This window comes from Bartonella sp. OD88NMGDW (assembly GCF_042193775.1).
Taxonomy (GTDB): domain Bacteria; phylum Pseudomonadota; class Alphaproteobacteria; order Rhizobiales; family Rhizobiaceae; genus Bartonella; species Bartonella grahamii.
This window is the reverse complement of record NZ_JBHIMA010000003.1, coordinates 202,416-260,086: the sequence shown is the minus strand read 5'-3', so window position 1 is coordinate 260,086 and position 57,671 is coordinate 202,416. Positions and strand designations below refer to the sequence as shown.

Genomic DNA, 57,671 nt, shown 5'->3' with positions numbered 1-57,671 from the left:
TTATACATGCCCAAAGATCCATCATAGAGCGGATTTTTGATACGACTTCCACTATAGATTGCCTTGGTAATATCGAGCCATTGCCCCGCATCTGTGTTGGTTCGCAATTGCGTCACTTGGGTTGGATGAAGATAAAGCACATAGACATTTTCCCCATCGATCCGCACGGGTCTAATTTTAGGATTTGCCAATTTAGCCCGTTCAACAGCTTTATCAATGAGCTTAAGATCAAAAACATCGTTTGATTTTAAATCTTCATCTTTTGTTTTTCCATTAGGGCGCACGACGCGTTTATCGGTTGGTGCCGTTGGTGCATTAAACCCATAATGGACAGGTTTAAGATTAATCGTACGTCCCTCAAAGTTAATAGCTTTTGCAGTATATCCACACACTTGAATGAAGAACATCATACTCAGACGATCTGCATACCAATCAACCAAACCATTTTTTGCCTCAGTACGCAAATCATGGAGAATTCGTTGTTGATCAATCGTTCCCTCATTTTTGACACGCACAGCATGAACGAGTTCATTAATTGCCAAACGATCATTGAGAAACTGTAAAGCTTCTTCATTACCTTCCAATGTCTGCCCTTCGCTCACCCCATCGCCTAGCAACTGCACACGCAAATTAAAGCTAATAGCATCCCCACTTGCTTTCGTGGTTTCATCTTTTAATTGTACGATACTGTTTGAGTCATTTCCAATCAGCGGTGCAATCGGAAGTGCTTTTGAGACTTCTTGGTTTAGTAATTTAGACCATGTGCGCACTGCCATTGGGTCATTAAGTCCGATATAAGTTACAGTCATTTTGTCCTCTAAAAGTTTTATTGACATAAAAAACCCGGCAAAGCGCCGGTTGTTAAAACACCACATTTCATTTCAAATGGTGAATAGGTTGTTCGTGAGTTTTATCTAATTTCTGTTAGCGTCTGCCTCCCCCTTATAAGAGCTCTCCTCACCACATCCGTGCTTTGAGAAATCCCCCGTATTCCCTGCGCTAAAAGCCTCTCCACGTTCCCACAAAAAACACTTGCCACATTCTTGTTTTTTAAAATTCTCTTCCCCCCATTAAGCGATTAAAAGAAGCTTTATTTTTAGGATCAGAAACCCAAGCGCTAAACTCTGCTTCTGACATTTTATCAAGCATCTCCAAAGAAATCGGCCCATTTGGCGTCAAGCCGTTATAAGCAGCAAGTGTACGTGCAGAATTGTGTCTTTCCTGTAAATTTTCATCCATGTTATTGGGAACATTTGTGTAGCCAATTTTTTGTGCAATAGAGTAAATCACTTCAGCCGGATTTTGATTTTTTTGCGCACAATCGCGCAAGATCTGTTTCAACTCATCACCAATCAACGCATCAATATTTTTGGGATCGGCCATCTCAGGATAGAGAGAAGCACAAGCTGCCAACTGTTTAGCCCGCGTTTCATAAATAAAATCAGCGGCTTGATCAAAATCATGATGCTTTTGTTTAACACTTGCAACAGACTGCTGAAAAAACGCATGCAACTGTTCTGCTTCGCGAGCCAGAGAAGGTTGTTGTTTTTCATGTAAAAGCCCTTGTTTTTGGAGTGTTTTTCCCAACCATTGCATATAGCCCATAAAGTCTTTTTGCGGATCTGGCGGACCATCTTCTCCCCCTTGAACTTCTTTTCCAGCCTTTTGCGAAGAGTCCTGTTTTTGATGCGTTTGCCCTTGGAAATTATCTTCAAGAGTTTTTTCTTCTATTCCAATTTCACCGTCTTCTCCCTCTTGTGTTGAGAGTAGATAATCCTGTTTCAATTGGTTTTGTTCTGCTGGCGTTAAGTGTTCTTGATCCATGACATTAGCCTTCTCTTTTTTTAAACAATAAAATCAAATTTTTCAGATAAAACAGCCCCATAAGCATTTGTCCCCTTAATGCTTACCCATCATCACTTAGGCTCCAGCATTCTCCTCACATGGCTCCCCCACCATGACAGCAAAACACCTCCCACCATATCCCCGCCGTGACAGCAAGACTCTATTAAAGATGTTTCCCAACACCAACACTACGGCTCAACACAACAGCTCTTCTGAGATAAAGAGAGGCGACATTGCACGACATAAGCAACATGGGTAAAACTATGGACATTGTTTAGATAAGCAACTTCTGATAGATGAAATTCATCCAAGAGAGCACATCATAAAGCATCCTATTGTTGAGCCTTTACTGTCTGCAACATCTGCATTATCTGCTCTGTTCCCATATTACCCCCCATCTGCGCTGAGGCATTTTGCTCTTCTTGAAAAGAGTTTTGCGCCTTTATCGCAATTTTATGAATAAGTGAAGCCGGTAAAGGCGAATAGCGTAAGAGATCGAGCATAATTTCAGGCGTTGCAAAATTTTGCATCAAAGGAAGCAATTGCATGATCAGTGCAAAAGTACGCTCTTTTTCATTAAGACTTGTTGGCGCATCATCCACGACAATATCATATTCCAAACTTGTCACCATTTCGCGTGTCAGCGGCACATACTGGGCATTTTCATCACCAGCAATACGAACCAGCCGCCCATCGGACAGATAATTTTGAATAAGATAGAGAATAATTTTTCCCTGTCGTTGCCGATATCGACGCAACCCATCAAAAAAGGAAGCCAAAAGATTAAGTGACGATTGTCGCCGTTGTTGTTCAAGAACGCCAGGCTGATTGACAGCTCGCGTCCCAATAAATTCAGAAGACAACCCCGTCACCTGTTCGAGTGCGCTCTTTGCTTCATTAAACAATTGGAAAAACCCTTGCGGGAATTGTGCCACGGGTTTAGGCTGAATTCTTCCCCCAGACACAGCACCACTTTTCAACCAAGTAATACTATCAGCTCTAGCCCAACTCTCGACGGCTTGTCGATCATCATCAAAAGCATCGCGCTCTGCCATAATTCCGCCTTTTGATTGGCTATTGAGCAAATGCATCACTTGACTAAAATATTTGTTTGCCCACCGTTGTGGATCTTTTGTAGGGCGCACAAGTCCGTAAAAGTGCCGGCTTAACTTATCAAAAGTACCGGTAATACACTCCCATCCCAATTGATTGGGTGGAACCAAGGGCTTATCAGGCGCTTCAAGCAGCTTTCTGCCTAAAAATGCCCTTTTGACAATTTTTCTGTTCAACCTTGTTGCTTGAACATGCGGAAAGGTTTTACTTAAATTTTGGAAATCTTGCTCTGAATAATCGACAAACTTTCCACTTTGAGGCTCGAGAACTTTATAAATCACCTCGCGTTCAAACCAACGACATTCTACCAATGTCACCATTTTAGGACGTTGATAGGTCCCTCCCTCTTCCCACTCTCCCTGATATCCCCTCTCGGACTGATAACTTTGTGTCATCCCATTGCTGGTTGAATGTGAAAAACTCTGATGTTTAACCCAATCAGCATTAAGATCACTCCAATGAACATTGGGAAACATTTCTTCAGCCACAGCAAGGGGTTTTTCATCAATATACCACAAGCGTTGTGCATCAATAAGATTAGGCTTAACAGCACTTGCATCCCACACCATTTTCATAGGGTCGAGCCGCGCAATGATTGGTTTTCCTTGTGGATCTTCTTCATAATCAAGGCGTGTATCTGTCCACCCCATTCCGCAAATAATTGCATCTTGAAAGGCATCGGAATCTTCGTATTCCCCATCGGCTTCATCACGAAACCACTCAGCCGCCCCTGTCAAAATCTGGTTTGCAAAGGCTGCTCCTTCTTGTCGTGGAATAAATTGAACTTGCCTTTTATTATTGCGCTCAGCCCCAATCACGGCATTAATTAAAGGCGCAATACGGTTAAAAGTCATAACCGGTCTGTTTTGTTCGTGCAAGACAGCCAAGTCTTGCTCATTCCATTGCCGTCCATTATAAAAATCGTAATCTTCTTGGGCATTTTTTCGCCATTTTTCGACATGGGCAATATCATCCTGATACCACTCCACGAGTTTTTTAAAAAGTGCTTGATTTTCAAGCGTTTCGATTTGATTAAAAGTAGAATCTGTAGAAATATTCATTAAAAAGCCATCCATGACGTTTGAGAATGGTGAAACGAGCGATAGGTATTTTTTCGCGCTCTAGCATTTGGCTGTTCATAAGCCACACACATCAGTCCAAAGGCATCGGCCCCATGGCTAGCCCAATCATGTTCAGCGCCTAGTCCGATATTGCGCTGTTCGTCGCGCTTTTCATGATACCAAGCAAGCGCTTTTCTACCCGCACATGTCGTTTCACGATTAAACCATAGTGCAGGAAACAATCGCCTTACGGCCTCGATACGCATTTTCACAGCGCCTGTTCCTTGATTAGGGATCACTTTAGTTTGAAAACCGGCTTGTTGAAGTGCACTTTCAAAACTCACATTATAAACACGATCTTTTGTTGCGCCATCATGAGGCAAAACCATGAGAGCCTTTTCATATCCCCTTTGAAAAACCCAACCCACATGCTCTGAGAGAGGCTGTCCTTGGGCTTCATAATAATCGAGCACTCGAATTTCCCGTCCAACAAATTGCGCAACCCACAATGCGGTAGCATCAGCCTTTGCTCCTGTTCCCCCGATATCCCAAAAGATTTTGACCTGCATCAAAGGATCACGTGGAACGGTGGTAATCCGCCCTTCCATTTCGGCTTCGAGAAGACATTTCTGATAATAAGCCCCTTGGACAGCTTGAAGATATTCGCCTTCCCAAATATGGTTATACTGCTCTGGTCTTTGCTGCAAATCGTCCATTCGATCACGATTGAGTTTTTCAGGAAATTGCGGATTATCACGCCAATTAATTTCTGCCCCTTTGATATGAGGATTATCGACATTTCGGAAACGTTTTTCCACGGGTGCATTTTCATGGCACGGATTCCATGTGACCCATAATTCTGCATTCCAATCTTTTCCTTCTTCGCGCAAAGTTGGAATAAGTGTTTGCCAAGCAGTCTCAGTGACCGGCTCCGCTTCATCGACCCAACAAAGGAAAACGCGCCCCATTGATTTAATACTTGCGATATTGCGATCAAGCCCAGCAAACACATAGACAATCCGTCCATCTTTTGACTTAATATATTTATCGCCGATTTCATAATAGTCTTGTAAAAAAGGGTAAGATTCGATAGCGCGTTTAATTTCTTCCAAAGAACTTTCATTGAGAGAATTTTGAAATTGCCTTGCACAAAGAATAATCCCGCGTTCTCCAGCCATTCCATGGCGATATCCCACAACAGCCGACATCAAAGCAAAAGAACGTGTTTTTCCAGAACCCCGTCCTCCCCAAGCGGCTCGCACATCTGCTTTTCCAGTAAAAACAGGAATAAGCTTTGGAATAAGAGCCACTTGAGCCGTTTTCTGCTCCATTTTTTGAGAAATTTTCTGAACAATTTTCATTATAAATTTTCATACTTTAGCAATAATTGCGCTTCACCCTTTTGCTTATCCCAAGTTTAATTCTCCCAGAACAATTGAAAGAAAATAGCAATTAAAGGAAAAGAGCAATTGAACGCAAAACGCCCTTCTCAAAAGCAGCGCTTTACCTTCCTTCATCCTAATACTCAATGAATTTCACTTTTTTGCATGAAGCCCCCCCCTTCAACCCCTTTGAACCCCTTTGACCACTTTGGACCCCGCATATACACGATATGCGCCCCCAAGGGTCCTTAAATCACAAGGGTCCCTATTCCCCCCCCAAACCGCCCCTCAAACACCGCGCCTGTCATCCCCCAACCACAAGCACAGCATCCCCCCACCAAATCATAGCCTCAGCACATGGCTCTCAAGCATATCCAAAGCCCAACATCCTCCAATATCATGCCTCTCAAGCTTCCCCAATCCTCACACTTGTCTATCCCCGATACCCCCACCAAAACACATGCATCCCGCAAGCATAATACTTCTCTCAAGTTTCACGCCCTTCACCCATCAAAACACTGTCCCATATCCACCACACAAACATCCTGCACCAAATCTCCTCCAACACATGGCTCTCAGGCATCATTCACCCAAGCCAAGTATCACGAGCGCCTACAAGCAAGATAGCCTCCGCTTCAATCCCCTCAAGACAAGCAATCACCAAAGCAGCCCCCCTTGCAAGACATCACCCCGCATCATCCACCTCAGCCTAACATTTTTCAATATCACAAGCCTCCGTTGCTGAAAAATCACGCTTCTCCGGTTCACTATTTTTTGCATTCACTGGTACAATCTCGATACGCGAAACTGTTTTAACCTGCCCTTCTCCAGTCCCCTGAAGAGGCAACACTTTTGCAAGAAGCGAAAAAAACGGTACGGGATTGTTTAGAGCATGATATTGAAGATAAGACACCAGCCCATCTTCACCATAGTGATAGCCAGCCTGCTCCGCCGCAGTCAGAAGAGCTTCATTAAATCGCTTTGTTGTTTTATTCAAAGACCCTTTTTTCCGCCCTCTTCGACGTAAGGGAAGACAATGTTCATCTACCATCATCATGATCCTTCCAACTAAAGAGAAACCAAAACCTCAAACACAAAAAATGATATGAAAATCAGGAATGAAACCTCAAAAGCAACCAGCAATTTTAAAAAAATGGGACACATACTAAAAGGTAAAAAACACCCACAAAGCACAAATTCTCTGCTCCGTTTTTACGGATCTCCATTTTTACAGATCACCATTTTTACGCTTTTACATTATTACAGAACAAAGCCAAATGAAACTCCCAAACCACCACCCCGCTCCACTTTGTAAACACTGGTCTGTTAACAATCTGATTTCTCGTCTATCAGATTTCCCTGCTGATTATTTCATATGGCTATCCCACACTTTAAAGAATGGTGTTTCATCAAACACGCCAGATAAGCTCTGATCTACAATTCGACTTCAAAAAGCAAATTTTCCTCTGCTGAATAAAGCTTCCACCCCGCACCGGTTTTAAACTATCATCCAACCTCTTACCCAATAAATTCCCCTACTAACATCAGATTACCGCCCCCAAACATTCCTATTTTACAGTATAACAGACTAAAAAATATTTTAATTTTCTTGCCAATCTTCTGAAACTACTTTATTGATAGTTCTGTGTTTTTGATCGTCCACGCAACGGTCAAATAGGGATTTGAAAGCCCGAACGCTCAGTACATAAATTTATCCCGCTTTGCGGATATCCCGGAATTCCGGGAGCTTTTGCTATGTCCAAGTGCTTGTCAGCACTAAAAGCAAAAGGCTGGCTGAGCTCAGTGCTTTCAAACTCCCGGAATACTCATGCGAGGGCGCTCGCAACCGGAGGGGAGCTTGAAGTGCAAACTAAAAATTCACATTTCAATGACATTTCAATAGGTAAAAGAATCCGTCACAGACGCATTTCAATGGGACTTTCTCAAAAGGAATTAGGAAGCTATTTAGGTGTCAGTTTTCAACAAATCCAAAAATACGAAAAAGGCTCCAATCGTGTAAGCGCAGGATGTTTACAGGAAATCGCCAACATCCTAGAAGTCCCTATTACCTTTTTTTATACTGATATTTTTGCAGAAGAAGATATTCCCACAAAAAGAACTCTCTTACACCACGATCAAGACACCACTAGCGAAAAAGAACACGCCCTTTTGAAAAACTTTAGAGAGCTCCAGCCGAAAAAACAAAAAGCAATTTTGTGGTTAATTTCAGATTAGACAAAAGCGCACCTAGCGACATCCCTCGCCAATATCCCCTCTGCCTAAAGCCTTTCCCGCCTGATACCACCACATCTCAAAAAACGGTTTACAGCACCGGTTTACAACATCATAGGATAACAAACACCAAAACCTTGGAAAAACATCCCCACCCCTCTCACAGAATTTTATCAAGAGATCTCTTCTGATTTAAACGCACAATTCCGATTGTATCATTATGATACCTTTTTACATTTACCTTGTCAAGTTTTTATATTTTTCTTTTGATATTTTTGTGTTTTTCTTTAAGGAATCCACATCCATCAAAACACCTCTCATAAAAAACACAATGTCCAAAACAACAAGAACTAAAACAGGATTGCCCCTAATAGGAGTGCCCCTAAATAGGATTATTATTGTATTTCTCATTCACCCACTTATTAAAAAAACATTTCTCAATGCTTCTCACACCCATTTCACGGATATCCCCCATACAAATATAGACGTAAATATAATTGTTAAATTTCGCATAGAATATAAAAGCCAACCACGATTTTTCTCTCTTCACACCTCTTTACACATCCCCTCTTTACAACATCACCCCTGCAATCTATTCACAGCTATTCCCAAACTCTTCTCTCTAGCCAACACACGAACAGCACTCTTCATTTCCCTCCATTCACACACTCTTCACCTCCCCAATCCTTCTCACCCCTCCATATCATGACAAAAAACACGCACAATACATAACCCCTCTACTCCTTTCTCACAGACACATTTTTACGCTTTTACATCATTACAGAACAAAGCCAAGGAAAGGTTCACCACCCCGTACCACTCTATAAACAAAGGTCTGTAAAGAATTCAAATGCTTGCCTAGCAAGTTTCCACCAATGACCACTCTTTCGTTTCAGATCACCCCCTTCAAAGAGCGGTGTTTTTACCTCATGAATAAGATAATGAACGAACCGTCTTTAGAAAAAAGAAACGGCATGGAGATATCAAATATATCAATGGTCGTCATCGACTGTCGTGTTAAGAGGTGTTAACTCTTTATTTTTCTTAATTTTTACAACGCCAATCATTCCCGTGGAAATAATGAAGGCAGACATCGCTAAAAAAGAGCTTAACAATCCCACAAGCGCCAAAAATCCAGCAATAAAGCCAGACATTGCTTCCGCAGAGTTCGCTAAAGTTGAAAAGGTTCCAAAACTCTTACCAAAATCTTCACGACGAGAATATAATTGAATAGCTGAAACTAAACCAATATCCACAAAGGCACCAATAAATCCTAAAACAAACGCTAACACGAGAAGGAATTTTAAATAAATTTCTGCAGCTAAGGGCATAACAAACAGAATAACCCCATAAAGAAGCCAAAATACCATGAGCTTCAACGATGTAATATTTAATATAATTTTATGATATAACAAACCACCAACAATAGTTCCAACAGCCATGAGAGAAAAAATATAACTCACAAGGCTCTCCTCTCCCCCTATAGAGAGAACAAAAGCTGGAATTAAAAATCTTAAAATAGCACCCGTAAAGAGAATAGCAAACGACGATCCAACCAGCGTAATAAATAAATGTTTATTTTCAGTAGAAATATATTTAAGATATGAAGCTGTTTCTCGATAAATTTTTATAAAATTGAATGATTTATTCTCGCTTGAATTTAAATTCATGAGATTAAATAACACGATAATAGATATAAAATAGGTAAAAAAATCAAAAATGAGTACTGCCGATTTATTTGCTAAAAAAAGCAGTAGGGAACAAACCAAAGGTCCAATGACGGCTGCAGTTTCCATGATAATTTGAGCAATGCTATTGGCCTTTGTAAGATCTTTTATTGAAAACATTCTGGGAATAGCAGCTTGAAAACTTGGTTGGAAAATACTTCTTCCTATCGTTGTACATATTGCTGCAACAATAAGAACAATGATATGTGCCGTACCTGTTATAGTGGTTATAAAAACGAATAATGAAGCTAATAATCTAACAACTTCACTTAAGATCATATTTTTCTTCAAAGAAAAATTATCCGCTAACCAACCTCCTATAGGGCCAAAAAAGAGAAAAGGGATAAATCGAAAAAAATACACAAGACCTATAAAAAAGGTGTTATCTGTTAATTCTAAGACCAGTAAAACAAAAACAACTTCATAAGCATAATCACCAACTTTAGAAATAAAGAGAGAGCAAAAAAGAGCTAAAGGACTCTTTTTTAAAAATAAATTCATACCAACCATCCAATGTTAAACTTTTCTACACTTAAAGTTACACTTCCTTCGATACAATTGGTGATATGAACTTCAGAAGAGTCTTTTATTCTAATAAATCACTTAATAAGTTAAGTGAAAATTTTTAAAGAAATACTCCTCTTGATATAAGCATTTAGACCAATATCAAGTAATATATTAATTTTTCTTTCTTATTTGCTTTAAAAAAGAAAGAATGTAAAAATTATGAGATCAAAATCTGCTATATTATTATATCAAAATCTGCTATATTATTATATTGACTTCCAGCCCACGTCTCAAAGAATGAAAATTCCCAACCAGAACTAGTCTACAATCCCACGTCAAAAAGCAGCTTTCCCCACAAAATAAAGCTTACACCCAACCACTCCTCAAACGACAGCACTTCGTCAGGCTCAACAAATCAAGCCCTCTCTCCTTAAACCACCATCCTTCACGCATCTCTTTGCAATACCCGCCTTACCCACACTCTCCTCCTATCCATGCGCACTCTCTTCATTCTCCATTCCCCTTTTTCTCTCCCATCACACACTTAACAACTGAACACCCCTCTTCCTCTAAACTTTCCCCTCCATTCACGAAAACACTTCCCCCAATCCTTCTCACTCCTCCATACCATGACAAAAAACATGCCCAATATGAATTGGTGAATATTTCGTCTTTTTTGTAGATAGAATTACTTATAGGTAACAGTTTTAACATCATAGCTGGGTACATACTGTTAACATCATATACTTCAATTCCATTATATATATGTCCCCCTGTCTTGATTAAAAAAACAAAGCCACCTTTATATGCATTTCTTAATATCTCATCATCATTTAATTCTAAAGTAGGTGTTAAAAAAGTTGCTTTTGTAATTTCCGATAAATTGTTCATTACAGGGCTTGGTAAAGTATCGTATTTTTTTAAAGTATCCTTTTTTAATAAAATGTCTTTAAACCATATCTTTTATGATATCATCTTCAGCTTTTGAGAAATTATTTTTTAAATCAGTCTTTTAGCACTGCTCTCTTTAACAATATTTCTTTTTAAATTAGTTATTATATTTATTGTAGTGAATTAACTGATTTTCAGTTTCTGGATACGCTTTAAAATAAAAAGCACTATTTGGAATTGATTCATTATATTTATGGGCACAAACAGCAAAGTTTTCTTTTTTTGTTTAAACTTTTTTTCTGCTTGCCATTTTTTTAATTCTCTGCTAGCTTCACACACATTCTTAGTAGTGACGGTTTCCGAAGGTGCGATTTCCTCCATCGCCTTTATACCTAATGAAGTACTAAGATATGAATGTGCATAATTTATACGTTTTTTTAAGTTTTGCAGATCAGTTTTTTTGACATTGTTTACCCCAATGTTGAGAATTTTTTCCGCTATTGAAGCCCTCTGTTCCCGCAGAGGGCTTATTTTTATAATAAGGTGACAAGTATAACTTGTATCATCTATTTTTTCTTGTAATAAATTAATAAATTTTTTCACCATTAAAACATCTGTTTAAAATTTCATAATCTTTAAACTCATAAGTTTTTTGTTTCTGGATTAGAAAATTGAACTTGCATTCTTATTTTAAAGTCAAGTCTCATTAGCAATACCGTGTATTTTATTACATAGTAAGCTCTATTATCGTTACTAGATTTAGTTAATTTTACTGATAAAATTAGGCCCATATTTTGACTGGTGGTTCCAAATTTAGAGACAATATCAAAAAATCTCGAATAGCTGTTCTTGCTATGACAAATAGAACTTTTTTATCATCAAAATACAGAACTGTTTGTACAGTATTAGTCTTTTTGTCTAAACTAGGAAGTTCTGCTTTACCTGCTGAATAACCTAGTACTTTAAATTTAAAATCAGCTTAACTATACATAAATCCATAAATCTTTCGCATCATTTTACGGATATACGTTTTTACGCTTTTACACATTCACAGAATAAAGCCAAACGAAACTTCCAAACCACCACTCCGCACTGCTCTGTAAACACGGGTCTGTAAACGAACAAAGCTTTTTGCCTAGTACCCCTTACAGTCTTCAGACACCCCCCTCAAACGACAACACTTCATCAGGCTCAATAAATCAAGCCCTGCCCTCAAATATTCCAGCTTTTCACTCCCCCTTCAAAGAGCAGTGTTTTATGGCACAATAGAATAGAAAATTTTTAATTTTTCTTGCCAATTTTCTGAAATTACTTTAACTTAAAGTGTAATTTTGGTCGTATACGCGACGATCAATAGAGAACTGAAAGCCCGAAACCTCGATACATAAGAATGAACCCACTTTTGCGGGTATCCCGGAATTCCGGGAGATTTTGCTATGTCCAGGTGCTTCCCAGCACTAAAAGCAAAAAGCTGATTAAGCTCAGTACTTTTAGACTCCCGGAATACCAATGCGAGGGCGCTCGCAACCGGAGGGGGGCTTGAAGTGCCAACTAAAAATCCACATTTTATCGACATTTTGATAGGCAAAAGAATCCGTCACAGACGCATTTCAATAGGGCTTTCCCAAAAAGAATTAGGGAGCCATTTAGGTGTCAGTTTCCAACAAATCCAAAAATATGAAAAAGGCTTCAATCGTGTAAGCGCAAAATGTTTGCTCGAAATCGCCCAAAAACTAGATGTCCCCGTAAACTTCTTTTATGCAAACCTTGCCACAAAAGAAGATATGCCCACAAAAGAAACTCTCTTACACCACGATCAAGAAACCTATAGCGAAAAAGAACACACCCTTTTAAAAAACTTTAGAGAGCTCAAAGCGAAAAAACAAAAAGCAATCTTGTGGCTAATTTCTGATTAAGCAAAAGCGCAACGATCAACATTATTCCATTCATATCCCCCTTTAAGTCAAATTCAAACCACCACCCCACAGCCCCTTCAAAGAGCGATGTTTATGGCATAATAGAATAGAAAATTTTTGATTTTTCTTGCCAAGCTTCTGAAATTACTTTAACTTAAAGTGTAATTTTGATCGTCTACGCACCGATCAAGAGGGATTAAAGGTCCTAAATCCGAGCGTAAAAACAAACCCGCATTGCGGATATCCCGGGATTCCGGGAGGTTTTGCTATGTCCAGGTGCTTCTCAGCACTAAAAGCAAAAAGCTGACTCGGATTCAGTACCTTTAACTCCCGGAATACCAATGCGAGGGCGCTCGCCCCCAGCGGGGGGCTTGAAGTGCCAACTAAAAATCCACATTTTATCGACATTTCTGATTAAGCAAAAAACGCGATTTATAATCCATATTTCGCACTTTTTTAAAAAGTACCCAATCTTATAGTCTTTGAGATTATTTTGATTTTTCTTGCTAATCTTCTGAAATTACTTTATCACTTAAAGTGTAATTTTGGTCGTCTACGCAACGATCAATAGGGATTAAAAACCCGAAGACTTGACACATAAATTTATCCCGCTTTGCGGGTATCCCGGAATTCCGGGAGATTTTGCTATGTCCAGGTGCTTTAGCACTAAAAGCAAAAAGCTGAGTCAAGTCAGTGTTTTTAACTCCCGGAATACCAATGCGAGGGCGCTCGCAACCGGAGGGGGGCTTGAAGTGCCAACTAAAAATCCACATTTTATCGACATTTTGATAGGCAAAAGAATCCGTCACAGACGCATTTCAATAGGGCTTTCCCAAAAAGAATTAGGGAGCCATTTAGGTGTCAGTTTCCAACAAATCCAAAAATATGAAAAAGGCTTCAATCGTGTAAGCGCAAAATGTTTGCTCGAAATCGCCCAAAAACTAGATGTCCCCGTAAACTTCTTTTATGCAAACCTTGCCACAAAAGAAGATATGCCCACAAAAGAAACTCTCTTACACCACGATCAAGAAACCTATAGCGAAAAAGAACACACCCTTTTAAAAAACTTTAGAGAGCTCAAAGCGAAAAAACAAAAAGCAATCTTGTGGCTAATTTCTGATTAAGCAACAGCGCAACGATCAATATTATTCCATTCATATCCCCCCCTTAAATCAAATTCAAACCAGCTTCCCCTCAAACAACAGCACTTCATCAGGCTCAATAACTCAAGCTCTGCCCTCAAATATTCTAGCACACCACACCCCTTCAAAGAGCAATGTTTTATGGAAGGGAGGATAATCAGCTGCATTTTTGTTGTCACTTATAATTTTCCAATGACTTTTGAATGCCTCAATTAGTCTTTTTATAGCACTTTTACTCTTTTTAAAGCTTCTTTCTCTGCTTCTTCTTTTAACTTCATGCCATTGGCGCTTTCGTACCTTTTTATTGTTTTTTCAATCTGATCATCAGTCCCTGCTTTAAAGACAATCATTGTTTCAAACGGACGAAATAATGACGATTGCGAAATATGAAACAAGATATTCGTACGCAAATTGCTTGGATCAAAATCGCTATACCTTTTTATTTTTAAGTCATCGATAGATATCGCTTTTTTTGACATAGCAAGACCAATAACATCGCTATTTTTCTCACCAAAATCTTTCACTTTTAAAAGGTTATTTTTAGCGTCATCAACTGTCGATATATTCATGACTTCGTCAAGAACTAGAGCATTTATATCAAATTGAGCACCTATGCCAAAAATGAATATAAGATCACGCAAAGAACAAGCTTTTTGAAAATAACAAGCATTGTACAAACGTGAGTGAATCCCAAGACATCCGACTGCTTGTCGAATGATTTTTATAGCGAGCTCATATGATTTTTCATCTAAACGATGATCACGAATGTCTGGAATGTAGATTTCTTGTGTTTCTTGTAACGGTGCAACTTCACTGTTTAATGCACGATCAATAAGCTTTTCTAACCAATTGTAACTCTCACTATTATCCTGCTCTCGGAGAGACGATCTAATCTCTTCTAAAAGATTGTCCAGCCCATACTCTTCTCTAAAAGCACGCTCTCTTCGATCACACGTCATCGTAAATGTATGGGTATTTTCTCGTTTGTCCGGTATAGATGATGCGTCAATTTCTGGATCATTCACTTTAAATGGATCAACGCTTTCTCCACTTTTAACAGGTATCCAATGCTCACCTCTAATAGTATCAGAAATTCTCTCCCCTTGCTTCTCCCTAAAAGAAAAGCCTTGTTCAAGAAACATCTTTAATGGATTGGAATCGTCCGGTGTTAACGGCATATCCCGTATTAAAAAGTCCAAAATTTCCTGTTGAAGCTTATCATCACTTATTAACGAATCTTTCCTATCCTCATAGAAATCCTTTAAGCCTTCTGGAATATGCCAATTGTAACTCTTAACTTCCTTTGCAAACCAGCTGTTAATTAATTCCTTGTTTGTGGCTAATTTCATGAGATTACACCCCCCGCTTAAATTTCAAATGATCCTTTTTATCAATAAATCCAAATACAGTTTTTATTAAAACTCTTGAAAAAAGTTCATTATCTGTTTCTCTTACTTAGTATTTACGATATTATAGTTTATTGGTAAATAAGAAAAGTAAAGTAAATTAAGATATAGATGATATTTTTAATATACACCTTCACTTAAACTTGCTTTTATAACAACGAATAGCGAAAATTTTAACCAAAACAAGTTAGGGTCTTGTTTTTCAAGTCTTTATCTTGATTAAAAAACTGCAAAGGAGCAAACTTGATTGTGCAGATAATCATGCTTCATTATCTACGAGCCACTAACAAGAGTGCAATCAATCAAACAATTTTTAAAAAAACTTTTAGCAAAATTTTAAAGCAGAAAAACGCATATCACCGAAAAAAATGAGAGAGCAGTGCATTTTACGCATCCTCCACCTTTTGCTTAAACAGCAAAACTCCAACCCATCGTCAAAATATCTTCGTCTAAAATCCCCCATGCCACACCCCTTCAAAGAGCAATGTTTTACGGCGAATAAACGGCATTTCTCTTTAACGCTTTTACGCATAAAGCAATAAAGCAATAAAGCAATCCCGCTTGTGACTTCACTTATAACATTGCAAGAAAATAGCTTTCACGACAAACAGAAGTAAAAGAATCCTACGATATTCGAGAACGCTCATTTAACATGCAAAAAAACCGACCACTCCCTTTGCTTTGCAATAAAACACCCCGCCTGTCTCATCGTGAATTTTTCTAAATCAGCATGCCTCAAAGAGCGGTGTTTTATCACATAATAGGATTATCACCGCTCTTTATAGCGTGAATTTCTCCACACTTAATCTTCAGGCAAAAATTCCAACCGATCGCCTTGTTTTGTAATTTTCACCGTTGATTCATCGTGAATTTTTCCAAACAAGATATTTTCCGCCAGTGGATCTTGAATTTCTTTTTGGATAATCCGTTTAAGCGGACGCGCACCATAGAGCGGATCATAGCCTTTATCGGCAAGAAATTTTCTCACCTCTGGCTCGATTTGCAAAGTTATTTTGCGTTCATTGAGCAAATTTTGCAAATGTTCTATCTGAATATCGACGATCGCTTCCATATCGTGACGTTGCAGCCTTTGAAAGAGAATAATCTCATCAATACGGTTTAAAAACTCCGGACGGAAAGCCGCTTTCACGACATTCATAACATCATTTTTTGCCTGATCGGTTGTTTGTCCTTCAGGCAAAGCGGTTAAAAATTCAGCACCAAGATTAGAAGTCATAATCAGCAAGGTATTGCGAAAATCGACGGTACGTCCTTGACTATCGGTCAAACGTCCCTCATCCAACACTTGTAGCAAGAGATTAAAGATATCCGGATGTGCTTTTTCAATTTCGTCAAACAGAATAACCTGATAAGGTCTTCTACGTACGGCTTCGGTCAGCACCCCACCTTCTTCATATCCAACATATCCAGGTGGCGCCCCAATCAGCCGCGCCCCAGCATGCTTTTCCATATATTCCGACATATCGATGCGCAACATGGCATTAGAGTCTTGGAACAGAAAAGCAGCAAGTGCTTTGGTTAATTCGGTTTTTCCCACACCGGTAGGACCCAAAAACATGAAAGAGCCAAGCGGGCGATTGGGATCTTGCAACCCTGCGCGCGCACGACGTACAGCGCGAGAAACAGCTTGCACAGCCTCTCCCTGCCCAATCACACGTTTGCTAATTTCATCTTCCATCCGCAACAGCGCCTCCCGTTCTGCCTCCAGCATCCGATCAACAGGAATACCAGTCCAGCGTGAAACAATCCGTGCCACATGTTCAGCAGTGACCGTCTCTTCAACGAGATGATTTTGTTGATCATCATTTTCCGCGATACTCAATTGTTTTTCGAGTTCAGGGATAACACTATAAGCGAGCTCTCCAGCTTTTTGGAATTGTCCATCACGTTGTGCAATAGCCAAAGCATTACGGGCTTCTTCGAGTTGTTTTTTCAAATCAGCAGCATGCCCTAATTTTTGTTTCTCAGCCTGCCAAGCCGTTGTCATCTCAGCGGACTGTTGTTCCAATGTTTTCAGTTCCTCCTGCACATTTTTCAAACGTTCTTTTGCTGTTGGCTCGACATCTGTTTTCAAAGCTTCCCGTTCGATCTTCAACTGTAAAATACGCCGATCAACAGCATCGAGTTCTTCCGGCTTTGAATCGACCTGCATGCGCAACCGCGCCGCCGCTTCATCGATAAGGTCAATAGCTTTATCCGGCAAGAAACGATCCGTAATATAGCGGTTAGACAAACGCGCCGCCGCAATCAAAGCACTATCTGCCAAGCGCACTTTGTGATGTTGTTCATATTTTTCTTTAATACCGCGCAAAATAGAGATAGTATCCTCTAAAGAGGGTTCCGGTACAAAGACAGGCTGAAAGCGGCGTGCAAGAGCAGCATCTTTTTCAACATATTTTCGATATTCATCGAGCGTAGTAGCCCCCACACAATGGAGCTCTCCGCGTGCAAGAGCAGGCTTTAACAAGTTAGAAGCATCCATAGGCCCGTCAGATTTTCCAGCCCCCACGAGATTATGCAATTCATCGATAAACAAAATGATCTGCCCATTTTCAGCTTGCACCTCTGCCAACACCGCTTTGAGGCGCTCTTCGAATTCCCCACGATATTTTGCACCAGCGATAAGCGCTCCCATATCCAGTGCATGAAGCTGTTTATCACGCAAGGTTTCAGGCACATCACCATTAACAATGCGCAATGCCAACCCTTCCACGATAGCTGTTTTCCCCACCCCTGGTTCACCAATAAGCACAGGATTATTTTTGGTCCGCCGTGAAAGCACCTGAATAGTGCGGCGGATTTCCTCTTCCCGCCCAATAACAGGATCCAGTTTTCCTTCACGGGCATCTTTTGTCAAATCACGAGCATATTTTTGCAAAGCATCATATTGGCTTTCGGCATGGGGGCTTGTTGCTGTTTTTCCCTTCCGCAAATCATTAATAGCCTCATTAAGCGCCTGCGCTGTCAACCCTCCGCTTGTAAGAATATCAGCAGTTTTTGCGGTCTTTTCCATGATCAGCGCTTGCAACACACGCTCCACAGTCACAAATTGATCACCAGCTTTTTTCGCCAGATCTTCCGCTATGTTAAAGACTTTTGCCAACGGCTGAGAGAGATAGAGCTGTCCATTTCCCCCTTGCACTTTAGGCAAAGCATCAAGCGCTTCGTTAAGCGCCTTTCGAATAAGAGTAAGATCACCACCCGCTTTTTGTATCAGTGATGCTGCCAATCCTTGAGAATCGTCTAACAACACTTTCAACAGATGCTCCGGCAAAAACTGCTGATGATCAGAAGCAAGGGCACCACTTTGTGCTGATTGTAAAAAACCCTGCACGCGTTCGCTATATTTTTCCAAGTTCATTTTTTTTCCTTAAATCTCAAGCCACCACCGCACTTTAAATTCCCCCAACATTCCACAAAAGAGACATCTTCAAAGGACCAACCACCCCCCACAAAACACCGCAAATGATGCCACATGAAGAAGAACCGTAGTGCTAAAAAGAATATGGGTCCTCACAAGCCCCATAGCAAGAGGGAGAGAAAGGCACACTGTCATTATTTAAATAAAAACTGCAACTCCCCTATAACCCCACCATCACAGCCCTCACCAGCACAGCCCTCACCAGCACAGCCCCACCAGCAAAGCCTCACCATCACACACTTAACAACTTAACACCCCTCTTCCTCCCAACTTCCCCCTCCATTCACAGCACTCTTTCCCCCATTTATCTCACCCCATTCCCCGCCAGACAAAAGCCCAACATGACCCCAAAACACGCACAATGCATAAATCCATAAGTCCTCCACTTCACTTTTACAGATTCACATTTTTACGCTTTTACATCTTTACAGAACGTAAACCAACGAAACTTCCAAACTATCGCCCCGCACACCGCTTTGTAAACACTGGTCTGTAAACAATCCAGCTTCTTATCTAAGGAAGGACTACTGATCACTTCATATAATTATCACCACCCCCCAAAAGACGCACTTCATCAGACAAGGCAGTTAAGTCCAGCCTAAAATATTCCCTTACACACTCTTCTCCAACCAACGCGCTTAACACCCCTCTTCCTCCCAACTTCCCCGCTCCATTCACAAATGCGTCCCCCCATTTATCTCACCACATTCCATGCCAGACAAAAGCCCAACATGACCCAAAACACGCACAATGCATAAATCCACAAATCCTCCACTTCACTTTTACAGATTCACATTTTTACGCTTTTACATTATTACAGAACAAAGCTAAAGGAAAGGTTCACCACCCCACGCTGCTCTATAAACAATAGTCTATAAACGAACAAAGCTTTTTGCCTAATCCCCTTACAGTCTTCAGACACCCCTCCTCAAACGACAGCACTTCCTCAGACTCAACAAATCAAGCCCTATCATGAATATTCTAGCTCTTCCCCCCTAAAAGAGCGATGTTTTATGGCATAACAGAATAAAAAATATTTTTGATTTTTCTTGCCAATATACTGAAATTACTTTACAAATTTAAAAGTGTTTTAGTCGTCTACGCAACGGTCAAGAGGGAAGACAAGCCCTAAGCTCTAGCGTAAAAACGAACCCACTTTGCGGATATCTTGAGTTTCCGGGAGTTTTTGCTATGTCCAGGTGCTTTAAGCACTAAAAGCAAAAAAACTGACTCGGATTCAGTACTTTTAGACTCCCGGAATACCAATGCGAGGGCGCTCGCAACCGGAGGGGGGCTTGAAGTGCCAACTAAAAATCCACATTTTATCGACATTTTGATAGGCAAAAGAATTCGCCACAGACGCATTTCAATAGGACTTTCCCAAAAAGCATTAGGGAGCCATTTAGGCGTCAGTTTTCAACAAATCCAAAAATACGAAAAAGGCTTCAATCGTGTAAGTGCCAAATGTTTACTGGAAATCGCCCAAAAACTAGAAATTCCCGTGAACTTTTTTTATGCAGACATTGCCACAAAAGAAAATCTTTCAATACATGCCCCACACCATGATCAATGCACCTATAGCGAAAAAGAACACACCCTTTTAAAAAATTTTAGAGACCTCCAGCCAAAAAAACAAAAGGCAATCTTATGGTTAATTTCTGATTAGGAAAAAATGCAACGATCAATATATCCTCCCCCCCCCTGCCTAAAATTTCCCATACCTGATATCACCACATCCCTCAAACAATACTGTTTTATGACATATTGATTTTTCTTGCCAATTTTCTGAAATTACTTTATCACTTAAAGTGTAATTTTGGTCGTCCACGCAACGATCAATAGGGAACTAAAAGCCCTAAATCCGAGCGTACAATTGAGCCTACTTTTGTGGGTATCCCGGGGTTCCGGGAGATTTTGCTATGTCCAGGTGCTTTAAGCACTAAAAGCAAAAAGCTGACTAGAGCTCAGTACTTTCAGACTCCCGGAATACCAATGCGAGGGCGCTCGCAACCGGAGGGGGGCTTGAAGTGCCAACTAAAAATCCACATTTTATCGACATTTTGATAGGCAAAAGAATTCGCCACAGACGCATTTCAATAGGACTTTCCCAAAAAGCATTAGGGAGCCATTTAGGCGTCAGTTTTCAACAAATCCAAAAATACGAAAAAGGCTTCAATCGTGTAAGTGCCAAATGTTTACTGGAAATCGCCCAAAAACTAGAAATTCCCGTGAACTTTTTTTATGCAGACCTTGCCACAAAAGAAAATCTTTCAATACATGCCCCACACCATGATCAAGAAACATACAGCGAAAAAGAACACACCCTTTTAAAAAATTTTAGAGAGCTCCAGCCGAAAAAACAAAAGGCAATCTTATGGTTAATTTCTGATTAAGCAAAAATGCAACGATCAATATATCCTCCCCCCCTGCTTAAAATTTCCCATACCTGATATCCCCCCCCAAAGAGTGATGTTTTACAGCATGATAAGATAATTCACGCTATAGCTTGTTTTCTGTTTCTGTTATTGCTTTAAGCCAAGCTGCTTGAGGATCAGCGACTGGGGTTTAAAGTTTGACTATTCGTAGCAAAGCAGAGTCACACAAAAATGACATTGTTGCTCAAAACCATGCCCCCTATTGAGTTTACGAGACAGTGGAACAGTGTCAAGAAGGCAAAGCCCCGAAAAAAAACATATGAGCGGTTAAGTAAAAATCAAAAATTGAATCTATAACGTTGAAAAAGCTTCCCGATGCTGGATTATTCCCGTGCCCCCTGAATCTCAGAAAAATGATTTAAAATACATGTTTCGTTGATGAGCCAATCATTGAGAACGAACAATTGACAAAGAACGGTTCACCAATATCCTGATAGCCAATAAACAGAATAATCCACTCAATCCAGAAAGAAGGAACAATTTTCCAGCCGAAGTGTGACCTAAAACAAACGCTCCAACAAAGGGCGCCACCAACATAGCTAAATTTTGTATAGACTGCACCCATCCGGAAGCCACCCCAATCTGTTCATTGAAATTGCTTACCAGATAAACATTAGAAGATATGGAAAAGTAAGCGCTCACCATTCCAATAAGAAAAAAACAGAACAACAAAGTCTCAATACGGAGTAAATCAAAGTAAAAAAAGCACACAGAGATCAAGACAAAACCAATCATTGATGACATTGCCGGCATTAACAACTCCGATATTTTGCCTGTAAGGGGTTTATGCTTTGATTGTTTCACACGCCAAAACCCATAGAGAAAATTACCAATCGCCGAAGCCGATACCAACATCCCAAGAGCTTGTTTATTCATTTTCATTACACTAAGAATAACGGGCAACTGATTATTCACCATAAAGATCATGGCAAAATACACAAATATCACCGCCACATAGGCATACCAAGTTGTCCCATAAAGCCTCTGCTGTGCTTGCGTGGTATTCGCTTTTTTTATTCTTAGCGACGAGACAGGTTGTGCACCAATAAAACAAAACACGATAAAGCCTAGCAATGTCAGAAATCCAGAAAACAATAAAGTATATGTATCTGACAAAAATGCAGAGAGAGCACTACCCAAAGCAGGTCCTATCATCTTCGCCATGCTATTGATCATATTAAGCACAGAATAGTAACGGGTCCGTTCGTGTTTAGGCACCGAATTTGCACTAAGAACGGAAATTGCAGGCATGGCGACACTATTGAATGTCGCTCGAATAACTGCCAATATAATAAATCCTTGCAGACTCGTCGCCAGCAATAAACCGACAGTACATAGCGCCCGTAACAGCAGTGACGCCCGCAACCAATGGATCATATAACGGCTACCGACCAACATTCCAATTGGCTTAGACAGAACGATACCAGGTAATAATGTTGCCGCTCCAATAAAAGCGACATCATATTGATCAGCTTTCCAGATGAACACAGATACGGTCAAAATCACGATATAATCAATCCAGCCCCCAAATGACACCATACCATTACCCAGCAAAAGCACCAACAAGCGATTGTTTATTGCCCCATCTCTTTGCACCAAAACACGCGCCCTTCTTTTTCCTTAGCAATACTTTAGCAATACTGATGAGATGATCAATTCTTCCCTCACACCCTAAAGACATCAACAACCTTCCGCAACAAAGCACCAGCAAGCGATTGTTTGCTGCCCCATCTATTTGCACCAAAACACGCGCCCCTTCTTTTTCCTTAGCCATACCTCAGCAATACTGATGAGATGATCAATTCTTCCCTCACACCCTAAAGACATTATCGACCTCCCCGCAACAAAGAAATTTATAATTACAAAACCACTAGTGCTAAGTCTTAGATATGTATTAACACTTCCACCATTGATTGAACTTAATCTGCATCTCTACGAACGACGACAATAAGCAAGCCGTTAATCCAACCCTTGAATCCATTTACAATAATCCCGCGTACCCCCTTAAGCTCCAACACAAAAAACGCTCTGAGCATTCTCTCCTCAAGAGGACTCTTTATTCTTCCTCATCACTTTTCTGCGGCGGGGGCGGTAAAATATAAGCGCCAGAAAGCCAACGATTAAGATCAATGGCTCGGCACCGTGTGGAACAAAAAGGATAGGCGTTTTGTTGTGCCATCTGACCACAAATCGGACAAGGATGCGGAGGGCGAGTCTCTTTTTGCAAATTGAGCTCTTTTTTTTCTTGGCGCACCTTTGTCATTTGCTCCTTCATTAGTTTTTCTTCTGTTCCTTTTTTTTCATTTTGGCTTTTCTCTTTTTTTTGGTTTTCACCTTGCATTGATCTTGCCTTAAAGTTTTTCTAATGCGTTTCTTCAGCCCAGTGCGTAAAAAGCGGATAGTGATAAGCGGTCAAGAGATCGGCTGTTTCAGCCAACGGTAAACCAACCACATTGGAATAAGACCCCCTGATATAGACAACAAAAGCACCGGCTTTTCCCTGAATAGCGTAGCCACCCGCTTTCCCTTGCCATTCTCCTGAAGCAAGGTAAGCCTTCATCACAGCAGGGGTTAAGCGTCTAAAACGGACACGACTTTCAACCAATTTTACGGTTTTTTTCCCCTTTTCATTCAAGGCACAAATAGCGCCATAGACCTTATGCGCCCGCCCCGAAAGGTATCGCAAACATTCATAAGCCTCGTCTTCACCCTCTGGTTTAGGGAGAATGGTGCGCCCCACAGCCACCACCGTATCAGCAGCCAAGATAATCATTTTCTGTTGAGGTAATTCTTCTTGAGCATTCTGATTGTACCAGCGCAAAATTTCTTGGGCTTTCAGGGCTTTTTCTTTTGCCAAACGTTTGGCAAGGTTTGCAGGATGTTCTTTTAATTTTGGCGTTTCATCAATATCGCTTGCACAAACCTGCTGAGGATCAATCCCTATTTGTGCTAAGAGCGCTAAACGCCTTGGCGAAGCGGAAGCAAGCACCAAATGAATTTCTTCTGTAAGAGCATCTGCCAAACGTTTTTCCCCCCACTCTCTTATATTTTTCATTTCCACCCCTTCACAATCGACTTCCCTCTCACCCCTTTTAAACACCCCCTTTTACGCGACCCCCTTTAAGCGCCCCTTTTTAAGCACTCCCTTTTAAGAGCCCCTTTTTAAGCGCCATTAATCTCCTTGATCTTTTTCCGCATTAATTTTACAGTTTTTCAAGGCCATTCAAACACTCCCCTTTTTTCACTCATGAAAAGCAAGCTTAAAAACTGTTAAAAAATAATAGAAATAATATGATGGCTTTTACAAAAAAGCACAAGCCACCCCTAAAGCTACTTATAGCGATATGTAATGCGCCCTTTTGTCAAATCATAAGGTGTCATTTCCACCATGATTTTATCACCTGCCAACACGCGAATACGATTTTTTCGCATTCTACCAGCAGTATGCGCAATAATTTCATGATCATTTTCCAGTTTCACACGAAACATTGCGTTCGGTAAGAGTTCAGTAACGATACCAGAAAATTCTAAAACTTCTTCTTTTGACATAAACAAACATTTCCTTTACAGTGCACATTTTTGTTAAGCTGTGCGTTATTTCCAGCGTTCATACCCTATTTTCTTGAGTTTGTGAATAAAAATTCAACAAAAAGAGAAAGGTTTTTCAAGTTTACTCTCTCATGCGCTCAAAAAACATCACCCCACACATTTTGGCACAAAACTTTCTCTCCACCAATTTTACCCACCCATTTCCTCCAATTTTTATGATGATCTTGATTTCAGAGTGACGAGAAATTACGCTAAATTTTCTCCCCCTCAAGCATTTTCCCAACGCCTCTGACTTATCCTCCACCACTTACAAACAATCATCCTCCCTCCAACTTTTCCTCACCTTCTCCCTTCCACACCTTAAACATGCGCCCTTCAGATAAACACCACTCCCCACACCAAAAGCCCCCTCCTTTTCTCAAAAACCTCCTCCATTCTTCACGCAGCCTTCCACAACATCCTTCACCACCCCACACGCCACTCTCTATGCATTTCCCATACAGCCTTGCCCCATTTTTCCTCTCTCCACACATTTCCTCTAAGCCACTCCTTCCATTTATGTTGCTCTCCCTACCTTCGAAAACACGATCCCCATACATTGCGTATCATTAACCACAACGCCCCTAACGACATAAAGCCTTTTCCTTTTTTGCACATTTCCGTTTTCACGCTTTTACACATTTACAGAAAGCAACCAAATGAAACTTCCACCCCTCCCCACACCACTCTAAAAACAATACTCGACAACCCAGCTTCTTACCTACCCAACACCCCCTATAAACTTCAGATCCCCCCCCGCACTCCAGATCACCCCCTCAAATGACACCACTTCATTAAGGACCATAAGCCAAGCCTATCTCCTCACACCATCCTTCATGCATCCCCTTCGCACCACCGTCTCTTATCCCCCCCTTCTAATCTGTTCATTCCCATTCCCTACCCCCTCTCTTCTCTCTCATCAACGCACCCGCCTCTTCATCCCAGCTTTACCCCCCTTTATAGACCGCGTCACCCCCACACCCCAATCTTCCCTCCACTCCTCTCATCACATGCCATGCCATGATAAAATCACACACCACGCATAAAGTCGCACCTTCCTTTTTTGCACATTTCCGTTTTCACGCCTTTACACATTTACAGAAAGCAGCCAAACGAAACTTCCACCCCACCCCGCGCTACTCTAAAAACAATACTCGACAACCCAGCTTCTTACCTAGCCAACACCCCCTATAAACTTCAGATCCCCCCACGGACTTCAGATCACACCCCTCAAACGAGACTATTTCACCAGACCAGAAAAGGAAATCCAGCCTAAATATTCATCACACACTCTCACAAAAAACACCTTGATAAATTGATATGCCTGATACCACACCCCCTATAAGCTCCCCTTCTAATCATGATTTCGGAGCCGCGTGAGAGAGACAAAACAAGCCGTTAGGTTCTTGGGGTCAAGGACGCCGTTAGGCGCCATGTAATGGTCTCCTTGACCTTAAGAACCTAGGATTGTTAGTCTCCTCATTAAACGCGGATCTGAAATCATGATTTTGGTGAGCGTTCCGGAGAGTTTGAAAGACGGAAAGCCTCTCATTAAAAAATAAAGTTTATAAATAAAAACTATTTTTGTTTGCCAATCTCCTGAAATTACTTTATGACTTAAAAGATATTTTGATCGTCCACGCAGCGATCAAGAGGGAAAACAAGCCCTAAACCCTAGCGTACAATAGAACCCACTTTTGTGGGGGGCCCGGAATTCCGGGAGTTTTTGCTATGTCCAAGTGCTTTAAGCACTAAAAGCAAAAAAACTGACTAGGGTTCAGTACTTGTGACTCCCGGAATACCAATGCGAGGGCGCTCGCAACCGGAGGGGGGCTTGAAGTACAAACTAAAATCCAAATTTTATCGACATCTCTATAGAAAAAAACGCTATTTATAATCCATATTTCGCACTTTTTTAAAGAGTACCCAATCTTGTAGTCTTTAAGATTACTTTGATTCTTCTTGCCAATCTCCTGCAATTACTTTATCACTTAAAGAGTGATTTTGATCGTCTACGCAGCGATCAAGAGGGAAAACAAGCCCTAAACCCTAGCGTACAATTGAGCCCACTTTTGTAGGTTTCCCGGAATTCCAGGAGATTTTGCTATGTCCAAGTGCTTCTCAGCACTAAAAGCAAAAAGCTGAGTCAAGTCAGTGTTTTCAGACTCCCGGAATACCAATGCGAGGGCGCTCGCAACCGGCGGGGGGCTTGACGTGCCAACCAAAAATCCACATTTTATCGACATTTTGATAGGCAAAAGAATTCGTCATAGACGCATTTCAATGGGACTTTCCCAAAAAGCATTAGGAAACTATTTAGGCGTCAGTTTCCAACAAATCCAAAAATATGAAAAAGGCTTCAATCGTGTAAGCGCAGGGTGTTTACTCGAAATCGCCCAAAAACTAGATGTTCCCATAAGCTTTTTTTATGCAGACCTTGCTACAAAAGAAGATCTTTCAACAAAAGAAACTCTCTTACACCACAATCAATACACCTATAGCGAAAAAGAGCACGCCCTTTTAAAAAATTTTAGAGAGCTCCAGCCGAAAAAACAAAAAGCAATCTTATGGTTGATTTCTGATTAAGCAAAAGCGCACACAAAGCATAAATCCCTCCGCATCATTTTACGGATATACATTTTTATTTTACGGATCAACGTTTTTATGCTTCTCTACATTTACAGAAAGCAGCCAAACGAAACTTTCAAATTCCTCTCGCACCGCTTTGTAAACATAGGTTTGTCAACAATACAGCTTCTTACTCTAGCGAATTCCCCTGCTGATTTCAGATCACCACCCCTCAAAGGATGATATTTCATCAAACGCGACAGATACGTCCTATTTTAAAATATTCTTGCCCCTTCACCACCCTAAAGTAAGATCACGCAAAGCACCGGTCAATCCCACGTCAAAAGCAACTTCCCCACACCCCAATCTTCCCTCCACTCCTCTCATCACATGCCATGCCATGCCATGCCATTCCATGCCATGATAAAATCACACACCACGCATAAAGTCCCAGCTTCCTTTTTTGCACATTTCCGTTTTTATGTTTTTACATATTTAAAGAAATCAGAAAATCTGTAAAAAATCATTACACAATAACGTTCTCGACAACTGTCTTTAAAATCTCGCCTCCCTTTTCATTTAAATCCTCCTATTTTTACTTAAATCATAGATATAAACCGCCCTATTATTTCCCTTGACCAACATAAAATTTTTCGACAAATTCTAGCTATCAAAAGGGTTCATAAGAAGCATTTTACGACTTTTAAAAGAACTTTTATTTACACCCAGTGCTTTCTTGTAACGTACGAGAGTACATTTAATTGATTGACTAGAAGAAAATTTGAAATGAGAGAACCTTTTCGTTTTTCTCATTCAACATTCGCAACGATAACTTATCCTTATAAGTCAGTATTTTTTCGTAAGACAAAACGCACAAAACACACGATACTTGCGTTGCATATTCACACGCTTGTTTTAAAGACAGATCTCTCAACGCTCGTCACACCCATTTCGCAAACGCTATCCATAAAGGCATGGTAAAGCCCCCATGAAGGGAATAAAATCCATTCAACCCTCCTTATCTTTACGCTTATGCAGGAACAAAACCGGCACTATCACAAAAATTCTGCCAGCTTCTAATGTTGCCGACAGCCTTCAGTTCAAGAGCCAATTCATTAAAGTTATGCCTTTCTTGTAAAGTTTTGACCCACATGGCCCGCCCGCTCATGATGTGCAAGCAAGTAATTTTAATTGATTCAATATAAGAGAACTGATGATGAGAAAATCTTATTCTATTCAGCGTTGTGCTTCACGTTGAAAATGATTTCATTATAAATCAATATATTAACAAATAGGAGAGTCATCATCAAGATGCTTACCTTTTTCTAAAAAAGGCTTCACATTGAAAAAACATCTAAAAATTAGATAAAAAAAAAGGTTTGCCTCTAATAAACAAACCCCTGTAGAAAATTATTCAGATAATTTTCAAAATTTTAAATTAATCCCTCTAAAAGCAGCAAAGATACTTCAGAAGCATCAAAAATGAATACAAAGGTTTATTTAACACAACGTTAAGAAAAATCAAGAGGAAAAAAATTTTATCGTTAATGCACCTTTAAAAAACGAATTTTTTAACCCACGCGGCTCAACAATTTGGGGCTGCCCTATAAACGCCTCCGACCAATCCCTTCATCTCCCTCAAAAGACCGTATAAAAGGTTCACAGAGCAGGTCTTCGCTAAAAAAATACCAATCGCAAGCGCTCATAAAAGGCAGCGTTGGCATAAAAGATCAGATTATCGAAAAGCTTGCTGAAATGTCTTCCCAGTCAATAAAAAAGAAGCGGACTTTTAAATATTTCCGCCTCTTTAACAATAAAACCATGATGAGGGATTATTAAAAAATTTCAAGACTATGAAGGGAACCAATTTGATAACAATTCATACCTTACAGGATCATCGGCACATTGTCCGCCACCACATTCCAGTATGGTAGAAATCAAATTTGCCGCAATCAAAAACACAAATAAAAAACTTGCCGTTTTACTCAAAAATGGAAAAGGAGAAAATTCTTTGAACTTGTGTGCCAATTCGCCTAAAATCATGACAAATGTGACAGCAAAGATACAAAGGACAGAAATAATGAAAGCCCAAGTATAAAAATGCAATCCAAAGAACGTTGAACCATATCCCAAATCATCAGGTGTTATATGCAAAAACACTTGCCGTGCTGCAACGGCACTCGTTACCATACAACCGAGAATAACCATACCATAATGGGTATTTTTCACCTTATAGTGAATATTGAGCAAGAACCCACAACCTGCTAGCATCAATCCAACGCGCTGCAGCAAACAAAGGGGACACGGTAACTCAAACTTTACCAATTGATAATAAAAAGCCACCACCAAGACAATGGATAACCCAATGAGTCCTAGCGTATTCATAAAGATGACGAAGTGAGGATTTTTTTGTTCAACATGTTCCATGGCTATTCTCTCAAAAAGATAAATTTAAAGTAGAAGTTGCGTGATGATTGAAAGTGAGAAGAATGACAACGAATAAAACTGCCCACAGAGCATAACTTATATTTTTTTTGCCATACATAGTCGTTATTGCAGTACCTAAAGCGATTAAAAATGGAAAAAACATAGCTTTAAATCTCCTTTACATCCGGTGTTTAACTCTTAATTTATTTCAGCTTCCACCATTATTACAAAATTGGGCAAAAAAGAGACCATGGATTTATTATTCACAATTCGTCATTCACTTTTCTTGTCATACTATCTAAGTGAAAAAACAAAGAACCATATAATCGCTAAGAAACACATCTCAACAAAAGCACAAAAGCGCTGATTATTCGCTTCCCTTTATATCAGCTATTATTAAAATATATCAACGATTACAAAGAGCATATCCCCCCACTCAATTAAAATAATCACTTGAACAGCAAAATAAATAGCCTTTGAAATTAAGAGATCGATATCTCTTTTTTCTCAAAGAATATCCTCACTTTGCAACGCATTTTCGCCATAAAAATCTCTTTTTCTCATGAGCAATTTTTCAAATTGCAGCAGATTTCATAATATATGGTGACCATGTTTATTTTGGCAAATAAAAATGAAACATTTTTAAAAAAACTTACAATCAATGCCTTTCCCCCGATGTATTTTTTCCTCTTACCTTAAATAAACAGCAATTCCGCAGCTCAACAGCCTCATAGGTCCAACACCACCCCTTAACACTTCCCCTCAAAATTCATCCCTCCCCCTCAAAAGAAGTGCTTCATAACCTTCAATACTTTAATTTTTCATCTCTCGAGATCCCCCTTTAAATTTTTAGCTTTCCATCTTATTTGAAAAATAACTGTTTCTCTGTCATCAATTGGCTTTGCAAAGAGAATATAAAACTTTAAAAAAAATAATGATAAAGAATCGCATTGAACCTTTGAAAAGGATGGTGAATGATGAAAAAATCATGTGATGTCGCGATTTTAATGGGGAGCCAATCGGATTGGCAAACGATGTGCCATAGCGCAGATATTTTGACAAATCTTGGTATTTCTCATAGTTCGCATATTGTCTCAGCACACCGAACCCCTGAACGCCTTTATCAATTTGCAAAAGAAGCAAAAGAAGCAGGGTTTAAAGTTTTAATCGCCGGTGCAGGGGGCGCAGCGCATCTTCCTGGTATGCTAGCAGCCCTTACGCCTCTTCCTGTTTTTGGCGTTCCAGTGCATTCTCATTCTCTTTCTGGTCAAGATTCTTTGCTTTCAATTGTGCAAATGCCAGCAGGGATACCCGTTGGCACATTAGCAATTGGCAAAGCAGGTGCAATTAATGCAGCACTTTTAGCCGCAGCCGTTATGGCCATTTATGATCATGATCTCGCCCAACGATTACAAGATTGGCGTCAACAACAAACAGCTAATGTCGCCAAAACGCCTGTAACGGAGGGTTAAAATGGCACCGTTTTCCAACACCACCCCCTCACCCAACACCCTCTCACCTAACATGTTACCTCCAGGCAGCGTCATTGGTTTAATCGGCGGCGGACAGTTAGCACGGATGCTCGCCATAGCGGCCGCAGAATTAGGATTTCGAACAGTTATTTTTTGCCCTGAGGCCGATTGCCCAGCCGCTCAAACAGCAAACAGCCATATTGTTGCCTCCTATGACGATACATCAGCTTTAGATCATTTTATTTCTCAGTGTGATGTTGTCAGCTATGAATTTGAAAATCTTTCGCTTCAAACGGTTCAATATGTAGAGAAGAGTAAGCCTGTTTATCCTTCTTCCAAAGCATTAGAGATCACGCAAGATCGACTTTTTGAGAAGCAATTTTTGCGTGATCAAAGGATTGGCACCGCCTCATGGTATGCTGTTGACAATTCTTCTTCTCTTCTTTCCGCGCTCGATGCCTTAGGCGGACGTGGTCTTTTAAAAACGCGTCGTTTTGGTTATGACGGAAAAAACCAGATCAAGCTTGACCACCCCGATGAACAAACCCTTGACGAAGCCTTAAGGACTTTTCAGGAGCAGCCTTGTATTTTGGAAGAGATAGTTCCTTTTTTATCGGAAATTTCAGTTCTCTCGGCTCGCACAAAACAAGGAGAACATATTTTTTATGATTGCCCTGAAAACCAACACAAAAACGGAATTCTTCATAAATCCTTTGTTCCATCACATATTCCACTTGACGTGCAAAAAGCAGCCCAAGAAATCAGCCTAACAGTCATGGATGCCCTCGATTATGTTGGTGTTCTTTGTATTGAGTTTTTTGTCTTAACGGATGGTCATCTTTTAGTAAATGAACTCGCGCCGCGTGTCCATAATTCTGGTCATTGGACACAAAAAGCATGCATAACTTCACAATTTGAACAGCATATCCGTGCTATTTGCGGTCTTCCATTGGGCAGCACATACCGCCATAGCGATTGCCAAATGACAAATCTTCTTGGGAAAAATTTAAGCACGTTAAAATATTTTCTGAAGCAAGAGCGCACCTCGATCCATTTATATGGCAAAAGCACTGTTCAACCCTACCGCAAAATGGGGCATGTCATCCAATTAATGGGACCAGCTAGCAAATTTTAAACCCACATATATACAAATGCTTTTCCCCTCAATGAACTGAAAAACAACCTCTCCCCTCACACCGATATCCAGCGGCTCAAAGCGCGCCGCCCCCCGCCCCAATCCTTTTAATTTGCCCCCTAGCAGAGCTTCACGCCCTCCTACAAGCTCCTTCTCCTCCATACCCCCCACCCTCAAAAACCACACCAATCAACAATCCAACGGCTCAACAGCGCTCCTGACCTTTCAACACCCCCTTGACAGAGCTTATTTGTTTAAAGCTGAAAAGGCTTTTACTTTTTTCCACTCTTTGTCCTTCTTTTGCGAGAATATTTTTACCTTCAAGGAAACCATTAACCCACCATAGGAAATGTATAATACACCCTTGACAAGAATAAGACTTCTTGTTAAATCTTCCTTACTTTTTTTGCAATTTTCACTTATTCGTTGTGCTAATGAAGTGTGTTAATGCGTACCTTAAGGGTGCGTTTTTCTTTTTGTGATCACAGTGAAAAAGTGTGTCGTGTGATGTTATGATGCAAGTACAATATCGCAATGCAATGTTCATTGAGTGAACAGTGTATTGGGGTTGTGGTGTTGTATTTTTGTGTTTTAATGTTATATCATAGTTGTTTTAATGTTGTATCATAGTATTGTGTTACGTAAACTGTTTAACGGTGAATATGATGAAAATTAAAAATTCGCTTAAAGCACTAAAGGAGCGCCACCGTAACAATCGTTTGGTGCGTCGTAAGGGTCGTATTTATATTCTTAATAAGACGAACCCTCGTTTTAGAGCGCGTCAAGGCTAATTCTTTTGGTTAATGTTTTTATGCCTACTTTTTGTAGGCTTAAAAATTTTTTCTTAAGATTTTTTGGGTTACGAGTCGGTTGGTTATAAGTTCGTTGATTACAAGTCTAGTATTTGATAATATTTGGTGATTTATCTTTTGGGGGCTTGTTTTTATGGATTCTTCTATTTTTTTAAAAACCTTTCGATTTTTTCAGTCGCGTTTTTTCTGTATTTTCAATCGCGTTTTTTTTCTTTTTTTTGTTGGCATATTTTGTTTTGTTCCCTCGAGCTATGGGCAAAATCCTCCTTCGCTTCCTGAAGATCGGCCTTCTCCACAATCGCTTTTACCCTTAGATGATCTTATTCCCAATTCTCCTCCCCCTTCCTCAACGCCCTCCGATTCTGATTTGTCTGCGGTTATTCTTGAAGATCTTGACAAAGAGCAGCTTTCCCATATTGACAGAGTTAAGCAACGCAAAGAAGCCGAAATTTTACGTTTACTGAAAGAGTTGAAATATTGTGCTGATGTTTCTCAAGCAAAAAAGATCAGTCAACAACTTCAACATTTGTGGTCCCAATCGGGGAGTGAGACGATTGATCTTTTAATGTCATGGGCTGAAAATGCAATCAGTAGCGACGATTATGGACTTGCACTTGATTATATTGATAATGCTATTGCACTTTTACCTACTCACGCTGAAGCTTGGGTAAGACGTGCTTGGATTCACATTCAACTAAACGATTTCAAGCTTGCCATGCTTGATCTCAACCATGCTCTTGAACTTGAGCCGCGCAACTATATAGCTTTTTTTGAACTTGGCGTTACCATGGAAGCAACAGAGCGTCCAAAACTGGCTCTTAAAGCCTATGAAACCGCATTAGAATATTACCCACAAATGCGCAGAATTCAAAAGCGCGTACAAGCTCTGTTAGACGAACAATCACCACAAGCTCTTTGAAACCATTCAAGAACGAGATGCTTTACGCATCCTTTCAAACTTGGATAAGACGCAAGCCAGCTTTACATTCCACTCAATAAACTCAAAGCCCCCTGCTCATAACCACGCCCTCAAACACCCCGCACGCAATTGACCCCACCCCACGCAATTGAAAATGTCTTTTTTGAATTTTGACCTTTTTTGTATTGAAGGAAGCGTCCAAACACTTCCAATATACCCCTTAAAGAATTTCTTCTCCTAGCAAGCAAACGCTTCACGCTTGAGTCCTCTTCACATCGCCTCTTTTTTCACATCTCTCCATCATGGATAAAAAAATTTTGTAAACACGATCCTCAAAAAATATTTTTTGAAAAAAAACTTAAAACATCGCTGAGCCCTTTGATAAACTATTATCGTCTTTTTTTTTATTTTTATAAGCTTCAACCATAGCAGCACATACCGTATCGGCTCTCCTCCACCCCTCAAAGTTGAAAAACAGCACTGAAATATTTCCCACAAAACAAAAATTTCAAAGACGCAACGTCAGTTAAACAAACATCCTTAAATAAAAAATATTTCCCCTTCAAAGCTCCCCCAAGTATTCCCGCGAAACATAAAAATCAAGCGATTGCCAATGAATATCCTCCCCACACCTTAAAGCACGAAGTCTCTTAACCCGCTTCGGACTGTAAACAATCCGAATTCTAGTAGACTTCTCTTGGTTTCCCACATATGGGATTTTCTTAAACTTAAGGACATTGACCACACACATTAAAACATTGAACCTATCAAGGATAGCAACCTTATATTGCCAGTAAATAACAGTATGTTACGCCATAACAGGATAAAATTTGATACCCTCACGCCTTTCCATGCACGTTTTCATCTCCCAGTATAGTCACTTTCCTATTTTCCTTTAAATTGAAACAAATCTTTCTATTGGGTATAGACCACCAACACCCATTTTAAAACCTGTCATTTTAACGCTTTTACCAAGTTGAAAATCATCCAATGACTTGATGTGAGGCGTTAATTTGTCAGAAGGTATATATGGGCAAACGGCTTGAAAAGTATTATCTTCAAATTGCAAACAATACCGACGACGAGCTAAATATTTAGCTGCTATAATTTTCTTTTTATTTTCTAATTTCCAAGCCCCTATTTTAGAGGGATGAATATCTAATTTTTTAGCATTTTCAGTTTTGAAACAATGGATACTATCAGTGTCACAATAGATAAAATTTTCAAGTCCAATTTTGTAAATAGACTCAATTAAAAACATACGAGCATAGCTTCCAGCAAATAAAGAAATTGGCAAATAACCACATTTTTGGAATATTGTTTCACCCCAAATAAATCTAAGAACATCATTTTCAAATTCGATATATGTTTTAATTCTATGAGGACGTTCAGCCATTTTTCCACATAATGAATTAAGAAACATTTTTCCTATTCTGCTGATTGTTTTATCTGAAGAATTTTTCAATTCAAAAAATTCATCAATATAATCAGTAAAAAGGTCATCTCTTGCTTGAAAGAGATAACCATCTAATAATTCCAAATTTTGGTAGTGATAAGATTGTTTAAACAATTCAAATTCTTGTAATGTTAACATGAATATTTTTTTATGTTCACATTCGTATTCAGATAAAATTTGTAAATATTCAACACCCCCAGATGATGATTGTGTGTTATTATTTAAAATAGGTATTTTGTTTTCTCTTAATTCTGCTGAGTTTATATAAAATCTTTGAAGACCTAGAGGGTGTAAGTCATTAGTTTCAATTTTACCTTTTTTATAAAGAGGTGCCCCTATAGGTAATTGTTTTAACATCATAGCAGGGCCCATACTATTGACATCATAAATTTCAATTTCTTTATTTATGAATTTACCCATATATCTATTAAAAAAACAAAAACCACCGTCATTTGCTTTTCTAAAAATATAATCATCACCTTCTTCTAAAGATGGGAATAAATATGTTTCTGCTTTAATTTTTGTAAATTTTTTAAACATTTTTTCTGACCATACAGCTTTAGCATCAGCTGCAAAAGTCATTTTATTTCTTCCCCATTGGAGTCTTTTTTTGAGAGCAATGGCTAATCCCTTGCTTTCATTCACACAGCAGTCGATATCATTTTGATGAATAATAACATCATCAATGCACTCAAAGAGAGAAGATTCACTTTGTTTTAAATCGGTAAAAGCTGTTATTATGTCTTGTAAAGGAACTAAAAATAACTCTAATGAATCGAATAGATAAACTCTTTTTGATTTATTTGATTGAAATGCAAGTTCCGATCTAAGAACTCTATCCTTTTGCGAGATAAAATCATAAAATTTAGGTGTTATAAGATCATTTTGATTAAAATGACACCATGATCGAATAATAGCATAATCATAGTTTAGGTTATAAGCATAAAATCTTGTACTGTTTTCTATTTTTTTCACAAATTCTAAAAAAAGTCTAACAGGATCACCATCGTTTATTGTAAAAACAGTGATATCTGTTAGATCTTCAACATTAACAATTGAAACCATATAGGGCTTAACAGGTTCTTTAATTGTCGCCTTGAAAGTAAAAGTATATAATTTTCTAAAGTTGATAAGTCTCATGTTTCCTCCCTTTTTAGATTTTATCACCTCTTTATTGTGTTTGCTTCATTCTAAAGACAAAAAATATTTATCTTTTACTATATTTCGCTCTTCACGAACACTCTCATAGCCTTCACCCCATGATTGGAGATACCTTTTTACACTTAGAAAATCATAGAAACGAAAAGCGTTCACAATTTGCCCTCAAAGTTGATAAAACAGCACTGAAATATTCCCCACGAGGCAAAAACTTCAAAGACGCAACGTCAGTTAACAAACATCCTTGAATAAAAAATATTCCCCTTCAAAGCTCCCCCAAGTATTCCCGCGAAACATAAAAATCAAGCGATTGCCAATAAACCGTTATGCCTCACTCAATCACCCACTCCCACTCATATTTTTTGCTTTTTTTACTTTGAATAACGCGTTCTATATATCATACAGCCATTTCTAGCAGCCACCCGCAAGGTTATAGAATCATCCTGAAAAAACTTTATGAAAAATAAGAGATTGAGGTTATTTTATCTCTAGCAGAAACTCTGAAATTGTTTTATATTAAGGAGGGTGTTCTGCGCTTCTCGACAGGAAATAACGTATTCCTGAGACCTTAATGATCTCCAAGGGAGCTGTCCCTGATCAAGCCCGTGGGCTTTTTCATATGGCGCCCACCTATTTGTATAGGTTCCCGGGATCAGCTTTTTCCATCGGCTGTTGTGGATCACCCTTTTTTACATCAAAATTTTTCCAGATAAAAATTGAGAGCGTCCTTTTACATAAGACCAATGACGATATGCTCTTTTCAAGAAATAAAAATTACGTTGAGCTTTATTTTATAAAACAGACAGCACTTACAAAAATAATCCCCTCTGTGAATCTGCTTCATCCCTTTGCACGCAAGCAACGCAAAAGCAGCTTGTCGCATCAAGATACCCTACCATAAGAGCGCACATTTTTTCATGAGCACAGCTCTTATCCACACAGAGATTTACAAAACGCCAACAATGGATAAAATACCAGCATCTTATAAAACAATTGGCGAGACAATGACACATAATCCCCTCTGTGAATCGGCTTTATCCCTTCGTACACAGCAGCGAAAAAGCGGTTTATCGCGTCGTGATGCTCTTTTAACAGAAGAGCGGGCACTCTTTTCGCAGCGTGCTTGTTGCCACTTTATTGAATACCTTGAAAAAAAGGGGACAAATTTTTCACAGCTCATTTTAGCAGGCTATTGGCCCATTAAATCGGAAATTGACCCGCGTCCTTTACTGGATGCTGTAGCGTTACGCGGCGGACGTTTAGCCTTACCAGCAGTGCTTGATTCCACCACCATGGTTTTCCGTGCATTTTCGCCCAACACGATTTTAGAGCCCATGCGTTTTGGCACCTTTGGTCCAAGTGCAGACAGTAGCGTTGTTGTCCCCAATAATATTATTGTTCCGCTTTCTGCATTTGATCGTCAATGTCACCGTCTTGGCTATGGAGGAGGATATTATGACCGTGCGGTTGAAGCTCTTGAAAAACAAGGACATCAAATAACATTATGGGGCATAGGATTTTCATGTCAGGAGGTTTCCTCTATTCGCGCAGCAGAACATGATCTACAGGTACAGGGGATTTTTACAGAAAAAGGTTTCTTAAAATGTTAAAATGTGATTAAAGCGCCTATGCGTTTTTTATTTTTAGGTGACATTGTTGGTAACACAGGCTGTAAAGCTGTTTTTGAACACCTTCCTCAACTGATTAAGAAGTGGCAGCTTGATTTTGTTGTGGTAAATGGTGAGAATGCCTCTGGTGGTTTTGGTCTCACACAAGAAACGTATCAAGATCTTTTGATGACCGGTGTTGATGTTGTCACCACGGGCAATCATGCTTTTTCTCACAAAGAAGCATTGCAGTATGCCCATGAGAGTGATCGTTTTTTACGCCCTGCCAATTTTTCGAAAGAAACTCCTGGAAGAGGTGTAGGTATTTTTACAGCAAAAAATGGAGCCCGTGTTCTTGTCGCCAATCTGTTGGGCAACGTTTTTATGCCGTGCAAAGTAGAAGATCCATTTGAAACAGCAGAAAATATTCTTTTAGCCTGTTCGTTGATGGAGCAAGCCGATACGGTTATTTTTGACTTTCACGCAGAAACGACAAGCGAGAAGCAATGTTTTGGCCATTTTCTTGATGGTCGTGTGAGTGTTATCGTTGGCACGCATACGCATATTCCCACGGCTGACGCACAAATCTTAGAAGGTGGGAGCGCCTATTTAACAGATGCAGGCATGTGTGGAGATTACAACTCATCTCTTGGAATGGACAAAGAAGAACCCTTACACCGTTTTCTTTATAAGACGAAGCAAGATCGTTTTGAACCGGCATGTGGTCCCGCCACCCTTTGTGGTTTAGCGGTTGAGATTTCAGACCGCACAGGTTTAGCAGAAAAGGTCTCGGCAGTACGGATTGGTCCTCATCTAAAGCCTGAAGTTCCAGATTTTTGGTAGCTTCCTTTAAGCCGCCCCCTTTGATGATCGCTCTCCACTGGGCGCCCTTTGGATGATTGCTCTCCAATGTTTCCTTTTGAGAACTCTTTTTGGCAAGATGACTTTTCAAGCCCTTCCCAAATCCCTAAAAACACCACGCCTTCCAATTTGCCTAACACAGCAACTTTTCTAACACAAATAAGTCACTCTTTAAAAAGGGAAAAGGTCCAAATTTTCATGATTTTTAAAATGACGAGAAGGAGGTTCTATTTGGACATTTCTGCGGGGGGGGGGGAGGAGAAATGCTAACCCCCTTCTCTAAAAAAGGGTTTATAGAATAATTTATTATTTAGCAAGAGCCTCTTTAATTTTTTCTTTATTCTAACAAAAAATTAATCTTAAAATTGCCTTCTGCTTTTTAGGTTTAAGCTCTCTAAAACTTTTCAAAAGGACTTGCTCTTCTTTACTTCCGATCTCATCATCACAAGTTGAGACGTTTTCCTTTGTTGAAAGATCAGCGTAAAAAAGGAAATGGGAACATTAAGAATATCAGCAATTTCTTGTAAACGCCCCGCCCCTATACGATTAGAGCCTTTTTCATATTTTTGGATTTGTTGAAACGTCACACCTAACTGGCTTCCTAATTGCTTTTGCGACATCCCGATCATTGTTCTTTTAAAGCGAATTTTTCTGCCTATCGAAATGTCGTTAAAGTGTGGATTTTTATCTTTCACTTCAAGCTCCCCTGCCGGTTGCGAGCGCCTCTTATGCGTATTCCGGGAGTCTGAAAGTACTGAGTTCAGTCAGCTTTTTTTGCTTTTAGTGCTAGAACGCACCTGGACATGGCAAAAACTCCCGGAATCTCGCGATACTTATAAAGCAGGCTAATGTCTCAGCTTGGATTTTCAGGCTTTGGGCTCCACCATTCAACCGCACTGTACAACGAGAACCCTCGTTCTTGTTCATAAAATAATTTCAGGAGACCAGCAATAAATTTAAAACAGTGTTTTTATCTCATGAGACAATCAAACACAAAATTGCCTTCTGCTTTTTAGGTTTAAGCTCTCTAAAGCTTTTCAAAAGGACTTGCTCTTCTTTACTCGAAATCCTTTCATCATAAGGATCCAAGGCATTTTCTTTTGTCGAGAGATCCGTATAGAAAAAAGAAATGGGAACATTGAGAATATCAGCAATTTCTTGTAAACGCCCCGCTCCTATACGATTAGAGCCTTTTTCATATTTTTGGATTTGTTGAAACGTCACACCTAACTGGCTGCCTAATTGCTTTTGCGACATCCCCAGCATTGTTCTTTTAAAGCGAATTTTTCTGCCTATCGAAATGTCGTTAAAGTGTGGATTTTTAGCTTTCACTTCAAGCTCCCCTGCCGGTTGCGAGCGCCCTCGCATTGGTATTCCGGGAGTTGAAAGAGCTGAAACTTGACTCAGCCTTTTGCTTTTAGTGCGCAGACGCACCTGGACATAACAAAAGCTCCCGGAAATCCGGGATATCCATAAAGCTGGATAAATACGTGTCTCAAGTTTCGGGTCTTTCATTCCCTGTTGATCGCTGCGTAGACGACCAAAACATTCGCTTACAATAAAGTAATTTCAGGAAATTGGCAATAAAATTTAAAAACAGTCTTTATTTGTATTTTTATCAGAGGCAGATAACCTCTCATTTTTGATTAAATTATGTGTGAACGAAGTGAGCTCTATTTATTGAAATAAGTATAAGATCATAATCAAGAGATGCTAGACGTAGTAAAAACCTTTCATAGGCATCATGAGCAAACAAGCAAAGAAATATCATGATGATACCACCAATGACCATTGCTGTTTGGTGTTCATAGGGTGCAGCTCCTGCTGTGTATCCGAAAAAAAGAAAAAATAGGAATAAAGCCAAGCCACCAGCAAAGAAGTTTAAGAAGGCAAAAACTGGTTTACGAATGAATAATAAAATAAGGAAGATTGCGTAAAGCAACCTTTTAAATATCACAGCCAACATTCTACGTATTGTTTTAAATATCCAAACGAATATTCTACGTATTATCTTGAACACCCCCACGCATTATAGTTGAAGCAATGCTCTGTTTTGCATCTAATCTTTCTTCTTTGGTGTTTTGTTTTCTTAGCAGAAAGACTGCTCATGACTCTCCCATTTTCAAGCCACTGTACTATAAAAATGTACTATAAAAATAATTTATCTCTAATTATATCATCCCAAAATACAACAATATTTTATTCATTTTAACTAAAAAACAAGTGCTTTATTGAGAAGAAAAGCTATTTTCATTAGTAAGAGCTGTTAAATCCTTACGTCTAAAATAGATAGAGCGTCCACAACGGATAGGTGGTTGCCCTTGCATAAGAATAATCTGTTCGTCTTTTCGCATGTTTCGTGTTATTTCATGTGGATATATTAAAGGTCTATGCTGGGTGCTTATATTTTCTGTCCCTCTTGTATGGAATCCTCCTAGAGGTTTGCTTGAATCTTTCACTTCAATGGTCATTTGACCACATGCCTTAGATATATTTTCAGCAGTTTTAATATCTTTTATTGCGGCATAGCTTACAAAAGCACAATTTTCAAACCATGTCATAACGCCTGACGAACCGAAATAGTGTTCTATTTGATCTACAGACTTGTAAAAAAGCATGAGAGATATACCATATTTGCGTCCATGATCACGTGCTTCTTCTAAAATGTTCATATATCCTAAAAGATCAGCATTATCTAAAATAAAGAGCGCTCTTTTTGCATAATTACCATTAGCAGCTTCCATAGCTCTGAGAAAAGAGCCAACAAGGATACGCCCAACACCTGGATAAGATTTTAAAATTTTTGAGGGGATATTTAGAAAAATATCAATATTTCCCTTTGTTATATCGGTAGTTTTAAAATCATGACCACTGATAAGATCTGCATAGTTAGAGAGTGAAAGCCATTGTATATCTTTTGCAGCAGTAGCATAGACACCTGAGAAAGTTTGTTCAGCCATGTTTGTAAAAACGCCAAGGGTTTCACGAATAAATTGCGATGAAGAATTTGATCGTATAGATTGCAATTTTCCAATCACAGAGGGTTCTGGCATTGACATGATCGTGTGAAGGGTTTTTAAGTTTTTTTCCTTTACTGCGTATTCATCAGAAAAGACAATATGCGCAAGAAGCCCTGTTAACAAATTATGTGCTTGTAATACAAAAAATTGATCAGTCGAAGTTGATTTGTCGTTTTCAGAAAGAAGGAGTCTAGCAACTTCAACCACACCCGCTTCTCTTTCATAAAGGGGGAGATTTTCATCTAACAGCCAATCTAAAGGGTTAAAAGTTTTTGTTGAAGAACCATGAGGATCAAGAACGTATACTTCTCTTTTTGACAGCTCCCTTGTTTTTTTTACCATTGGAGCGATTTCAGTTGAAGGGTCAAAAACGACCAGTGGACCGGAATATTTGAGACAAGTTGGAATAACATTACTGGCTGTTTTATAACTACCAGAACCAGCGAAAAATAACATATGAGTTGAATCAAAATTAAGTTTGTATGTTAACAATGGCTGTCTACCACCTTTTCCCCATGTTGTTTTGTCTTTAGGATCAAATTTGACATCTTTAACAACATCTTCGTCGACTCTATAGCGCTCTCCTATGACGACTTCGCCATCACTTGGAAAAATCTTTTCAAGGCGTTTCATACTCATCCATTGAACACCACCAAAGATTGTATTTTTTGAATTTTTCAAAGGTGAAGCTTTAGGTAATGATCGTTTTATCGTGTAACCAAGGATAACAATGCCAACAATAACACCCCCTAAAACCATCCTATCAAAGAAAGGAAAAACATCCGCCCATGTCATATTATTTTGACCTACATAGGGACTGAGTCTGATATATTCATTTGCACTATAATAAGCTGCAAACAAACCAAAGATGATCATGGACGAAATAATGATATTTTTTCTGATATGCCTTTTTTGTAATAAGATGAATGAAGAACATGAAAGTGCAATAAGGATTAAAATATCCAGTGGCTTTGATCTTACAAACCAATAAGCATCAGGCGTCGTTCCATTTTCTGTAATGTTATTGATCGTTATATTGACCAAAAAAGCTACAATGATTGAAAATATGAATGGCAATACTAAAAATATAATCTGTTTTTTGTCTAATTTATTAACCATTTTCCCCCCGCATATCAGAAAAAGCTTCTCTTCCTATTTTTTTCGAAGTTTTTATATTTTTTGAATTTTTATCAAGTTTTGAAACATAAAGCAAGCCATCTTCAGATGAAAGACTTATCTGCCTCTCTAAGACGGGCTTTTATAAAAAGCGCCCCTAAACTAATTTTTTCAAAAATTTTTCCAAAGTTTCTTTGATGCTTCACGCGCTATTTAAATTTCTTACTTAACTCTTTTACGACACTGTATATGCTTCTTAACAGAAAAAAAACCAATAACAATACGCATTAGTGTTCACTGAAAAAAAAGCGCGGTTTATCATATTTTTCCGTAAAACATCGTTGTTTAGAGCCGTGATATAAGGCATGTAAAACTTCACATATTTAAGTGTTTTTTTAGAGTGTGTAATAAATGGGCATGACTTATCCCGTAGAGCCTTTTTAAAGTGAACCACATGGAGTAGTCAGGAGTAGGTCAAACCGCGCCAACAGAATCCGAACTTTTTACAAAACAGCCCTTAAGTCAGGAATATGCATCCTTTAAAGCGGAAGAAAAACAAAGACAAGAAAAAGCGTACAAATCAGGCGTCATGACGAGCACCCCTACTCTGTTTTATGAGATGCATTTCCTTCTAGTCCATGGGCACTTTATCGGCACCCCATTAACAATGCCATCCTCAGCTTTTAAAGAATGAAGCGACTTTTTTGTTATGGTCGTCTTTTATAGGTTTTCCATATTCATTTTTTCATCAATTAAAGAAATTACATCGCCCTTTTCATCAATACCCGTGCCCAAGAGTTCTACTAAACTTCCATGGATTGCGAGATTTTAAAGGATTACACTCCGGATTCTTGTCATGTACTATACACCATTCTATATAAGCGGGGTCATTCTGAAAATCTTCAGGGTCATCATAAAGAACTTTTTTTTCAAGTTGATTTGCACCAGACTTTTTCCATGTACCTGCAATCGTTTGAGGCAATTGAGCTTGATAACATCCAATCATAATCAATAAAGCACTCAATAATTTAAAAGTCTTCTTCATTTTATTTTCCTTGAATAATTATAAATACTATAAAAGTACATAAATTATTTTATTACCATATTTTTATATTAAAAAACAATAAATACTGTGAATATTTACTATCATTTTGAATATATATTCTTTAATACTTTGCTTTGACAATGATAATACAACGAACACAAATACAAAAGAAACAACAAGCGCGCAAATACAAAACCGTCGCCATAACGGGAGCCCCTTCCAAATTCTCTGTTCCAAATTCTCTGTTCCATGAGATAGTTGCCCTCTCGCCCATGGCACTTTATCTGCACCCTCAAGCGATTGAGTTCTTGAACATGCATGAAACGATTTTCGAAAACCGTCTCTGTAATATGCGTGGTTCCCTCAACCCCGTGTCATAAGCGCCGTAAACGACACTGAGAACAATGATACAAGTCTCTATTTGTTTGTTTTATGAAGCCCCACCCGCCTCTCAAACGCTTATGCCAACTCGTAAAAACTCCAAAACCATGAGAGCCCCGCGTTTATTGAGAGGATTAACAACCCTTGTTGTCTGAGATCAAGCCCCTTAAAGGGAGACCGAATACCTTTGAAGAGAATTACACTGTGATGCGTTGGATTTTTGCGCCACAACGGACTAATTTTTCCTCTAATCTCTCAAATCCACGATCAAGATGATAGACACGATTAACGATTGTTTCCCCCTTTGCTGCCAATGCTGCAATCACAAGAGAAACAGAAGCGCGCAAATCCGTCGCCATAACGGGAGCCCCTTGCAAATTCTCTGTTCCATAAACGGTTGCCGTTTGCCCATCAAGCTTTATCGAAGCCCCTAAACGATTGAGTTCTTGAACATGCATAAAACGATTTTCGAAAATCGTCTCTGTAATATGCGCAATGCCTTCAGCCCGTGTCATGAGCGCCATGAATTGCGCTTGGAGATCGGTTGGAAAAGCAGGATAAGGTCCTGTTTTAATATCAACAGGCATAATTTTGGTGTTCTTTGGATTTCGCTTAACATGAATTCCTTGAGGTTCTATTTGAATCTCGAGCCCTGTTTTTTGGAGCACCTTAAGCACTTTTGTGAGGTGATTAGGATTTGCATTTTTAAGAAAGACATCGCCTCCTGTCATAGCAACAGCCATTGCATATGTCCCCGCTTCGATTCGATCAGCAATAACGCGTATTTTTGTTCCTTTAAGTTTTTTAACCCCTTCAATTGTAAGCGTTGTTGTTCCCTCACCAGTTATTTGAGCCCCCATAGCATTCAAAGTTCGAATAAGATTTGCCACTTCTGGTTCACAAGCTGCATTCTCAAGAAAGGTTGTTCCCTTTGCCATTGTCGCCGCCATAAGCATTACATGGGTTCCACCAACAGTAACTTTAGGGAAACGATAGTGAGCACCTTTTAACCCCCTTGGTGCTTTTGCATGAACATATCCATTTTCGATCGTAATCTGTGCGCCTAAAGTTTTGAGCCCCTCAAGGATAAAATCGACAGGTCTGGTTCCGATAGCGCATCCTCCAGGAAGCGAAACATAAGCCTCTAAGCATCGTGCAAGGAGAGGTCCGATAACCCAAAAGCTTGCGCGCATTTTTTTCACCAGTTCGTAGGGCGCCCGTGTTGTCGCTATTTTTTGCGCAGTAAAATGAATTGTTCTTGAATTCACACACTCATCGTTAAACTCTTGTCCATCAACGGCATATCCAACACCATGATTATTGAGGATACGAATAAGCAGTTCGACATCAGCCAGATGAGGAATATTTTCTAAAGTGAGCGTTTCTTCTGTCAAAAGCGCCGCAATCATAAGAGGCAATGCAGCATTTTTTGCCCCTGAGATAGGAATTGTTCCTTTAAGTTTTTTTCCCCCAATAATTTGAATAGAATCCATCGTGTTTTCCCTCTTTTCCTTTGTGCCTGCCCTTCCAAAGGTTTTTCCCCCTTCGAGAAGTTATGCTTTATTAATCGTTTTAGAACGCATTCTAAATATGAGAACAAATTATTGAGAAGTTTGGTTGCAAAGCTTCACTAAAAAACATTTTTTTGCATTTTAGAGCTCTGTTTGCGCTCTTTGTCGGCTTTGCTCTTTTCGACGTTTCAGGTTTTGACGCAATTGTTGCGCCAATCTTTCTTGACGTCGTTTTGCTTTTTCATCTTGATGATTCATTTCATTTTGTTTTTGTTTTTGATGCATTTGTGTCATTGCGCAACCTTTTAAACAGTGTTGAGCTTCTATCCAAGCAACTCATAACCTTAAATATTCAAGCGTATAAGAAACATATGTCATGACATAAGATACGTTTTCTTGCAAGAATATACAAATGTTCTCTTGCCTATTTTCTGACAATATGGCACAAGACAGCGCAAAGATTGAAAAGGGGCTGCGGTAGCTCAGTGGTAGAGCACTCCCTTGGTAAGGGAGAGGTCGAGAGTTCAATCCTCTCTCGCAGCACCATTTTATTCTTCTTTTGTTTATTCTTCTCTTACCCCTCTCCTCTTTTTCTGCAAACACCAATCACCTCCATTGAATCCTCCATCAACGAAAATATCATACGCAGCACTCTCTCAGTAAGAAAAGCTCTTGCCTTATTTATTGGTGCCTCCCTAACACTCAACATAAAAGCTCCCAGAACAACAACGTGCTCAATACGCCTAAATAAGCTTTAACGGTCTTAATTCCCCCTTCAAACATCTTCCTCCATTTTCCAACATGCTTTCATATTCATTCCAAGCTCCCTCCTTGCGCTTTCCTCAAACACCCCACTTTGCTTTTCCCCCTCTGCTCTTTCCTTTTTATAAAACTTTACCCCTCCTCAACGCTGTACAGATCCCTTTCTTGCCCGCCTCATTCTTGTGTTTCCCACCAACAGACGCTTTGCATTCGCTCCCCGCTCTCTGTTTTTCCTTTCCTTCAGAGCAATTTCTGTCCTTATACTAAAACCTGTCCCAACACACTTAATTTGCTGTACCATCTTCTCCAAAGCCTCATTAAAACGGCTAATTTCATTTTCCAGCTTGTAAATATACGCTTCATCACGATAAGCACGTTTAATCAAAGGTGGCATATCAGGCCAATAGAGCATTAAATCCACCCATTCGCGTTGAGAAATCCATAACCCACCTTGACATTGTGCTTTATGTTCTGCTGGAAAAGTCTTTTGCATGAAATGAGGGATCAAAATTTCAGGTTTTTTTGTTTTAATTTCTAATAAGCCATTTTCTCCCACAAAAGCATCGGGAGAAAATCCTTGTCCGCGATCATCTGCCAAAACAAAGCCAATACATTCAGGTTCTGTATGCGTAAGTTTTGCATAGAGCTGTCGTGCGATTGGTTCTAATTCTGTCCCGCGTCGCTGAGAAACTGTTGTTCCTTCCTCAACGGTTTTTCCTGTAATTCTTTCTCCCGCCAATTTCATCATCACACTATGATATCGTGAAGTTTTTTGCCCCTGTTTTTTTTGTGCCATAACCATCTCAAACAAAGAAGCCGTAATCAAACCATTACGCACTTTCATCCATTCTTCTGTTCCCTGAACACAATCGATAATGATTGGCATAGTATTTCTCCCCTTCACCTTTAAAGTTTTTTTTGCAATATATTCTCTTTGAAACATTCACATTTTTTAAGCTGTATCCCTGTTTAAGCAGTGTCCCTCACACAGACTAAAAGCGACAGCATCCTTCAATGCATCCTTCAAGTATTGTACCCCCGAAAACACAAAAACTGCCCCCCAACATCCCCCCCGCAAGTTTCTCAATTCCCCAATGAAACTCAGCCAACAGCTTTTCCCTTCGCAAAGCGCCCACAATTTCTCACATATAGGCTCTTTTCTTCATGCCCCCCTCTCTCTCATATCGGCTTCTCATATCAGCTAAAATTTCCCGCAAAGCCCCCTAAGAAAGAAAACATAACGCGCATCATGGTCACCGCAATAAAAAAGCACTTGCCCTTTCATGAGTAAAATAATGCCCCCCCTTAACACGCAACACAAAAGCTCCCAGAACACACGTGTCCCAATACGTCTAAACAAACTTTAACGGTCTTAATTCCCCCTTCAAACATCTTCCTCCATTTCCCAACATGCTTTCTATTCACTCCAAATCCCCTCTTGCTTTTCCTCCTCTGCTCTTTCCTTTTTATAAAACTTTGCCTCTGCTCAATGCTGTACTGCTTCTTCTCTTCCTCCTAAGCCTCATGTTCGTTCTACAACATGCTTTCTATTCACTCCAAGCCACTAATAGTTACCTCTCCCTCCATTTCCTCAATCTCCCCAATGTGAAACTCAGCCGACAGCTTTTCCCCTCGCAAAGCGCCCACAATTTCTCATCCATAGGCTCTTTTCTTCATGCCCCCCTCTCTCTCATATCGGCTTCTCATATCGGCTAAAATTTCCCGCAAAGCCCCCCAAGAAGGAAAACATAACGCGCATCATGGTCACCGCAATAAAAAAGCACTTGCCCTTTCATGAGTAAAATAATGCCCCCCCTTAACACGCAACACAAAAGCTCCCAGAACACACGTGTCCCAATACGTCTAAACAAACTTTAACGGTCTTAATTCCCCCTTCAAACATCTTCCTCCATTTCCCAACATGCTTTCTATTCACTCCAAATCCCCTCTTGCTTTTCCTCCTCTGCTCTTTCCTTTTTATAAAACTTTGCCTCTGCTCAATGCTGTACTGCTTCTTCTCTTCCTCCTAAGCCTCATGTTCGTTCTACAACATGCTTTCTATTCACTCCAAGCCACTAATAGTTACCTCTCCCTCCATTTCCTCAATCTCCCCAATGTGAAACTCAGCCGACAGCTTTTCCCCTCGCAAAACGCCCACAATTTCTCACATATAGGCTCTTTTCTTCATACCCCCCTCTCTCTCATATCGGCTAAAAAATTTCCCGCAAAACGCTCCCCCCCCCAAGAAGGAAAACATAACGCGCATCATGGTCACCGCAATAAAAAAGCATTTGGGCCCATCATTGCGGCTTCCTTTTTCAATCTAGCTATTGCACGACGGAAAAATCATGACGACAATATTCTTCCTCCAATTTTTTTACCATCAACAGAGCCACCTCTTGCGATATGAAAAGAATAGCGTTGTGTTTTTGTGGTTCGAGTCTGATTAAATTTCGCGCATTTCCAGCATAATAAAGTGGAATCCCTTGATAAGAAGTCTTGAGATAACTTGGCATGTTTACCACCAATAATCTGTCAAGACATCACATGGCCGTAAACGATGCTGTTTTTCATAAGAGCCATAGAGATTATCTTCATAATCGCAAGCCGCTCTTTCATTTAAACAAGCATGATAAGCTTCACTATTCAAAACGAAGGGCTGCAATGGCGTATTTTCTTCATTCATTTCATGATTTTCGACATAAAAATCAGCGATTTTTTCCGTAACATCTTCAGCATGAGAAGTTGTCAGATCGAGTCGTAAAACTCTATAAACAGTTTCACATTCTTCAATCAATTCGAGCACTTCTTCGATTTCGTCAATTGGTCCTTCATAAGTATCAGGATTTTCCTCTTCGCATAAAACGATAATGATTTCATCCTCTTTAACGAATGGAATATTTTTCATTATTTCCCCCTTTAGATAGTTGATAAAGCATAACCTTGTCTTGACAAGACTAAATATAGCGTTAGTCTTATATCCTCTATAGGAGAGATGTCAACCATTTTATCCTTCATAAAAGATATATTTTAAATCTCTGCGGGGTTCAAATGACATATGTAAATAAAAATCTATTATTCTTTGTTCCTCTCATGTCCCTTTGTTGTTCTCTATTTGTTCTTACTCGATTGCAATTATAAACACACAGGAGAGATAAAATGAGTGATATGATATTAATAAAATACTGGAGTCGTCTTGATTCAAAAGCACAGAAGGAAGTTATTTTGGAGCTTCGTCAACGGGTCGCCGCAAAAGAGTCAAAATCGCCTGCCTCTCTTGCGGAGAGAGTTTTGAAATAAGCTCTATAAATTCTTTATCTTCAGGGCTAGCCCCTTTACCGTAAAGAATATAATTCATACTGATATTAATTTCGTGACAAATTCGCGAAAGAGATTCGATTGTTGGTTCTTTTCCTTCAGAAAGAATAGAATGAAGGTACCCCGCACCTTTACCGGCAGAGAGGGAGATAGATCTTTTTGACCGCCCACTTTTTTCAAAAGCGATCCTTAATCTTTGACGCCAACCATCGATATTCATAATTTCACCATATAGCGCGTCTTTTTAAAAAAACACGTCCTTTTTATAAAACGAGCTTGCATTATCCTCTAAAAAGGATAAAATTAAGGAAACAAATTTTACTTTTTAGGGAGAAAATTTTTTTATTTTTGGATCATAAAAACACTTTAACCACCCTATAGGATATACAAAACCACCTCCCAAAGTTGCTGCCCAAAGCAGATACATTGAAAATGTGTGGTACTCTTTATTTTTTCCATCACCGCAATCTTAAATCGTAAGTTTGCATGCGTTTCAAGCACACCCAATCATTTATAAGCGTCGTAAAGAAGCCTCTCGTCATCATCGAACAGAGCCCAACACAACACAAGTTAAATCCTTATTTGCGCTTTTATCATCAATAAAAATGTATAAAAAAGAAGAAAGTAGATTGCAGTATGAAACACGCTAATCAACAAGAAACTCCTCATTATGAATCGTCTAGGCTTCCATATGTTTGTTGGTATCAAAATGACTTTCTAGGAGGCGTACGTGGGATGCGCGCACACGAAATTGGAATCTATACGATTCTTCTCAATGAAATGTATGCACGCGGCCGTCCTCTAGAAATATCGAAAGAACGTTTAGCGCGTCTTTGTGGTTGTGACAAGCGAACTTTTGTTAATGTTTTAGAAATGCTCATCCAAGAGGGTAAGATTTTAAATTTAGCCAATGGATTATGGAACAAGCGTTGCGAAAATGTTTTTCAAGAGCGTGAAAAATTGCTTGAACAAAAATCCTTTGCGGGTCGTTCTTCGGCAAAAAAACGCAAGAAAATCAATGCTGAGATTCAACAACTGCTTAACGAGAGTACAAAAGATGCTGCACAAAGCTCAGAAGCTCAAAAGACAGAAGAAAAGGAAACACCTTACGGTGTTTTAGAAAAGAAAATTTTGTTTGATGAGACAGAACCTTGTTTTTCCTGCGAAGAGAACTTTGAACAAAGCGATCACCCATCACCCTCATCGGCTCTTGATTCTGCTCTCCCTTCCCCTCCACAAGAAGAAGCGGAGCAAAAAAACGCCCCCTCTTTAAACGCTCCCCAAACCGATTTTGCCCCTGCCCCTATTGCACAAATTGTCACGGAGGAAAAAACAAAATCCGCCACCACACTCCCACCCAGCCTCTCTGTATCCATTCCGCCTTCTTCCAACAAAAAACCCACTGCCTCAGTTGCCAAAGGGCATCGCCTTCCTGAGCATTGGCAAGCAGACATCAAGGCAGCAGTTTCAGAAGGTTTAAGTGAAAGCCAAGCTCATTGGCAAGAAAAGAAGTTTCGCGACTATTGGCAAGCCAAAAGCGGCAAAGAAGCTCTCAAAGTAGACTGGCAAGCCACATGGCGCAACTGGTTTCGCCGTGAAATCGAACGGCTAGAACAGCAAAAACAGGGGAGCTCCTCATCTTTCATCTCTGAGAACAACGACATGCTTTACCGCAGTTTGATCAACTATAGCGACAATTTTTGACATCACACGAACAACCTATTTTTCAAGCACGCGCGGAGACAAAAAATGTTTCAAAACCATAAAAATAATAACAAAAACAACAATGAAATAAGCTCTTCATACAGCAAAACGAGCCAACATCACCCCTACTACTCTCACCACAAAAGTGTTCGCCCTACACAAGCCCATCTCTTGCACGCAAAGGAACACAAAAGCTCTCCAGCCTCTGTGTATCCATCCCGCCTTCTTCCAACAAAAAACCCACTGCCTCACAATTGCCCAAGAGCACCGTCTTCCATGCACTTGGCAAATAGTTATCAACGCGGCAGTTTCAGAAACTTTCAGCAAAGATCATACCCTTCAAACAAGGCTCGCCAGCCTCTCTGTATCCACCTCCTCTTTCTCGAGCAACACCCTTCTTCCAATTACCGCCCTTTCCAAAGAGCACCGGCTTTCTGAACATTGGCAAACAGACATCAACAGAGCCATTTCAAAAAACCTTCAACGAAAAGCAAACTCTTTGGCAACAAAACACCCCAACAAGCGCCACAACACATAACCCAACAGGACCCCCAGCATGCACAAAACCTCAGGCAGATCCACCCCGCTCTTCTTACACCCCCCTTCCTCCTTTCCCCAAGACACCACTTCCCATGCTCTTGGCAATCAGACATCAACAGAGCCATTTCAGAAGGTTTGAGTAAAAGCCAACCCCATTAGCAAAGCCAAGAAGTTTGGCGACTATTGGCAAGAAAAGAGCGACAAAGAAGCGCTCAAAGTAGACTGGCAAGCCCCATAGCACCACAGATTTCACGATCAGATCGAACGGTGAGAACAGCAAAAGAGAGTCCTTATCTCCTACATCTTAAGAAAAACAACAATCATATCACGAATGACCATGAGCACAATTTTTGAAATCAAACAAAAACTTATCTCACAAGCCGATAGAATAGCAGAAATGCTTCTTCCCCAAGGGCACAAACGAGGCAACAATTGGATTGTAGGCAACACACGTGGTGAAGCGGGTCAAAGTTTATCAATTTGCTTGAGTGGGAGTAAAGCAGGACTTTGGTATGACTTTGCAGAAGGCACTGGAGGAGATCTTTTAGATCTTTGGTGTGAAGTCAAAGGCATTAGCCTCTCTCAAGCATTAGAAGAAGCACGCGCAACTCTCAATTTGACACGCCCCAAACCCTTTATGGTCCCTCATCGTTCCTATCGCCGTCCACCGGTTCCTAAAGGGCAGACCCCGCAAAATCTGGTAAAAAACTATCTCCACAAAGAACGCCACATTCCTCTAGAGGTTATAAAGCGCTACCGCATAGGAGAAAATGGTGACAAAATCATTTTCCCCTTTTATAAACCCGACGGCACCCTTGCTTTAGTCAAAGAACGGCTCGCGCAAGCAGGAGCAAAAAGCAAACCAACAGCTTCCCAATGTGAACCGATTTTGTTTGGTTGGCAAGCCCTTTGCCCCACAGCCCCCCCCTCCACGCACGCACCTCAGCAAGCATCTCAGCAGGCGCCTCAGCACACAACCAACCACCCCTCCACACACACACCTCAGCAGGCACCCCAGCAGGTACCCTCAACCAACCACCCCTCCACGCACACACCTCAGCAGGCATCCCAACACACACCTCAGCAGGCATCCCAACACACACCTCAGCAAGCATCTCAGCAGGCATCCCAACACACACCTCAGCAGACATCCCAACACACACCTCAGCAGGCATCTCAGCACACACCTCAGCAGGCGCCCCAGCAGGCATCTCAACACACATCCCAGCACACACCTCAGCAGGCGCCCCAAAACATCGCCACAACCAACCCCGCCTCCACACAAGCACCCCAAAACACACCTCAGCAGACATCCCAACACACACCTCAGCAGGCGCCCCAGCAGGCATCCCAACACACATCCCAGCACACACCTCAGCAGGCATCCCAACACACACCTCAGCAGACATCCCAACACACACCTCAGCAGGCGCCCCAAAACACCGCCACAACCAACTACCCCTCCACGCAAGCACCCCAAAACACACCCCAGCAGGCATCCCAAAACACCGCCACAACCAACCACCCCTCCACGCACGCACCTCAGCAAGCATCTCAGCAGGCACCCACGCACGCGTCCCAACAGGCGCCATTCCCCACGCTTTCTTCAACAAACCGTACCATTGTTATCACTGAAGGAGAAATTGATGCGCTTTCCTTAGCCGCCTATGGATATCCGGCGGTTTCTGTTCCCTTTGGAGGAGGAAGTGGAGGCAAACACAACTGGATTGAAAATGAATTTGATCATTTAGAATCTTTTGAAACAATTTTTTTAGCCACCGATATGGATCCGCCCGGAGAAGAAGCAGCCCGTGAAATTGCCAGCAGGCTTGGACGTCACCGTTGCTACCGTGTCCGTTTACCCCGCAAAGATGCCAATGATTGTTTAACCGCAGGGATTGATAGCGCCACCATAAAAGCCGCCTTTTCCTCAGCACAAAGCTTTGCACCAGAAGGTTTACGGCGCGCCTCAGACTATAAAGATCAAGTGATTGGGCTTTTTTGGCCAGAGCCTGAAAAACATCTTGGTTATACGGTTCCCTATCCTAAACTGCAGGACAAATTGCATTTCCGCCCAGCAGAATTAACGCTCTGGAGTGGTGCGAGTGGTGCAGGTAAAAGCCAATTGTTATCAGACTGTATTCCCCATTGGATTGCACAAAAGAGTCGCCTTTGCTTAGCGTCTCTAGAAATGAAAGGAGAACAATCACTCCGCCGTTTAACCAAACAAACGGGCGGCTTAGAACAGCCTACAAAAGAAACGATTGAACGGATTCTTCATTTTTTAGACGAAGGGCTTATTCTTTATGAACATGTTGGCAAATCAAGCGTAGATACCTTGCTTGAAGTCTTTGACTATTGCCGTGCGCGCTATGGCTGCGATCAATTTATCATCGACAGTTTGATGCGGCTTGGCATTGCCTCTGATGATTATGCAAGACAAGAACAAGCCGTTTATAAAATGGTTGATTGGGCTGTTTTAAACAGTGTGCATATTCACCTTGTCGCCCATGCCCGCAAAGGCGGTCTGGATAAAGATATCCCCAGCACAGAAGACATTAAAGGCGCCTCAGAAATTGGCGCCAATGCCTTTAACATTATCACCATTTGGCGCAATCGGTCGTTGGAAGATAAAATCTTTGCCGCCTCTCTAGCACAAGAAAAAGCAGATTTAGCCAAACGCCCCGGCGTCATTATGAATATTGCCAAACAACGTTCTGGTGATTTTGAAGGAAAAATAGGGCTCTGGTTTGATCCCCAAACCTACCGCTATCGCTGTTCTTTTGAACAATCATTCCCTCGACGTTATCTGTAATACCCCATAAACCCCACTCTCTTAAAAAACGCCTCCGCCTTCAAACGCGCACGTCTTGCTCCCTCACAAACAACAGGAAGGATAAATCCACAAATGATGAAAAACACCCAATCCTTCGCGAACCAAAGCCAGCTCAACCCCATATACTCTGCTCCCAAACGCAAACAAAAAAAGGTCGCTCCAACAACAGCGCAAAACACCACCCCTTTCAATAGCCACAAACAACGCGTCACCACCCCATCTTGCCGCCCCCTCATATGCAAAATCAAGAACCACTCCAACACTACAGCAAACACGATCCCTATCAAGGACAATAGTCCCCACGGTATATCCATACTCTCCATTCCCTCAAGAGCCAAAAAAAGGACGACTCCTAAAATGCAGTAAAACAGCACTTCCTTCAAAAAGAGGGAAACACCACAAATACAATAAAACGCCGCCCGCCACCAAGGAATATCGAAGCGATTGGAAAGCTTATAAGTACCAATAACGACAACAATAAAAAGGTAGGAAAACACCAACAACAGCAAAAAAAACAAATCGTTCGACATCAATATCCAAAATAACCCACAGTAAAATTAAAGACCACACCCATGGAGAAAAAAACACCAGCTACCTCAAGAACCAAGCCCCTAGAACACGCGCACACCTTGCTCCCTCACAAACAAAAGGAAGGGTAAATCCAAAAATGAATAAAAACACCCAATCCTTCGAGAACCAAAGCCAGCTCAACCCTAGATTCTCTGCTCCCAGACGGATAAAACAAAGAATTAGTGCCAAAATGCAGCAAAACAGCACAAAATTCAAAGCACGCAACAACCTCTGTAACACCGTATCACTTTGCTCGCGTATAAAGAACCCCAAGAGCACTTTCAACAATACAGTCAAGAGCAAAACCTTTAAGAATACCGCTCTTATGCTATCCATATCTCTGACGCCCACAGCAGCAAACCACAGGATAAAGCCCATAAGGCAACAAAACATAACCGCCTTTACGAACACTTGCCAAGCAACAGGCATACTCTTGACACCCAGATGCACCAAACCAAGGACAGTTGCAAAAATGCAAGAAAACACCGCCCCCTTCAAGAGCAGCTCTCCGTCAACAGCGCGCCTGCCCACGCCCACATAAACAAAACCAAGGTAGGTAGCAACAACGCCATAAAGCACCACCCATCTCCAAAACACCCACTCTGTAACAGAGCGACGCTTTGCTCCCTTATAAATAAAAATCAAGGCAAGAGCAAAAAAGCAGAAAAACCCCAACCACTGCCAAAACATCACATCGTTCGACATCAAATACCCCTCACAGAAAGAACATCAAAGACCACGCCCGTGGGAAAGAAAAATGCTCATTTTTTTAAGCACCACCCCAACAGTACACGCATACACCGTATCCCCTCCAAAGCAAAAAAAGGAACAAGTCCAACAGTGCCCACAAACACCATATTGTTCGAGATCACAAACCAATGACCCCCCATATGATTGGCGCCGTTATACGCCAATCCAACAACAGCTCCAACAACGCCGCAAAACACCAGAAACCTCAAAAAAGACACCCCACGCGATATCCCCTTACCCCGCACCCTCATAAGCAAAACCAAGGACAGGTCCAGCAATGCAACAAACACCGCTCCTATCACTAAAAATTCCCACGATATATCAAAACGCTTCACTCCCTTATAAGCAAAGCCAAGAACCACTACAGCAATGGCGCAAAACACCACAGCCTTGAAAAACACGCCCCACGATACAGTCTTACGGTCTGCTCCCACAACAATAAAACAAAGGGTCGCTCCAGCAATGCAAGAAATCTCCACCCCCTGCCAAAACACCTCCCACGTCATAACCGGTCGCCCCGCATCCTCATAAGCAAAACCAAGGACCAAGCCAATAACGCAGAAAAACGCCAGCCCCTTCAAAAACATGTCCCGCGCAACCACCATACGCCCCGCTCCTTTATTAAGTAAAAATCAGAGACCATGCCAAAAATGCAGCAAAAGATCAATCCTTTTCAAAGAATGAAAGCCTAAAACCAAGACGCTTTGCCCCTAGAAAAATAAGCCCAAGGATAAGACCAAAGACAACGCCAAAAAGAATGTTAAAGACCCACTTTTTTGAAAACCACACCTGAGTCAAACCAAAGTGCTCAGCTTGCGCATAAACAAACTTAGAGACAGCGATAATAATGAAGCTCAACGCCAAATTTTTTAAAAAAGCCTTCCTTGTAACCCCAAAAGACCTCATTGCCGCATAAATAGAAACAAAGACAAGAGCAACAAAGCAGAAAAACCCCAACCACTGCCAAAACATCACATCGTTCGACATCAAATACCCCTCACAGAAAGAACATCAAA

At 40.4% G+C, this 57,671-nt stretch carries 51 protein-coding genes, 1 tRNA gene, 1 other RNA gene and 2 pseudogenes (1 of these 55 only partly in view); 17 read left to right on the top strand and 38 right to left on the bottom strand.

Features of this window, described 5'->3' with window-relative positions; all coding sequences use genetic code 11:
• From ACFIJR_RS04180 to ACFIJR_RS04160, 5 genes are all read right to left on the bottom strand, one after another.
• On the bottom strand, positions 1-809 hold the 5' portion of the coding sequence (locus ACFIJR_RS04180) for a N4-gp56 family major capsid protein (RefSeq protein WP_375625388.1). It extends 310 nt beyond the left edge of the window; only the first 809 of its 1,119 coding nucleotides appear in the window; the start codon lies at positions 807-809; its stop codon lies beyond the left edge, outside the window.
• 241 nt (positions 810-1,050) lie between these two features.
• Positions 1,051-1,824 (bottom strand): hypothetical protein, encoded by a 774-nt coding sequence (locus ACFIJR_RS04175; protein WP_375653681.1) that lies wholly within the window; start codon positions 1,822-1,824, stop codon positions 1,051-1,053.
• Positions 1,825-2,177: 353 nt separating this feature from the next.
• A complete protein-coding gene (locus ACFIJR_RS04170; protein WP_375653679.1) occupies positions 2,178-4,019 on the bottom strand; it encodes a portal protein in 1,842 nt (613 codons plus the stop codon).
• A complete protein-coding gene (locus ACFIJR_RS04165) occupies positions 4,019-5,380 on the bottom strand; it encodes a PBSX family phage terminase large subunit (RefSeq protein WP_375648314.1) in 1,362 nt (453 codons plus the stop codon). Before ACFIJR_RS04165 ends, ACFIJR_RS04170 begins: the two co-directional genes overlap by 1 nt.
• A gap of 730 nt (positions 5,381-6,110) precedes the next feature.
• Positions 6,111-6,452 (bottom strand): hypothetical protein, encoded by a 342-nt coding sequence (locus ACFIJR_RS04160; protein WP_375625412.1) that lies wholly within the window; start codon positions 6,450-6,452, stop codon positions 6,111-6,113.
• An 812-nt stretch (positions 6,453-7,264) separates the two neighbouring features.
• On the opposite strand from ACFIJR_RS04160, the gene ACFIJR_RS04155 reads away from it, so the two are divergent.
• A complete protein-coding gene (locus ACFIJR_RS04155; RefSeq protein ID WP_375653697.1) occupies positions 7,265-7,636 on the top strand; it encodes a helix-turn-helix domain-containing protein in 372 nt (123 codons plus the stop codon).
• A gap of 989 nt (positions 7,637-8,625) precedes the next feature.
• On the opposite strand, the gene ACFIJR_RS04150 is transcribed toward ACFIJR_RS04155, so the two are convergent.
• The 3 genes from ACFIJR_RS04150 to ACFIJR_RS04140 all read right to left on the bottom strand — a co-directional run bounded on the left by ACFIJR_RS04150 (position 8,626) and on the right by ACFIJR_RS04140 (position 11,364).
• Complete coding sequence (locus ACFIJR_RS04150) at positions 8,626-9,861, bottom strand: MFS transporter (RefSeq protein WP_375625382.1); 1,236 nt, start codon at positions 9,859-9,861, stop codon at positions 8,626-8,628.
• 513 nt (positions 9,862-10,374) lie between these two features.
• On the bottom strand, positions 10,375-10,812 hold the full coding sequence (locus ACFIJR_RS04145) for a DNA polymerase (protein WP_375651941.1): 438 nt from the start codon (positions 10,810-10,812) through the stop codon (positions 10,375-10,377).
• Between the two features lie 129 nt (positions 10,813-10,941).
• Entirely contained in the window at positions 10,942-11,364 is a 423-nt protein-coding gene (locus tag ACFIJR_RS04140) for a hypothetical protein (RefSeq protein ID WP_375625381.1), read from the bottom strand.
• Between the two features lie 938 nt (positions 11,365-12,302).
• Between ACFIJR_RS04140 and ACFIJR_RS04135 the strand changes: the two genes are divergently transcribed.
• Entirely contained in the window at positions 12,303-12,674 is a 372-nt protein-coding gene (locus ACFIJR_RS04135) for a helix-turn-helix domain-containing protein (RefSeq protein WP_375653678.1), read from the top strand.
• A 752-nt stretch (positions 12,675-13,426) separates the two neighbouring features.
• The gene (locus ACFIJR_RS04130; RefSeq protein ID WP_375653678.1) at positions 13,427-13,798 is read left to right on the top strand and encodes a helix-turn-helix domain-containing protein; all 372 of its coding nucleotides are present in this window, start codon (positions 13,427-13,429) and stop codon (positions 13,796-13,798) included.
• A 239-nt stretch (positions 13,799-14,037) separates the two neighbouring features.
• On the opposite strand, the gene ACFIJR_RS04125 is transcribed toward ACFIJR_RS04130, so the two are convergent.
• From ACFIJR_RS04125 to ACFIJR_RS04115, 3 genes are all read right to left on the bottom strand, one after another.
• The gene (locus ACFIJR_RS04125; protein ID WP_375653677.1) at positions 14,038-15,165 is read right to left on the bottom strand and encodes a hypothetical protein; all 1,128 of its coding nucleotides are present in this window, start codon (positions 15,163-15,165) and stop codon (positions 14,038-14,040) included.
• An 859-nt stretch (positions 15,166-16,024) separates the two neighbouring features.
• On the bottom strand, positions 16,025-18,604 hold the full coding sequence (gene clpB, locus ACFIJR_RS04120; protein WP_375653676.1) for an ATP-dependent chaperone ClpB: 2,580 nt from the start codon (positions 18,602-18,604) through the stop codon (positions 16,025-16,027).
• 591 nt (positions 18,605-19,195) lie between these two features.
• Positions 19,196-19,342, bottom strand: a complete 147-nt coding sequence (locus ACFIJR_RS04115; RefSeq protein ID WP_375625376.1) for a hypothetical protein — start codon at positions 19,340-19,342, stop codon at positions 19,196-19,198.
• A gap of 622 nt (positions 19,343-19,964) precedes the next feature.
• Here ACFIJR_RS04115 and ACFIJR_RS04110 point away from each other — a divergent pair.
• On the top strand, positions 19,965-20,330 hold the full coding sequence (locus tag ACFIJR_RS04110) for a helix-turn-helix domain-containing protein (protein ID WP_375653674.1): 366 nt from the start codon (positions 19,965-19,967) through the stop codon (positions 20,328-20,330).
• Positions 20,331-20,691: 361 nt separating this feature from the next.
• Positions 20,692-21,057: a helix-turn-helix domain-containing protein gene (locus ACFIJR_RS04105; protein ID WP_375626348.1), complete on the top strand. Its 366-nt coding sequence runs from the start codon at positions 20,692-20,694 to the stop codon at positions 21,055-21,057.
• Positions 21,058-21,486: 429 nt separating this feature from the next.
• Here the strand turns inward: ACFIJR_RS04105 and ACFIJR_RS04100 are convergent, their stop codons facing one another.
• The 5 genes from ACFIJR_RS04100 to infA form a co-directional block, all read right to left on the bottom strand.
• Positions 21,487-22,695 (bottom strand): MFS transporter, encoded by a 1,209-nt coding sequence (locus ACFIJR_RS04100; RefSeq protein WP_375653696.1) that lies wholly within the window; start codon positions 22,693-22,695, stop codon positions 21,487-21,489.
• On the bottom strand, positions 22,643-22,873 hold the full coding sequence (locus ACFIJR_RS04095; RefSeq protein WP_375653673.1) for a hypothetical protein: 231 nt from the start codon (positions 22,871-22,873) through the stop codon (positions 22,643-22,645). The genes ACFIJR_RS04100 and ACFIJR_RS04095 overlap by 53 nt, the downstream gene beginning before the upstream one ends.
• A 282-nt stretch (positions 22,874-23,155) precedes the next feature.
• A complete protein-coding gene (gene yacG / locus ACFIJR_RS04090; protein ID WP_375626349.1) occupies positions 23,156-23,440 on the bottom strand; it encodes a DNA gyrase inhibitor YacG in 285 nt (94 codons plus the stop codon).
• Between the two features lie 21 nt (positions 23,441-23,461).
• The gene (locus ACFIJR_RS04085) at positions 23,462-24,154 is read right to left on the bottom strand and encodes a Maf family nucleotide pyrophosphatase (RefSeq protein ID WP_375648872.1); all 693 of its coding nucleotides are present in this window, start codon (positions 24,152-24,154) and stop codon (positions 23,462-23,464) included.
• 275 nt (positions 24,155-24,429) lie between these two features.
• Positions 24,430-24,648 carry a translation initiation factor IF-1 gene (gene infA, locus ACFIJR_RS04080; protein ID WP_004857577.1) on the bottom strand — a complete coding sequence of 73 codons (219 nt, stop codon included), beginning with the start codon at positions 24,646-24,648 and terminating at the stop codon, positions 24,430-24,432.
• A gap of 2,253 nt (positions 24,649-26,901) precedes the next feature.
• On the opposite strand from infA, the gene ACFIJR_RS04075 reads away from it, so the two are divergent.
• Together ACFIJR_RS04075 and ACFIJR_RS04070 are read left to right on the top strand one after the other, a co-directional pair.
• Positions 26,902-27,273, top strand: coding sequence for a helix-turn-helix domain-containing protein (locus tag ACFIJR_RS04075; protein WP_375626356.1), 372 nt, complete (start codon positions 26,902-26,904; stop codon positions 27,271-27,273).
• A gap of 768 nt (positions 27,274-28,041) precedes the next feature.
• Positions 28,042-28,236 carry a hypothetical protein gene (locus ACFIJR_RS04070; RefSeq protein WP_375626358.1) on the top strand — a complete coding sequence of 65 codons (195 nt, stop codon included), beginning with the start codon at positions 28,042-28,044 and terminating at the stop codon, positions 28,234-28,236.
• A 49-nt stretch (positions 28,237-28,285) separates the two neighbouring features.
• Here ACFIJR_RS04070 and ACFIJR_RS04065 read toward each other — a convergent pair whose 3' ends face one another.
• The 3 genes from ACFIJR_RS04065 to ACFIJR_RS04055 form a co-directional block, all read right to left on the bottom strand.
• Positions 28,286-28,408 (bottom strand): hypothetical protein, encoded by a 123-nt coding sequence (locus tag ACFIJR_RS04065; protein ID WP_375626360.1) that lies wholly within the window; start codon positions 28,406-28,408, stop codon positions 28,286-28,288.
• 698 nt (positions 28,409-29,106) lie between these two features.
• Positions 29,107-29,682, bottom strand: coding sequence for a disulfide bond formation protein B (locus ACFIJR_RS04060; protein WP_375626362.1), 576 nt, complete (start codon positions 29,680-29,682; stop codon positions 29,107-29,109).
• 10 nt (positions 29,683-29,692) lie between these two features.
• Positions 29,693-29,845 carry a DUF5993 family protein gene (locus tag ACFIJR_RS04055; protein WP_375626364.1) on the bottom strand — a complete coding sequence of 51 codons (153 nt, stop codon included), beginning with the start codon at positions 29,843-29,845 and terminating at the stop codon, positions 29,693-29,695.
• A gap of 811 nt (positions 29,846-30,656) precedes the next feature.
• On the opposite strand from ACFIJR_RS04055, the gene purE reads away from it, so the two are divergent.
• Together purE and ACFIJR_RS04045 are read left to right on the top strand one after the other, a co-directional pair.
• Entirely contained in the window at positions 30,657-31,154 is a 498-nt protein-coding gene (gene purE / locus ACFIJR_RS04050) for a 5-(carboxyamino)imidazole ribonucleotide mutase (RefSeq protein WP_375625365.1), read from the top strand.
• 1 nt (position 31,155) lies between these two features.
• Positions 31,156-32,289, top strand: a complete 1,134-nt coding sequence (locus ACFIJR_RS04045; protein ID WP_375653672.1) for a 5-(carboxyamino)imidazole ribonucleotide synthase — start codon at positions 31,156-31,158, stop codon at positions 32,287-32,289.
• Here ACFIJR_RS04045 and ACFIJR_RS04040 read toward each other — a convergent pair.
• Complete coding sequence (locus ACFIJR_RS04040; RefSeq protein WP_375626368.1) at positions 32,263-32,451, bottom strand: hypothetical protein; 189 nt, start codon at positions 32,449-32,451, stop codon at positions 32,263-32,265. The genes ACFIJR_RS04045 and ACFIJR_RS04040 overlap by 27 nt on opposite strands.
• Before the next feature lie 503 nt (positions 32,452-32,954).
• On the opposite strand from ACFIJR_RS04040, the gene ykgO reads away from it, so the two are divergent.
• Complete coding sequence (gene ykgO, locus ACFIJR_RS04035) at positions 32,955-33,080, top strand: type B 50S ribosomal protein L36 (RefSeq protein WP_013545486.1); 126 nt, start codon at positions 32,955-32,957, stop codon at positions 33,078-33,080.
• 154 nt (positions 33,081-33,234) lie between these two features.
• Positions 33,235-34,020 carry a tetratricopeptide repeat protein gene (locus tag ACFIJR_RS04030; RefSeq protein ID WP_375653670.1) on the top strand — a complete coding sequence of 262 codons (786 nt, stop codon included), beginning with the start codon at positions 33,235-33,237 and terminating at the stop codon, positions 34,018-34,020.
• 895 nt (positions 34,021-34,915) lie between these two features.
• Here ACFIJR_RS04030 and ACFIJR_RS04025 read toward each other — a convergent pair.
• The gene (locus tag ACFIJR_RS04025) at positions 34,916-36,616 is read right to left on the bottom strand and encodes a DNA polymerase (RefSeq protein ID WP_375625360.1); all 1,701 of its coding nucleotides are present in this window, start codon (positions 36,614-36,616) and stop codon (positions 34,916-34,918) included.
• Positions 36,617-37,158: 542 nt separating this feature from the next.
• Here ACFIJR_RS04025 and ssrS point away from each other — a divergent pair.
• The 3 genes from ssrS (at position 37,159) to ACFIJR_RS04010 (ending at position 39,084) form a co-directional block, all read left to right on the top strand.
• Positions 37,159-37,319: non-coding RNA, 6S RNA (gene ssrS / locus ACFIJR_RS04020), on the top strand.
• 319 nt (positions 37,320-37,638) lie between these two features.
• Positions 37,639-38,244, top strand: a complete 606-nt coding sequence (locus tag ACFIJR_RS04015; RefSeq protein WP_375625410.1) for a 5-formyltetrahydrofolate cyclo-ligase — start codon at positions 37,639-37,641, stop codon at positions 38,242-38,244.
• Positions 38,245-38,262: 18 nt separating this feature from the next.
• The gene (locus tag ACFIJR_RS04010) at positions 38,263-39,084 is read left to right on the top strand and encodes a TIGR00282 family metallophosphoesterase (RefSeq protein ID WP_375626371.1); all 822 of its coding nucleotides are present in this window, start codon (positions 38,263-38,265) and stop codon (positions 39,082-39,084) included.
• Here ACFIJR_RS04010 and ACFIJR_RS04005 read toward each other — a convergent pair.
• The 9 genes and pseudogenes from ACFIJR_RS04005 to ACFIJR_RS03965 form a co-directional block, all read right to left on the bottom strand.
• Positions 39,051-39,242 carry a hypothetical protein gene (locus ACFIJR_RS04005; RefSeq protein ID WP_375653669.1) on the bottom strand — a complete coding sequence of 64 codons (192 nt, stop codon included), beginning with the start codon at positions 39,240-39,242 and terminating at the stop codon, positions 39,051-39,053. The genes ACFIJR_RS04010 and ACFIJR_RS04005 overlap by 34 nt on opposite strands.
• Positions 39,243-39,444: 202 nt before the next feature.
• Positions 39,445-39,797: pseudogene (locus ACFIJR_RS04000) on the bottom strand (helix-turn-helix domain-containing protein).
• 280 nt (positions 39,798-40,077) lie between these two features.
• A complete protein-coding gene (locus ACFIJR_RS03995; RefSeq protein ID WP_375653667.1) occupies positions 40,078-40,617 on the bottom strand; it encodes a helix-turn-helix domain-containing protein in 540 nt (179 codons plus the stop codon).
• Between the two features lie 136 nt (positions 40,618-40,753).
• The gene (locus ACFIJR_RS03990; RefSeq protein WP_375625356.1) at positions 40,754-41,068 is read right to left on the bottom strand and encodes a hypothetical protein; all 315 of its coding nucleotides are present in this window, start codon (positions 41,066-41,068) and stop codon (positions 40,754-40,756) included.
• A 262-nt stretch (positions 41,069-41,330) separates the two neighbouring features.
• A complete protein-coding gene (traG, locus tag ACFIJR_RS03985; RefSeq protein WP_375653666.1) occupies positions 41,331-43,241 on the bottom strand; it encodes a Ti-type conjugative transfer system protein TraG in 1,911 nt (636 codons plus the stop codon).
• Between the two features lie 775 nt (positions 43,242-44,016).
• Positions 44,017-44,283: a hypothetical protein gene (locus ACFIJR_RS03980; protein ID WP_375625354.1), complete on the bottom strand. Its 267-nt coding sequence runs from the start codon at positions 44,281-44,283 to the stop codon at positions 44,017-44,019.
• Between the two features lie 190 nt (positions 44,284-44,473).
• A pseudogene (locus tag ACFIJR_RS03975) lies at positions 44,474-44,673 on the bottom strand (UDP-N-acetylglucosamine 1-carboxyvinyltransferase); the annotation flags it as partial.
• Between the two features lie 188 nt (positions 44,674-44,861).
• Positions 44,862-46,157, bottom strand: coding sequence for a UDP-N-acetylglucosamine 1-carboxyvinyltransferase (gene murA, locus ACFIJR_RS03970; RefSeq protein WP_375653664.1), 1,296 nt, complete (start codon positions 46,155-46,157; stop codon positions 44,862-44,864).
• A gap of 159 nt (positions 46,158-46,316) precedes the next feature.
• The gene (locus ACFIJR_RS03965) at positions 46,317-46,469 is read right to left on the bottom strand and encodes a hypothetical protein (RefSeq protein ID WP_015856869.1); all 153 of its coding nucleotides are present in this window, start codon (positions 46,467-46,469) and stop codon (positions 46,317-46,319) included.
• A gap of 177 nt (positions 46,470-46,646) precedes the next feature.
• On the opposite strand from ACFIJR_RS03965, the gene ACFIJR_RS03960 reads away from it, so the two are divergent.
• Positions 46,647-46,721, top strand: a tRNA-Thr gene (locus ACFIJR_RS03960).
• Between the two features lie 358 nt (positions 46,722-47,079).
• On the opposite strand, the gene ACFIJR_RS03955 is transcribed toward ACFIJR_RS03960, so the two are convergent.
• The 4 genes from ACFIJR_RS03955 to ACFIJR_RS03940 form a co-directional block, all read right to left on the bottom strand.
• The gene (locus ACFIJR_RS03955) at positions 47,080-47,823 is read right to left on the bottom strand and encodes a lambda exonuclease family protein (RefSeq protein ID WP_375626382.1); all 744 of its coding nucleotides are present in this window, start codon (positions 47,821-47,823) and stop codon (positions 47,080-47,082) included.
• A 1,441-nt stretch (positions 47,824-49,264) separates the two neighbouring features.
• On the bottom strand, positions 49,265-49,453 hold the full coding sequence (locus ACFIJR_RS03950; RefSeq protein ID WP_375626388.1) for a hypothetical protein: 189 nt from the start codon (positions 49,451-49,453) through the stop codon (positions 49,265-49,267).
• Positions 49,454-49,455: 2 nt separating this feature from the next.
• Positions 49,456-49,845, bottom strand: coding sequence for a hypothetical protein (locus ACFIJR_RS03945; RefSeq protein ID WP_375626389.1), 390 nt, complete (start codon positions 49,843-49,845; stop codon positions 49,456-49,458).
• A 312-nt stretch (positions 49,846-50,157) separates the two neighbouring features.
• Positions 50,158-50,475, bottom strand: coding sequence for an XRE family transcriptional regulator (locus tag ACFIJR_RS03940; protein WP_375625349.1), 318 nt, complete (start codon positions 50,473-50,475; stop codon positions 50,158-50,160).
• 416 nt (positions 50,476-50,891) lie between these two features.
• Here ACFIJR_RS03940 and ACFIJR_RS03935 point away from each other — a divergent pair, with 416 nt between their 5' ends.
• Together ACFIJR_RS03935 and ACFIJR_RS03930 are read left to right on the top strand one after the other, a co-directional pair.
• Positions 50,892-51,959: a DUF1376 domain-containing protein gene (locus tag ACFIJR_RS03935; RefSeq protein WP_375648437.1), complete on the top strand. Its 1,068-nt coding sequence runs from the start codon at positions 50,892-50,894 to the stop codon at positions 51,957-51,959.
• Between the two features lie 877 nt (positions 51,960-52,836).
• Complete coding sequence (locus ACFIJR_RS03930) at positions 52,837-55,314, top strand: toprim domain-containing protein (RefSeq protein ID WP_404978546.1); 2,478 nt, start codon at positions 52,837-52,839, stop codon at positions 55,312-55,314.
• On the opposite strand, the gene ACFIJR_RS03925 is transcribed toward ACFIJR_RS03930, so the two are convergent.
• The 4 genes from ACFIJR_RS03925 to ACFIJR_RS03910 all read right to left on the bottom strand — a co-directional run bounded on the left by ACFIJR_RS03925 (position 55,305) and on the right by ACFIJR_RS03910 (position 57,642).
• Positions 55,305-55,865 carry a hypothetical protein gene (locus ACFIJR_RS03925; RefSeq protein WP_375626393.1) on the bottom strand — a complete coding sequence of 187 codons (561 nt, stop codon included), beginning with the start codon at positions 55,863-55,865 and terminating at the stop codon, positions 55,305-55,307. The two genes, ACFIJR_RS03930 and ACFIJR_RS03925, sit on opposite strands and share 10 nt — an antisense overlap.
• A gap of 61 nt (positions 55,866-55,926) precedes the next feature.
• Positions 55,927-56,610 (bottom strand): hypothetical protein, encoded by a 684-nt coding sequence (locus tag ACFIJR_RS03920; RefSeq protein WP_375653663.1) that lies wholly within the window; start codon positions 56,608-56,610, stop codon positions 55,927-55,929.
• Between the two features lie 56 nt (positions 56,611-56,666).
• On the bottom strand, positions 56,667-57,260 hold the full coding sequence (locus tag ACFIJR_RS03915) for a hypothetical protein (RefSeq protein WP_375653661.1): 594 nt from the start codon (positions 57,258-57,260) through the stop codon (positions 56,667-56,669).
• A gap of 58 nt (positions 57,261-57,318) precedes the next feature.
• Positions 57,319-57,642: a hypothetical protein gene (locus tag ACFIJR_RS03910; RefSeq protein ID WP_375653660.1), complete on the bottom strand. Its 324-nt coding sequence runs from the start codon at positions 57,640-57,642 to the stop codon at positions 57,319-57,321.
• Positions 57,643-57,671 lie beyond the last annotated feature (29 nt).

What these genes read in the sequence shown, in the direction of transcription:
- ACFIJR_RS04175 (WP_375653681.1), bottom strand. Translation starts at nt 1,824, where the DNA reads ATGGATCAAGAACACTTAACGCCAGCAGAACAAAACCAATTGAAACAG.
- ACFIJR_RS04170 (WP_375653679.1), bottom strand. Translation starts at nt 4,019, where the DNA reads ATGAATATTTCTACAGATTCTACTTTTAATCAAATCGAAACGCTTGAA.
- ACFIJR_RS04165 (WP_375648314.1), bottom strand. Translation starts at nt 5,380, where the DNA reads ATGAAAATTGTTCAGAAAATTTCTCAAAAAATGGAGCAGAAAACGGCT.
- ACFIJR_RS04160 (WP_375625412.1), bottom strand. Translation starts at nt 6,452, where the DNA reads ATGGTAGATGAACATTGTCTTCCCTTACGTCGAAGAGGGCGGAAAAAA.
- ACFIJR_RS04150 (WP_375625382.1), bottom strand. Translation starts at nt 9,861, where the DNA reads ATGAATTTATTTTTAAAAAAGAGTCCTTTAGCTCTTTTTTGCTCTCTC.
- ACFIJR_RS04140 (WP_375625381.1), bottom strand. Translation starts at nt 11,364, where the DNA reads ATGGTGAAAAAATTTATTAATTTATTACAAGAAAAAATAGATGATACA.
- ACFIJR_RS04125 (WP_375653677.1), bottom strand. Translation starts at nt 15,165, where the DNA reads ATGAAATTAGCCACAAACAAGGAATTAATTAACAGCTGGTTTGCAAAG.
- clpB (WP_375653676.1), bottom strand. Translation starts at nt 18,604, where the DNA reads ATGAACTTGGAAAAATATAGCGAACGCGTGCAGGGTTTTTTACAATCA.
- ACFIJR_RS04095 (WP_375653673.1), bottom strand. Translation starts at nt 22,873, where the DNA reads ATGGCTAAGGAAAAAGAAGGGGCGCGTGTTTTGGTGCAAATAGATGGG.
- yacG (WP_375626349.1), bottom strand. Translation starts at nt 23,440, where the DNA reads ATGCAAGGTGAAAACCAAAAAAAAGAGAAAAGCCAAAATGAAAAAAAA.
- ACFIJR_RS04085 (WP_375648872.1), bottom strand. Translation starts at nt 24,154, where the DNA reads ATGAAAAATATAAGAGAGTGGGGGGAAAAACGTTTGGCAGATGCTCTT.
- infA (WP_004857577.1), bottom strand. Translation starts at nt 24,648, where the DNA reads ATGTCAAAAGAAGAAGTTTTAGAATTTTCTGGTATCGTTACTGAACTC.
- ACFIJR_RS04070 (WP_375626358.1), top strand. Translation starts at nt 28,042, where the DNA reads ATGAGAGAACCTTTTCGTTTTTCTCATTCAACATTCGCAACGATAACT.
- ACFIJR_RS04065 (WP_375626360.1), bottom strand. Translation starts at nt 28,408, where the DNA reads ATGTGGGTCAAAACTTTACAAGAAAGGCATAACTTTAATGAATTGGCT.
- ACFIJR_RS04060 (WP_375626362.1), bottom strand. Translation starts at nt 29,682, where the DNA reads ATGGAACATGTTGAACAAAAAAATCCTCACTTCGTCATCTTTATGAAT.
- ACFIJR_RS04055 (WP_375626364.1), bottom strand. Translation starts at nt 29,845, where the DNA reads ATGTTTTTTCCATTTTTAATCGCTTTAGGTACTGCAATAACGACTATG.
- purE (WP_375625365.1), top strand. Translation starts at nt 30,657, where the DNA reads ATGATGAAAAAATCATGTGATGTCGCGATTTTAATGGGGAGCCAATCG.
- ACFIJR_RS04045 (WP_375653672.1), top strand. Translation starts at nt 31,156, where the DNA reads ATGGCACCGTTTTCCAACACCACCCCCTCACCCAACACCCTCTCACCT.
- ACFIJR_RS04040 (WP_375626368.1), bottom strand. Translation starts at nt 32,451, where the DNA reads ATGGAGGAGAAGGAGCTTGTAGGAGGGCGTGAAGCTCTGCTAGGGGGC.
- ykgO (WP_013545486.1), top strand. Translation starts at nt 32,955, where the DNA reads ATGAAAATTAAAAATTCGCTTAAAGCACTAAAGGAGCGCCACCGTAAC.
- ACFIJR_RS04030 (WP_375653670.1), top strand. Translation starts at nt 33,235, where the DNA reads ATGGATTCTTCTATTTTTTTAAAAACCTTTCGATTTTTTCAGTCGCGT.
- ACFIJR_RS04025 (WP_375625360.1), bottom strand. Translation starts at nt 36,616, where the DNA reads ATGAGACTTATCAACTTTAGAAAATTATATACTTTTACTTTCAAGGCG.
- ACFIJR_RS04015 (WP_375625410.1), top strand. Translation starts at nt 37,639, where the DNA reads ATGACACATAATCCCCTCTGTGAATCGGCTTTATCCCTTCGTACACAG.
- ACFIJR_RS04010 (WP_375626371.1), top strand. Translation starts at nt 38,263, where the DNA reads ATGCGTTTTTTATTTTTAGGTGACATTGTTGGTAACACAGGCTGTAAA.
- ACFIJR_RS03995 (WP_375653667.1), bottom strand. Translation starts at nt 40,617, where the DNA reads ATGAAAGACCCGAAACTTGAGACACGTATTTATCCAGCTTTATGGATA.
- ACFIJR_RS03990 (WP_375625356.1), bottom strand. Translation starts at nt 41,068, where the DNA reads ATGTTGGCTGTGATATTTAAAAGGTTGCTTTACGCAATCTTCCTTATT.
- traG (WP_375653666.1), bottom strand. Translation starts at nt 43,241, where the DNA reads ATGGTTAATAAATTAGACAAAAAACAGATTATATTTTTAGTATTGCCA.
- ACFIJR_RS03980 (WP_375625354.1), bottom strand. Translation starts at nt 44,283, where the DNA reads ATGAAGAAGACTTTTAAATTATTGAGTGCTTTATTGATTATGATTGGA.
- murA (WP_375653664.1), bottom strand. Translation starts at nt 46,157, where the DNA reads ATGGATTCTATTCAAATTATTGGGGGAAAAAAACTTAAAGGAACAATT.
- ACFIJR_RS03965 (WP_015856869.1), bottom strand. Translation starts at nt 46,469, where the DNA reads ATGACACAAATGCATCAAAAACAAAAACAAAATGAAATGAATCATCAA.
- ACFIJR_RS03955 (WP_375626382.1), bottom strand. Translation starts at nt 47,823, where the DNA reads ATGCCAATCATTATCGATTGTGTTCAGGGAACAGAAGAATGGATGAAA.
- ACFIJR_RS03950 (WP_375626388.1), bottom strand. Translation starts at nt 49,453, where the DNA reads ATGCCAAGTTATCTCAAGACTTCTTATCAAGGGATTCCACTTTATTAT.
- ACFIJR_RS03945 (WP_375626389.1), bottom strand. Translation starts at nt 49,845, where the DNA reads ATGAAAAATATTCCATTCGTTAAAGAGGATGAAATCATTATCGTTTTA.
- ACFIJR_RS03940 (WP_375625349.1), bottom strand. Translation starts at nt 50,475, where the DNA reads ATGAATATCGATGGTTGGCGTCAAAGATTAAGGATCGCTTTTGAAAAA.
- ACFIJR_RS03935 (WP_375648437.1), top strand. Translation starts at nt 50,892, where the DNA reads ATGAAACACGCTAATCAACAAGAAACTCCTCATTATGAATCGTCTAGG.
- ACFIJR_RS03930 (WP_404978546.1), top strand. Translation starts at nt 52,837, where the DNA reads ATGAGCACAATTTTTGAAATCAAACAAAAACTTATCTCACAAGCCGAT.
- ACFIJR_RS03925 (WP_375626393.1), bottom strand. Translation starts at nt 55,865, where the DNA reads ATGTCGAACGATTTGTTTTTTTTGCTGTTGTTGGTGTTTTCCTACCTT.
- ACFIJR_RS03920 (WP_375653663.1), bottom strand. Translation starts at nt 56,610, where the DNA reads ATGTCGAACGATGTGATGTTTTGGCAGTGGTTGGGGTTTTTCTGCTTT.
- ACFIJR_RS03915 (WP_375653661.1), bottom strand. Translation starts at nt 57,260, where the DNA reads ATGGTGGTTGCGCGGGACATGTTTTTGAAGGGGCTGGCGTTTTTCTGC.
- ACFIJR_RS03910 (WP_375653660.1), bottom strand. Translation starts at nt 57,642, where the DNA reads ATGTCGAACGATGTGATGTTTTGGCAGTGGTTGGGGTTTTTCTGCTTT.